The sequence below is a fragment of the Clostridium sp. AM25-23AC genome (assembly GCF_003435125.1).
GTDB classification, from domain to species: domain Bacteria; phylum Bacillota; class Clostridia; order Lachnospirales; family Lachnospiraceae; genus Pilosibacter; species Pilosibacter fragilis.
The window spans coordinates 1-41,283 of the sequence record NZ_QWGI01000028.1 but is presented as its reverse complement, the minus strand read 5'-3'; the positions used below and the strand labels follow the sequence as shown (position 1 = coordinate 41,283).

Sequence of the window (41,283 nt, the reverse complement as noted above, 5' to 3'; positions counted from 1 at the left end):
TTTTAAACGTTTTATTTGAAATAGCACAACAGGTTAAATTATATTAAATTTTAAGGAGAATCCTCATGTCCAAGAGAGTTATTACATTTGGTGAAATCATGCTCCGTCTCGCTCCGGAGGGATACTATCGTTTCGTTCAGGCTAACAACTTCGGCGCTACTTACGGCGGCGGCGAGGCTAACGTAGCTGTTTCCCTTGCAAACTACGGTTTTGACGCTGCATTCGTTACAAAGCTTCCGAAGCACGAGATCGGTCAGGCTGCTGTCAACGAGTTAAGAAGATACGGCGTTGATACTTCCACTATCACACGCGGCGGCGACCGTGTAGGTATCTACTTCCTTGAAAAAGGTGCTTCCCAGAGACCGTCCAAGGTTATCTATGATCGTGCACATTCCGCAATCTCCGAGGCTACTCCGGAAGATTTCGACTGGGCTAAGATCTTCGAGGGCGCTGACTGGTTCCACTTCACAGGTATCACACCGGCATTAAACGACACTGTTGCTGCTATCTGCCTTGAGGCATGTAAGAAAGCAAAAGAACTCGGCATCACAGTTTCCTGCGACTTAAACTACAGAAATAAGCTCTGGACAAAGGCTAAAGCAGGCGAGGTTATGGGTGAGCTCTGCAAATATGTTGATGTCTGCATCGCAAACGAAGAGGATGCTTCCGATGTATTCGGTATCAAGGCTTCCAACACAGACGTTACAAAGGGTGCTGTAAACCACGAGGGTTACAAGGACGTTGCAAAACAGCTTGCTGACCGTTTCGGTTTCCAGAAGGTTGCTATCACACTTCGTGAGTCCATCTCCGCAAACGATAACAACTGGTCCGCTATGTTATACGATGGCAAGGACTACTACTTCAGCAAGAAATACGCAATGCACATCGTTGACCGTGTAGGCGGCGGCGACAGCTTCGGCGGCGGACTGATCTACGCTTGCTTAAGCGACATGGATGCTCAGAGCATTATCGAGTTCGCAGTAGCAGCTTCCTGCTTAAAGCACTCCATCGAAGGCGACATGAACATGGTTTCCGTAGACGAAGTTAAGAAATTAGCTGGCGGCGATGGATCCGGACGTGTTCAGAGATAATCAAAATCTTTGATCCTGCATCACCTGTATATCGGGTGATGCGATCATGAAATAGTTGCCCAATTTGCCAATAAGGGCAAGTTTATTCCTCAATATATACCATAAAAATAAGGACCTCAGCGGCTGCCAATCGCTGAGGTCCTTGTTTTTTATCTGTTATGAAATTTCCTGACCGTTTCCGGTGCACCGCAGAGCCGCCATGGCCGGATAAGTCCTCTTCAGGTTACTGAATTTCTCTCACCAGGCAATACTGCTTCAGTCCCATGCCTTTCTCCACGATCCCGAACACCTTAAATCCGAAATGCGCATAAAACGCCACATTCTTCTCATTGTGCGTCTCCAACGAGATCATCATCCGGTGTTCTCCGGCATACCGGATCGCATCATCCATCAGTTTTTCCGCAACCCCGTGATGCTGTACACTCGGACTCACCGCAAGGTAGATGATATGTAAGCGGTTCTCCTGGTGAAGCTGGGCCGTCCAATGGGAGTTTAAGTAATCACGTCCCTTGATAAAATTCCAGAGCGTCTTTAAGCTCTTGTCCTCCTTGATCAGATACTCATCTGTCTTTAAGGACGCCCACGCTTCTGTAAGGTAAAAGCGGACCGGATCATATTCCTCCGCCTCATCGGAGACGACCAGGAGTCCGTTTAACTCCGGGCTATCCGCAAAAATTTCACATGTCTCATAAAACTCGTTCAGATCACACTCAAAAAGTTCCGGCATCAGCCGCTTTCTCGTCTCGGCATCCGGGATCAGAGTCTCATAAAGCGGGTCTCTGGCAAAACATTCTACCAGCATTTTCTGGAGCCGGGGCAGATCTTCTCTCTGTACCCGGTACAATATCTGGCTGTCCATAACTAAAAATCCAACACCTCTTTCGCTTTTTTTAACCCATCCGTCAGGGTATCCACGGCCTGGGTCATATATCTTATGTCATCGTCAAAGCAGGCAAGCTGCTCTTCCTCCATTTTTTTCAGTGCACAAAGCTCTTCCGTCACGTCATGTCCGCCCTCGGCGATCTTCTTTTTGAGACTCTTGACCTCTTTCGAGAGATCCACATGATGGACGATCCGTCCAGCTCCCCACTGCAGCCGGTCTTTTTCCTGGTTCAAGACATATTCCGTAAAATAGTGATATACTTCATCGTCAAACTGGAACGCATACTGATTGTTGTCCACCAGATACAAGGCGTCAAGAGCCCCTCTGACGTCCTTATTTTCCAGACTGCGCACTGCATCGCCGATATGGCGCAGATTGCTCTGGGCGGCCTCGTGGGGGAACAGGACCTCATCGTGCCAGTTGAGACGGACAAAATAGTCCTGGCATTTGCGGAACAAATACAAGAGCTGCCTCTGAAGCGCAGCGTTTCTATCATTCGCTTCTATATCCACTGCATTTTCGCCACGTTGAACAGTCGCACTTTCCGCTGCATCCGCCCCATCAGCCTCGGATTTTTCTTCTATATGAGATTCTTGACCACCTTTATGTATACAGCATGCAGCATCGGCATTCTTCACATCATTAATTTCTTTTACCTTCCGGTACACCTCATCCGCGATCTTCTTCGCCTCAGCCGTCCGCTCCAGCAGAACCCGGATACTCTTCTCGTCCTCCCGTCCCGTAACCGGTCTGACGCTCTCCTGGAGCGCCTGGAGCGTTCTTCCAACATTCACCGGCGCAACTTTCACCCGGTCGAATGCCATGACAAGAAGTCCATACAGCTCATGGTGGAACCGGAACACATCCGCGTTGTAATACTCGTCGTTGTCAAACTGGGAGTGATAATGGGTCTCCATAAACTCCGCGCTGCTAAATTCATTCACCATGGACGGAATTCCTGAGATCGCAACGGAGAAATCATCTGACCACGTCTCGATCGGGCACTGGACCCCGAGACCTTCCGGGTAGACCTTTCTCGCGTCCACAGGAAACTCTTTCACAAATTCTGTCAGGAAGTCTTCATATTCGTAGGTGGACCGGATCGCGTCCCAGGGATTGTGGGCGTAGGCCGGGAGCTCGAAATTCAGGTCCGCGATGACCTTTCCCTGCCATTCCGGCCGAAGCTTAAATACCTGCTGCCATGCACCGGTAGACCAGTCATACTTGGAGTTCTCGATCCCCCATTCCTCCGCCGCCATACAGCAGAAAACGATGGTCTTCTCAGGTTTATATCCAATCTCTAAAAGCGTCCTGGCGATCCCAAACATCAGCGCGATAGCGCAGTTATCATCCTGAAATCCATCAAAATAAGAGTCATAATGGCCGCTGAGCAGGATCATGTCCTCCGACCTTCCGGGAATGGTTCCCCAGACATTATAGGATGGCATATTTTCCTTCACTACGGATTTCGCGTCAAACTGTACCGTGATCCGCGGTTTCTCCTTTAATGCCGCTTTCAGGATCTCCGCATCCTTTCTCGACATGGAAAACGCCGGGGCGTCCTTCGGTCCTGCGATATCCTGGGCATTTAACGCCTCACTGTTGATCTCTCCATAGCCGTTGTCCTGAACCGCGATCACCGCCGCCGCGCCCTTTAAGTGGGCCTGATATACCGGATAGTTGATCCACCACTCATCTCGCTGGTTGATATCCACCATCACAAGGCATCCTGTCACATCCACTCCGTCATAGTCCGCTTCCTTTCCGCGTCCGGCGTAGACAAGTGGATACTCTTTCCATCCATCCGTCACAAACTCCGTCTGATAAGCGCCGAGCTGGATTTCATGTTTTTCTCCGTCTCGGTCCGTAAACCGCACGACCGCCTTCTCAAACTCCCAGGAATCCAGACAGAGCTCATCCTTATGGATATCGGAGAGCCCGATCCGCTTCATCTCCTCTTTCAGGAATTCACCGGTGTCAAATTCCGCCTTCGATCCCGCCGTGCGGTAGCCGAGAACCGGATTGCTCTTAAATTCCTCCATCTTTTTCGCAAGGCGGTAGGAGTAGCCGATATCCACTGCCTTCAAATATATTTCTTCGATCTTCCTTCTGTCACTCTCCAAAGCTGTCAACCTCCTTACCCCACCTCTGCGGGCCTGTTCCCTGAGACCGGGAAGTATTACAAACTCCGCCGCATCCTGCTCACTGTTTTCCGTGATGCGGACACGCCGGAGTTTCATAATTTTTCTTTAGTTCTCTGCCTTATTCCCGGCTCCGCTCTCTTCCTCAGCGCCTGCTCTCTCATGAGTCGCATTGACCTCGACCTGAGTTGCCTGAACTGCCGCCTGAGCATCCGCATGTGCAGCAGCTTCCGGGTTCGGAACAGTACGCTTTGTGATCGGCATCTGGAGATTAACGCCAAATGGGTTTACAACCACTCCCTTTGCCTCTTTTACGAGGATGCTCGGGATCTTATCTGCGGTTACCGCGATCGCTTTGAACTGGTTCTTCGAGTTGAATTTTCCGAACTCAATGATGTCCGTAAAGATCGGCTGGTACGCATCACCGTTTTTCTGTTTTAATAACGGAACGCCCGCACCTTCCTGAAATGCGGTGATGTATGTTCCGCGTGTGAAATCCGCAAGGATCTCCTCCTGCATCTCCTTTAACTCATCCGGCATCTTCTCGAATTTCTGTCTGCGAAGCTCCTGCATAAAGTACAGGGCGGTCAGATGAAGGCTCGGGTTCTCGATCCAGGTTTTCTTCTCTTCTTCCGGTGCATCCGGCTTATTCTGGCCCGGACGGTTCACAAGCTCCGAAAGCTGGATCCGGCACTCGCTCTCCATATACTGGTCTACCATCAGGCAGTTTACACCCATCGTGTAAAGATTTCCATAAAAGTGAAGCATCTGGTTCGCGTCGACTTTCGCGATCTGTACCGGGATCTTCTCCTCGATGAGGCGCTTGCCCTCACGTCTGATATCTTCTTCCTTAAAATAGAGCAGAACTTCGTCATCGAATGTCTCTTTGTCGCATACCACATACGGCATTTTTGTGCACAGAGACATGATAACATAGATCTCCTTTGCGTTTCTTAACTGATTTAAAACCTGCTGTTTATCCATTTTTTCTTTCCCTTTCGGTATTCATGCTGCGGCTTTTGTCACCTTTTCCGGTGCATATCTCCCTCTGATGAATATTCTTTCCATAATTATTTTTCGTAAATGCGCAGCCATACTGAACAGTTACTTTTCATCCTTTTTGAGATCCGTCCCCGCTTTAATTGCAGCAGATGATCGGAATTCCCTTATATGCGTTCTCATACACCTGTGCTGCTACCTTCGGCGGCAGGTTGATGCATCCGTGGGAACCGTTTGTCTGGTAGATCGTTCCGCCGAACTTGCTTCTCCAGTCCGCGTCATGAAGTCCGATCCCACCGTTGAACGGCATCCAGTATTTTACAGGCGCCGCATAATCTTCTCCCTTTAATACACGGTCTTTCTGTTTATAATACAGCTCAAAGAGTCCCGGAGGTGTCGTGTAGTTCTTTGACACGTTTCCGGATACGAACGGGCTGTCGATGATCACTTTTCCATCTTTATAGAAATAGAGATGCTGTGTGGCAAGATCCACCTCGATATAAGTCTGTCCGAAATCATAACCATCGTGGGTCGCGCCGCGGCTCTCGTAGATCGGCTCGCGCTCCGTTGTCTGGCACGCTTTTACTGCCTCCACGAGGGCGTCTGTCTCGGCTGTCTGGTTGATCTTCCAGCCATATTTTCCGTATACAACAACATCCCGGCCGGATGTCGTCTTATACTTATGGTTTCCGTAAGTGTCATACTTATCCGCTAAAGACTTCACATATGCTACTGCCTTGTCACGGTCTACCTGGATCTCGGTGCCGTTCGTCCCAGTCACCCATTTTGCCAGTTCCAGACCATCCAGGGTCTCTCTGCTGGATCCAAACACATATGTAATCTGGATATCCTTGTATGCGTTTAATGTTGTGCAGAGCTGTACCAGGTTCGCGTCATCAGATTTTACGGTGATCTTTTTATAGCAATCCTCGTCTGCAAGCCGGATCTGTTTTTTCTGGCTTAAAAGTGCTGATTTAACGGCAGCCTTCATTTTATCCATATCCAGTTCGTTTCCCTGAACTTCTGGAACGATCGTAAAGGGTTTTCCTTCCTCGTAAGCAGAGATATACGCGTTGGAAGTCGGTGTTGCCGCCGTCACACAGTGCAGGTTTGCCAGCGCTGCGGCAAGCTTCCCGTCATCGAGAGTTGCCTCCACGGTCACTGTGTAGCTCTGGTCAGAGCCGGGCCCCGTCTTTCTTCCTGTGTCATTCTGCTCCTTTAAAATATCATCGACGCTGCCGGTAACGTTTAAGTGGTAACCGACATCGGTTCCCTTTAAGACTTCCAGGTTGCCGTCCGCGTCCTGTATTTTAATCTCGTAGTGTTCGTTGAAATAACCTTCCAGATATCCTTTCGCCTGCTGTGCCGTCTGCTTGGAGACATCCACCGCATTGATCGTAGTGCCGCGTACAAATTTTGCCGTATCGCTATCTGCCGCTGCCATCGCAGGAAACGCTGTTCCCACCACCAGCATGCCGATCACAGCGCCTGTCGGAAGAAGCATTCTTATTTTTTTCATGATTCCATCCTGCCTTTTTTATTTTCAGTTACCGGATTGCTCTCTTCTTGTTCGCCTCCGGCGCCCAAGAAGCTCCGGGCATTGCCCTTATACCGCTTTTCATTCAAAAGCGTTTATGCTGGCAAGCTTGCAGCACGCTTTCGACTGCAGATCGGCACAATCCAACTGTCATTCTCTATTTTATCCAACGCACTACATAGTGTCAAGGTGATTATTTCTTGCTTTTTCCTTGATTTTCTGCGGCAAATGTGCGGCTTTTCATAAAAAGTGTCACCATGCAGATCGGTCGATCAAAAACGGCACACACCCGCCATTTACCTGACAGGCCTGTGCCGTTTTCATGCTAAGCTTTCATTTTTATCCTGCTATTTCTCGATAATGCTCTCTACATCATCCATGCCCGCGCAGAGCAGCGCAAGCAGCAATGTCTGCTGGCAGCCCTTATATGCACCCTCAACCTTAAACTGCTCGGAAAGCATATGCGCGTGGATATCATAATCCGCGCCCATGCCGAGGCACACTGCCGGGAGTCCTGCTTCGAGAGCACGGTTGCAGTTTGTGGAGCCACCATTTCCAAGCTTCGGCTCCTCGCATCCAAGATACTCTGCCGCCGCCATGGCGCCCTCTATGATCGGCGCATGGGCATCCTGATGGCCGGCATTGACATCACAGATATGTTTTACATCGTATGTGATCGTATCCATGCCCCAGCGCTCTGTCTCCTCCCTGCATGCCTCATCGATGGCATCGAAGATCTTCTTGCGGAGCTTCTCAAGCTCTTCCTGGGAGTTCGAACGGAAGTTGAAGCGGATCTGTGCCACCGGAACGATCGCATGGACAGCCTCGAAGCTTCCCGCCTGCATGGTGGTCACCGCAAATGTAGTCATCGGCTCCTTCGGAACCTGGATCTCAGAGATCTTCGCGATCGCACGTCCTGCCGCATGGATCGGGTTTGCTACCTTTGCGAAGGCTCCGCAGGCATGTCCGCCGATGCCGTGGAAGTTGATCTCGTATGTCTGGATTCCGGTCGCCTCATAGGTGATCTCCTGAAATCCCGGGCCGTCAACGGAAATGCTGGCATCCAGCTCCGGATGGTGGTTTACATAATACTGCATTCCTTTTAACGCGCCGGTTCCTTCCTCCTGAACCGTTCCGACAAACTGAATATCGCCCTTTGTCTCAATTCCTGCCGCATTTAAAGCGCGGATCGTAGACAGGACGGTCGCACATCCTCTCGTATCATCCACGATTCCCGGGCATTTGATAAAGCCGTCCTCACGGACGATCTCAAGCTTTGTATCAAGCGGGAATACCGTGTCCATATGTCCCTCTACAAGAACCGTCTTTCCGCCACCGGTACCTTTTCGGATTCCGATGCAGTTGCCGTACTCGTCGATATGGCAGTCTGTAAGACCTTCCTCCTTAAACATCTCAAGAAGTCTCGCTGCTTTTTTCTGCTCATGGTTCGTCGGTGCCGGGATCAGGGTAAGCTCGATCTGTCTGTTGATGATCTCGTTCTGGTCATCTTCCATAAACTGAAGGGCTTTCTGAACCTTTGCATCCTTTGTCAGTGTGTCGAATTTCTTCTGAATCTTCTCGGAAACCTTATATTCCATCTGTCATTCCTCCGTTTTTCAATACTGAGTAACAGAAGCGGTCATCTCAGGCTGCCTCCTGTCCGATATTTTACCACAAAAAAGTTTTTTTGTGTATTTTTATACGAACAAAAGTTTTTATGCTGCGAACACTCCAAAAAAAGAAGAGACCTGCCCGTGGCTTTCCTCCACTTTGGCAGGTCTGAATCTATGTATATGCTTTTACAGGCGGATCACCATCTCATCTAGCGGCATTCTGTCGGTGTGAAGTCTTGACGGATGCGCCGTCTCTGCCGGATATCCGAGCGGAAGCATCGCAGTCGCAACAAGTCCCTTCATCTCCGGGAACAGCTCATGAAGCTTCTCCTGGCTGAACATACCGACATAGCAGGTTCCGAGACCGAGATCTGCCGCCTGAAGCATCATCTGTGTCGCCGCGATCGTCGCATCGATCTCTCCGTGGTTCTTCATATCTCCCTCGCGGTTCCAGGCCTTCGCCGGATCATACGCGACAACAAGGATCACCGGTGCATGGAACTTGCATGCGGTGCACTCCTCTGCTTTCTCTAATGCCTCTCTGCTCTGCATCACAAGAATGCGCTGCGGCTGGAGATTGTGAGCCGTCGGTGCATTGTGGCCTGCCTCCAGCACCTTTTCCAGCTTTTCTGCCTCCACCGGGCGATCTGCATATTTTCTAAGAGAATATCTTTCTGCGCATAATTTTTCGAAATCCATAGTTGCCTCCTGTTTTGCGGTATTTCAAATATCCGCTCAGTGAAATAAAACGTCCCTGATGAAAACGCCTGCCTGATACCGCATATTTTGCGCTCATTATAGCCCACATCCGGTATTTTTTCAAATCAAATTTATATTATGAGATGTTTTCCTGTTTTTTCAACAGCTTCTTATACGTCATATCCATCCCGATCGCCCCAAGCGGTGCCGTGATCAGGATTGCAAGGACCGCTACTGACAACACGATCTGACCGCAGGCAAGTCCCATCGCCATCGGAACAGAACCGATCGCCGCCTGCACCGTCGCTTTCGGCAGATACGCGATCACCGTAAATACCCGTTCCTTCTTATCCAATGCCGTTCCCGTCATGCACACAAGAACACCGACAGCACGGAACACCAATGCCAGCAGGATCATGACAATCGCCGCGGCTCCGGCTGTCGCCGTATACCGGATATCAACCGCTGCGCCGACCAGTACAAATAAGACAACTTCCGCCGCGATCCAGAGCTTTCCGAATTTCTCCGAGAGTCTTCCTGAGACAGATTTCGGACATTTGATCTTCAGAACGCATGCCATGCTGACTACGGCCAGCAGACCGGACACTGATACATAAGCCTTCACCCATGTCTCCACAGCCATCAGAAGGAAGGAAACTCCAAGAACGATCATGACCTTCATACTGTTTCTCACATAATGCGCTTTCGCATAGGCGGTCTCAAAAAAGAGGCTCAAAAGATATCCAACGACCGCGCCCAGCAGGATTCCAAGCACAATGGACACCGGGATATTTAAAAACTGCTTCATATCCGCCGTACCGCCCTGGGCCATCCCGGAAAATATGGAAAACAGCACGATTACAAAGATATCATCGCAGGACGCTCCCGCTAAGATCATCTGTGGAATACTCTTTTCCGTTCCATATCCGCTTTCCATGAGCTGCACCATCCGCGGCACTACGACCGCCGGAGACACTGCCGCCAGGACCGCGCCCATGACTGCCGCCTCAATTCTCGTTATCCCCAGGATCATCGGCGCACAGAGCAGATATCCACAAATCTCAAAGCTTGCAGGTACAAACGACATCATGACTGCCGGACGGCCTACTTTTTTCAGATCCGCAAGATTTAAGGAAAGTCCCGCTTTCAATAAAATAATAATAAGAGCCATCTGCCGGAGTTCCGATGAGATCGATAAGATCTTATCGTCCAGAAGTCCCAGCACATGCGGTCCCAGAATAATTCCCGTGAACAGCATACCAATAATACGCGGCAGCCGCAGCCCACCACAGATTGCGGCGGCGAAAAGTCCCACTAAAAATATTAACGCAAGAGAGGTCAACATAATTACAAGATCTCCCCATATCGTCCCAGAAAGCTCTTCATTCTCTCATTATCGGATGCGAACACCTTCTCCGGCGTTCCCTCCTCGACGATCACGCCGCCCTCCATGAAGATCACGCGGTGGGAAATATCCCTTGCAAACGCCATCTCATGGGTAACGATCACCATGGCGATATTCAGATTTGCCAGAGAACGGATCACCTTTAACACCTCGGCTGTCAGCTCTGGGTCCAGAGCTGATGTGGGTTCATCGAAGAACAGGATCTTCGGGTTCAGCGCCAGAGCTCTCGCGATCGCCACACGCTGGCACTGTCCTCCGGATAACTGGCAGGGATAATAGTCTTCCTTGTCCGCCAGTCCCATCTTCTTTAACAGCTCTCTCGCTTCCTGATATACCTTCTCCTTGTCTCGCTTCTGCACATGGATCGGCGCGTCAACGATATTCTTCAGCACAGAATAATGCGGGAAAAGATTAAAATTCTGGAACACGAGACCATACTGGCTCCGGATCTCCTTCATGTCCTTCTTATCCGCATAGACCACATGTCCGTCCTTGTCCGTCCATGCCGCTTTTTTCCCAAGATATACGATCTCGCCGCCATCCATCTTCTCAAGCATTGTCGCGCACCTGAGCAGCGTTGATTTCCCGGATCCGGACGGTCCGATGATGGATACGATTTCGCCCTCGCCGATGCTGATGGAGATATCCTTCAGCACGGACAGGTTCTCAAATGATTTTTCTACATGATTTAACTCTAACAGATTCATGATCCACAGACCTCCAGTCCTACCGGTAATAATCCAGCTTTTTCTCGATCCACTCCATAACGACAGCCACGATGAGGTTGAACACATAATAGAAAATTCCGGCTGCGACAAACGGGATCATATTTGTCTGGGATGCTGCCAGAGCTTTCGCGATCGTGAACATCTCAGCGACACTCAGGGTGAATGACAGGGACGTATCCTTTACAAGTGTGATCACCTCGTTTGTGATCGACGGCAAAATGCGCTTGATAACCTGAGGCAGAATGATCTTGAAAAAGGTCTGAGCTTTCGTGTAGCCAAGGATCTGTGCCGCCTCATACTGGCCGATCGGCATCGACTGAATGCCGCTGCGGTAGATTTCTGCAAAATATGCCGCGTAGTTGATCACAAAGCCGATAAAGGTCGCTGTCAGGCGGTAACCGCTGCCGACTTTAATATGAAACAGATAGTATGGTCCGAAATAAACGACCATCAGCTGCAGCATTAACGGAGTTCCGCGCATGATAGAGATGTAAAATTTTACGATCATGCTGATCACGCGATTTTTCGATAAGCGTCCGAACGCCACAATAAGTCCAAGTGGAAGAGAAAACAGCAGCGTGATCACGAAGATCTGCGTACTGATCAGCATACCACCGGCGAGCTGTGCGACCATCTGCCCGATTGTCATTTTACCCATACGATATTTACCTGCTTTCCTTCATATTCAAGTCGAACGTCCGTGAGACTTGGCGCGTGATTCTGGTCAGCAAAGCTGACATATTCCATACAGAATCACTGCGCATCCTCGCGGAGCGTTTATCTCAGTCAGAGACCTGACTCCCACTGAGACAAATTTGCTATTATTCACCATCTAAAGAGGTGGGAGTCTTCTCGACTGAGATAAATAACACAAATTACGGGAACTGTTTTCCGGTTCCCGTAATCAAAATTCTTTTACTATTTTAGCCGATATGGGAATGTCTGTCAAACAGCATTTCCGTATCCCGCAAGATTTCTACAGCTCCGACACGCGCTTACTTTCCGATCGTCGTAACGTCCTCGCCGAACCATTCATCAGAGATCTTCGCTAATGTGCCGTCGGCAGCCATCTCCTCTAACGCTCCCTGTACTTTATCTCTTAACTCTGTGTTGCCCTTCTTAAAGCCAATGCCATATTCTTCCTCAGAGAGGGAATCGTCAAGGATCTTAAAGTCCGCGTTTCTCTGCTTGATCTGGTATCCTGCAACGATCACGTCCATTGCGACTGCGTCAACCGCACCCTGTTCGAGATCCATAAATGCGGTATTATAATCCGGTGTCGTTAAAAGCTGGCCGAATGTATTTGCGAGATCCTGATTCTCCTTCAACGCAGCCTCCGCGGAGGAATCGGCCTGTACTTCCACGACTTTTCCCGCAAGGTCAGCCTGACTCTTGATATCGGAATCGTTCGCTACAACGAATACCTGCTTGTTTGCCATATACGGTGTAGTCCAGGTATAATCATCCTCGCGGCCTGTGATCGTAAATCCGTTCCAGATACAGTCGATGTTGCCGGATTCAAGCTCCATATCCTTGGAGTCCCAGGCGATCGGCTGTGCCTTGTATTCGAGACCGAGACGGCTTGCGACCTCTTTCGCGAGATCAAGGTCAAAGCCTGTGTATTCGCCGTTGTCACCAACAAATCCCATTGGCGGGAAATCCTGATCGAAGCCGACGATCAGTGTGCCTCCTGCTGCTTCTGCCGTCTCCGCTGCTGTCGTACCTGCTGTTGTTGTCTCCTCTTTTTTCTCGGCAGTTGTCTCTGCTGCTGTTGTCTCTGTCTTTGCTCCGCCGCATGCTGCGAGGGAAAGTACCATTGCGGATGCCATAACTGCGCTTAATAATCTCTTTTTCATCATTATTTCCTCCTCTTATCTGTCCGTGATCCGGCTGCCCGGACCAGCTTTTCGTCGTATCCGAAAACCGCCCGCATTTTTCTGTCCGGTTTCATTTCTCTGTTTTCATCGTGTTATCATGTTACCATACTAAAGTGTTTTTGTAAAGCTCTTTTTAATGAATTTTTCCAAAAAATGCGGTATAATCTTTTTTATGCAGAAGAAACTATATCCGTATTTATCTCAGGCGAAAAGACTCCCGCCTCTTTCAGGTGGTGAGTAACAGCAAATTTGTCTCCGTGGGAGTCAGGTCTCCGAATGAGATAAACGCGCTGCGAATTTACTATTTTTAAGGAGGTTCCTGTCTTATGTGTACAGCAGCAACTTACAAGACAAAGGGCTTTTATTTTGGAAGGACCTTAGACTACGAATTTTCCTACGGAGAGGAGATCACGATCACTCCCCGCAATTACCCGATCCCGTTCCGCCATATGGGTACGCTTACATCCCACTATGCCATCATCGGCATGGCGCACATTGCAGACAATTATCCTCTGTATTATGATGCCATGAACGAAAAGGGACTCGGCATGGCAGGACTCAACTTTGTCGGAAACGCCGCCTATGCAGAGCCGGTGGATGGAATGCAGAATGTTGCCCAGTTTGAATTTATCCCCTGGATCTTAAGCCGGTGCGCAACCATTCCGGAGGTCCGCGAAGCACTTGCCCGTATGAATCTTGTCGGAACACCTTTTAGTCCGCAGATGCCTGCCGCAAGTCTCCACTGGATCATTGCCGATAAAAACGAGGCGATCGTTGTGGAATCCATGGCCGACGGACTCCATGTCCATGATGATCCTGCCGGTGTTCTCACAAACAATCCGCCCTTCGATCTGCAGATGTTCCATTTAAATAACTATCTCGGGCTTTCCCCGCGCCAGCCGGAAAATCATTTTTCTCCGGAGCTTCCGCTTGCCACCTACAGCCGCGGCATGGGCGCTCTCGGTCTTCCGGGGGATCTCTCTTCCCAGTCCCGCTTTGCCCGCGTGGCATTCACCCGCGCGAACTCGATCTCCGGTGACAGCGAAGAAGAAAGCGTCAGCCAGTTCTTCCATATCTTAGGCTCTGTGGACCAGCAGCGCGGCTGCTGTGAGGTTGCAGAAGGAAAATATGAGATCACGATCTACACCTCCTGCTGCAGTGCCGAGACCGGAACCTACTACTATACGACCTACGAAAACCACCAGATCACCGCGGTGGATATGAAAAAAGAGGCGCTTGATTCCGATTCCCTGATCCGCTACCCGATGATCCTAAAAGGCGAGATCCGGAGACAGAATTGACGGAAACGTCTGAACGGTTCCGTTACAATAAATTCAAAATATATTTTCAGGAGGAATTTCCCATGAATCCCTATGCTTTGATCGATCTGCACTGCGACACGCTCACAGACTGTACCCATAAGGGGCTGACCCCGGACACGCTTGATGATCCGGACCGTGTGCTCTCCCTGAACGCGATCCCGTCTGACGTTCACTGGGCACAGTTTTATGCCATCTTCATCCCGGATCAGTACCGCGGGCAGGCTGCCATCGATTACTACGAAACAAACCGTGACAATTTTAACCGCCAGATGGAAAAATTTCATGACCGCATCTCCCCCTGCCGCTCCGCTTCCGATATGCAAGCTGCATGGGATGCAGGAAAGACGGCTGCTTTTCTGACCATCGAGGGCGGAGCCGCTCTCGCCGGTGATATCACCCGCGTAAAAAAGCTGGCAGATGACGGAGTCCGCTGCATGACGCTCACCTGGAACGGCGAAAATGAGCTCGGTTCCGGCCACACCACCACTCACGGAATGACAGGCTTCGGACGGCAGGCAGTCCGTGAAATGGAAGACCGCGGGATCCTCGTTGATGTCTCCCATTTAAACGACACCGGCTACGCCGACCTCTTTGAGACCGCCCGCCGCCCGTTCGTTGCGACCCACTCCAACGCACGCTCCATCTGTTCCCACAAGCGGAACCTGACGGATGACATGATCCGCGAGATGGTCCGCCGGAACTGCCTCATTGGCCTCAACTACTGTAAGAGTTTCATTACCGACGGAGGCATCGGCGATTCTCCCGACGACCTCTACCGCCACATCGAGCACTTTTTCAGCCTCGGTGCCTATGAAAACATCGCTCTCGGCTCTGACTTTGACGGTACGACACTTCCTACATACCTGAACACTCCGGCAAAGGCTGCTGATCTCTACGAATATTTCCTGGAAAAGGGAATGTCAAAGGATCTGGCAGAGGGAATCATGTTCCGGAACGCAGAAGAATTTTTCAGAAAAAATCTGTAATTTGCATCCGTCTGCCCGCAAATGCGCATCATCGGCACGTTAATGCCTTTTGTGTAGCAGGGAATTCCCCGAAACTTCCTGTTACACAAAAAGGGCGTGTGAAAAATGAAGCTTTATTCTTCACACGCCCTTCGCGTCCGATCCTGTTCCGTTTCAGGATCATTTTTTAAGTTTTTTTCAAGACTCCCTCAATTCCGCCTTCTACCAGAATGCGGGCATCCAAAAAGCAGTCCAGATTCTTTGCCTTCTTCCCATTGCTGACCCAGTCCAGAAACAGACCGACAAACACTCTGGAATACGCCCTGCTGATAAAGTTCTGCTTCTCAACCGACATATTCGCGATTCCCGGATTGCTGTGCAGAAGGTCTGTCTCCGGATATCACATAGCTCTACGATCTCCCGCACGGTAATATCAGCGATCGCCTTCTTTGCCAACAACGTCGTCAACGCCGTCGAAATATCTACCTTTGTCCGATCCTTCATCGCTTTTCCTCCCCCCAGTAATGCGAAAAATTCATTCCGGACCGACTCCGTCGATGGAATCTGTCAGAAAAAAGACCGTCCTATTTCACATAATGGATCCTGCTCTGATCGAACCGATCCTGCTGGGTCCGCTCCTCATCCGGGTAACCGAGAGCAAAGATGCCGAAGACCCGCTGTCCCGCCGGAATCCCGACGATCTTCTCTACATCCTTCATCCGGTCCTCTCTCGGAGCTACGCCGAGCCATACGCCGCCAAGTCCGATCTCATCCGCTGCAAGCCACAGATTTTCCATCATGATGCTCATATCGATCTGTGCAAATTCCGGCAGATCGCATTCCTCACGGTATGCAGTCACGATCGCCACCGGTGCTTTTCCTGCCGGGGCGGAGAACGGGCTGGACTCTCCGAGCTGTTTTAAGACTTCACGGTTTTCTACTACATAAAACTCCCACGGCTGCTGATTCTTCGCGGACGGCGCTGCCATCGCTGCCTCCAGAATATAGCCGATATCTTCATTTGATACAGCCTCAGCTTTAAATTTACGAATACTTACACGGTGAAATAAATCTGCCATTTTTAAACCCCATTTTCTTTCTTGATATATTATAATTCTCAAAAACTTTGCTATTCCCGGACAGCTAAACTGAAGACCGTTATAGTCAGCTATTTTCCGGAAAAATTCCTATATTTATATTTTTTACTGCAATTTCTTGATCTCCAGCGGAAAACTTACATCCTCGGAATCCATATATACAACGCCAATCTTCGCTCCGCTGTCTCCGCCCAGAGCATCCTCATCCATCGGACAGCCATCCTTCATGAACCCCATCTCAGTTCCATCTGCTGTCACCATCATAAACGTGCTCATCGCATTGGCCGTCGTCGTTCCCTCCGCGTATGCGATCGTCCAGTCATCATCTCCCGGTGCCGCGATCACCATATTGACTTTCTCCAGATCCATATTGTCATGGATCTCGACACCGATATATCCGATCACAACAAGACTGTCATCCGCGATCTCGGTCTCCACGTCACCGATATTTCCGGTCGTGATCACATATTCTCCACCGTCATCTGCTTTGAGCGTAAACGTTCCTTTTTCGTCATTCGTCCCCGTCACGATTCCCTGAAGCAGGTGATAATCCGCAAGCCTCTCATCGTCCTGCGCCGCTGTTCCACTGGTTTCAGAAGACTCACTCTCCGCCATCCCTGTTCCGGTTGACTCAGCCACTGTCTCTGCTGCCGCAGTTGTCTCCGCCGGTTCTGCCTTCTGGCATCCGGCCGCCAAAGCTGCGCTCATTGCTACTGCTGTCATGTACAAATACGTCTTTCTCATAGCTGTCTCCTCTCTGTAAGCCGCATTTCATTATAGCATATTTCTTATATCTTATCAATCAGACTGCTGACGCACATCAGCCTTTCTGTGCCAATATCATACCACATCCGGACAGCGGAAAATCCTAAATTTCTGTTAAATTTATTTTACCTCCTGACATACACCAGCTGATAAGCGGCAAGTCATAAGAAACCCTCCGGTTACCGCATTTTGCGATTCCCGGAGGGTTCCTCATTCTCAATTTGGCAGGGTTTTCTCTATTTTCTCATAAACTCCCCATGTGCCCTCTTCTCGAGAAACGCCGTCGTCGCTTCCAGATGATCCTGCGTTCCAAAGCAGGAAGCGAAGATATCTGTCTCTGTTCCAAGGCTTTCCTCCAGTCCGGCGCTCATAGCGGTGTTGATGGACTTTTTCATATTTTCCACTGCAAGTGGTGCCATATCCGCGATCGTATCCGCTAATTCAAAGGCTCTCTTTAACAGTTCATCCGGCTCAACGACATCCTCCACAACACCAAGCTTCAGCGCTTCCTCCGCAGAGAGGCTGCGCCCCGTATATAAAAGCTCCTTGGCTCTGGAAGCGCCGACCGTTCTCGGAAGAAGGACTGTACTTCCCCAGCCCGGGATTCCACCAAGCTTGATCGTCGGAATCCCGATCTTCGCGTCCGTGGCTGCCACAGTGATATCTGCCGCCAGGATCATCTCCAGTCCACCACCGAGAGCATAGCCGCGGACCGCGCAGATCACCGGAACTCTGTGATTTAAAATTGACCGGATCATCTTTTTCCCGCGTCTTGAAAATTCTGCCGCTGTTGTTTCATTCAGCTGAACTTCCTCCTTGATATCTCCGCCTGCCGTAAATGCCCGCTCCCCTGCTGCCGTGAGAATCACGCAGCGGACTCCTGTATCCTTCTCCGCCATCTCCAGCGCCTCTGTGAGCTCGTCCAACATCTGGGAATTGAACGCGTTTAACGCCTTCGGACGGTTGATCGTGATCAGTGCTGTTGTGTCTTTTTTCTCGTAAATCATGAATTCCATGGCAATTTCTCCAATTCTTTGTAGATCGTTTTTCCGGACTCATTTTTCGGTACCTTGTCGATGGGAAGAACCCGGACACCTCCCGGGTAAAGTCCTGTTTTCTCTGTCAGGAACTCCGCTGCCTCCTCACAGGATGCCGGATCCATTCCTTCCATATAAATCCGCATCCGGTCATCCTCGCCGGTGCAGGCGAGCTCCACACCCTCATAACGGCCGCGAAGAAGCTGCTCGATCTCGTCCATATTGACGCGCTTTCCATACATCTTCAAAAACCGTTTTTTCCGTCCGGTGATATAGTAATATCCCTCTGCATCGCGCTTTGCCATGTCTCCGGTAAACAGAACGCCTCCGCGCTCGTCTCCCTTTTCAAGATCTGCCGCACATTCCGCATATCCCATCGTGACATTCGGACCGCTATACACAAGCTCCCCCACCGTATCCGGCTCTTTGATCTCTGTCGAGCCATCCTCCATGATCCGGAATTTTCCTCCCGGGATCGCGATTCCCATGCTGCCGCATTTTCTGATGGCATCCTCTGCGGGAAGATAACTCATTCTCGCCGTCGCCTCTGTCTGCCCGTACATGACAATGAATTTTCGTCCTGTGGACATCGCATATTCCGCAAATTCCCGATGCAGATTCACCGGAAGCTTGCCTCCTGCCTGCGTCATCGTCCGTAAGGACGGCAGCTCCATTTTAAAGAAATCAAGTCGCTTCAGGATCTGATAGGTGTAAGGGACGCCGCCAAAGGAAGTTGCTCCCTGCTCCCGGAAAAAATCCCAGAACTCCCGCTCAAACAGCGTATGCTCTGTCAGCAGCACAGCTGCTCCCACCTGAAAATGGCTGTTCATGATCGAAAGCCCATACGTGTAGTTCATCGGCAGCGTTGTGATCGGACGTTCTGTCGGATCAAGCTCCAGATATTCCGCGATCGACTCCGCATTTGACGTAACATTTTTCCGGCTCTGTCTTACAAGCTTCGGGCTTCCCGTGCTGCCGGAGGTCGTAAGGAGAAGCGCAAGCTCCGGATTCAGCCCCGTTTTCCGTTTGGCATCCCGCTTTGCAAGCTGATAACCAAAGCACTCCGAGCCCTCCAGTACCGTTCCATCCGTTCCTGTAAGGTCCTCCGGCATTCCGATCAGATAATCCGGCTCATAGGTCCCGATCAGTGTCCTTAAAAGCTCTCGGTCCATTCGATGCTCTAAAAGCAGAGGCACCACATGATTCCTAAGACAGCTCCTGTAATAAAGAACTGCTCCAACGGTATTCCTACAATACAGGAACGCAAGCCTTCCCTCCTCCAGAAATTTTGATCGTTCCTCATATATCTTCTCAAATTCTCCGTAGGTGATCCGGTTTCCCTGATCATCCGCAAGCATCAGATTCTCTGAAAATTGATCATTTCTTTCAATAAAATTCATCCGGCCCTCCTTTCTGCCCTACCGGATCGTCCGGGACAGAAGTTGGATCATGTCCTTTCCGTCCCAAACCAGATCCATCCATAGTGTCTGCCCCACAGGGACGATCTGATGGGTACCGCGAAGCCTGTGATGCAGAACACATTCACGGAGTTCCTGCTTCTCCACGCCGAAATACACCAGGGCCTGTGTTTTTTCGGACACGGCAGAGATCCATTCTTCTCCGTTTTTCATATGATATTCCAGAAAGCTTCCAAACCGCATCCTTTGTTCCGAGGCTGTTCCGGGGATATCCTTCATTTCCGTGACATAAAGTCTGTTCTCGAATTTTCTGACCTTCACGATCCGCGCCCCGCCTGCTGCCAGCTCCCACAGATCACCATATTTCACGCTGACCTTGTGCTCTGTGAGCCCATACCGCTTCGCAGTCTGGGCAAGTGCCTGCCAGAATCGCCCGGCCGCCACTTCTCCCGTCTTTAGACAGCTCTCCCTCCAGAATACTGCCCGAGGACACGCGCAGGCGTTCTGATCCATGCTGAAGGTATCGTTGTAAAAACGCATTGCCGTCTCTGCCAGCCCCTCTTCCGACAGGGCAAGAACGGCATCCGCGTCAAACACAGCTATGGACGCGCGATCCGGAAAGACGACCTCCGACGCTGACGGGCCGATCGGAATCTTCCGGATCTCTTCCACAGTCATATCACCGCCCCAGATCACCCGGCCGTCACACTCTCTGCTGAATTTCTCCGTTGCCTCCCGGTTTTCCCTCCCGTATGTGACGATGGAGATCCGTCGTTTCAGAGCTTGAAATTCCGGCAGTCCCAAAAGCTCATCGATCAGCTCACAGACCTTTTCGCTTTCCGTGTTTCTTCGCGCCGACACCCGCACCCGGCAGGAATTTCCTGCCAGAAATCCGATTGCCATCGTGTATACAAACAGAAGCGGAACATTCGACGGCGCAATATGAAATGTTTGTCCCAGCCCAAGCCGGAAACCACTGTTTTCATACCGCTTTTTATAGCTTTCGAGGTTGGAACGCCTGAGCCAGAATCCGAGAGAACGCATTTCCTCTCCGGACAACATTCTCGGAAGTTCCCGGATCCGCTCTGAGAGTGCCGATAGAAACTCCATGGTGGTCTCCTCAAACGGGATTTCCGGTACTGATGTGATCTCCATCTCACCTGCTAAAAGAGTGACCGCCTCATTCTCCCCACGAAGCTCTTTTCCTGTCTCAAACGTATCGCTGCAGCCCCGGATTTCCGCCTTTGGGATCCTGCCCGTGATCTTAATATATTTTCCTTTTCTTCCGCATGGGCAGTCATCCTCTCCAACGATCATGCCCTTATCTTCCGTCAGCACCGAATGGCCCGGATAGGACCAAGCCATCGGTGTCAGGACCTGGATCACGCCCTCTGTTCCATTTTTGCAACAGGAAAAGTCTTCCATATTTCGGATCAGAACATCCGAATAGCTGCTCACATGCAGATGACCGCACTCGCATTCCATGTAGATGCAGCCGGTCTGCTCCGCCATTCCGTAATAATTCCGCACATCGAGGATCCCGCAGACTTCCCGGAGTCCGTCCCGGAATTTCTCTGCGGACACCGCCTCCTTCGCCAGCTTCTTCCAGCCGCCGCCATGGATCAGGAAACCATGTTCCAGATGAAGCCTGTGACCCGATCTTTTCAACGGCTCATAAAAATATTTACAGACCATATAGGTAAACCCAAACACAAGGACCGGTCCGTCACCAGCCTTCTCAAGAAATGCCTCCACAGTCTCAAGATCCAGAGACATATCTTCCTTCAGCGCGTAACAGCGTTTTGACCCGAAGATCGAAAATCCCAGAATCCCGGCTCCCCTCGCGGAAAACAGCGCCCGGTCCCGCAGGACATTCGGCGCGTCGATGATCAGCATCGGAATCCGCTTTTCCCCGATAAAATCGGCCATGATCCGCTGCAGTGTCTGCTGCTGCCAGGCTGCGGTCCGCTCATCCAGAACTATCTTTGAGGTCTTCTGTCCCGTAGTCCCAGAAGAGGTCACCGTCTTAAACACAGCTCCTGTGGGAACGCTTCGAAGCTCCATCTCCTTAAACATGGATACCGGAACCATGGGAATTTCTTCTTCTCTCCGTTGGCTTCCCGACACATCCCCCAGCGCACTGCAGCACCGGTCATAGATCAGGCACCGGTTTCTGTGGCTGTCTGTCAGCTCACTGAGCATATCCGCGTAGATTTTTTTCTTCTCCTCCGCTCCCAGCTCATAGGGGCCGCGTTTTAAAAGCTCTTCATAATTCATGAAATTCCCTCACCTCCCTGTTCATCCGGAACGGCTCTCCGTGTCCCGGAAAGATCCATGTCCCATCCGGAATCGTTTTCAGCCAGGGTTTCGCATATTTTTCATATGCGTCCCCATCTCCTCCCGGCAGCCTCGTAACGACCCTGTCCCCAGGAAGAAGATAGTCCCCGCAAAAGATACATCCGTCATATCGGATCACCATACTCCCGGGGGTATGCCCCGGAAGCGGGATCAGCTCCAGCTGCCTTGTTGCAAATTTGCAACAGATCTGGTCCGTAAATGTCAGATCCGCCTTCCGGCACTGAAACGGCGGATAATGTACAAATTTCTTTTCCCCGCTTTTAAAGTACAAAAATGTCTCCATCATGCGGGACATATTTCTCGTCTGGTTCCCGATTCCCGCGCTGCAGGCTTCCGTTGCCGCCACTGTCACCGGATATGTCCTCCGGAGTTCATTTAATCCGCCGATGTGGTCACAATGTTCATGGGTCAGAAGGACCAGCCCTGGCATCAGGCCCAATTTCTGCAGCAGTTCCCGGATCGCTGTAAAATCGTTCGGATCGATGATCATGCATTTGTCCTCTTCCCGGATCACATAGCAGTTGCTCTCCGTCACCGGTTCCACGATCCGGAAGATCCGGTCCGGATATGGATTATTCAATCGTTACCCCGTAGCGCCCAAGAACTTCTTTTCCCTTTTCATAGGACGTGAAGTCCAGAACATCCGGCGTATCCATATGAATATCAAACGCCTCTTCCAGCTCCCCTACGAGATCCATATGTCCGATCGAATCCCAGAGCGGAATTCCGCGGTACTTTAAGCCCGGAAGCTCCTCCTCTGTCTTGTGAAACATTCCGATAAAAATTTTGTTGTATTTTTCAAGATTTGTCATTGTATTTGCCCTCGCTTGATTCTTTATATTTTTGATCTCTGCCATGAAATATCTCTTGTCTCATTGCATCAAAAAGATTGTGCCTTTTGTGTAACAGGGAATTCCTCGGAATTTCCTAATTACATAAAAACAGCTCCTTCGACATGAACTGTCTGCATTCTGCCCATACCACCGTCTCATGATCCTGGTTTTCACACACTCCGGAAAACGTCCCGATGTAACCGTCCTCCCGTTCCTTACAGGCTGTAAATGTCACCTTTGCGGTGATCATATCCCCGTAAAAAACAGGCTTCAAAAACCGCACCTGCTCTTCGATAAAGACAGTCCCCTCACCCGGAAGCTTCGTGCCCATCACCGTTGAGATCAGGCTTGCCGCCAGAACACCGTGAACCACCGGCTTTCCGTAAGGCGTTTTTTTCGCGAATTCCGCATCCGTGTGAAGTCTGCTGTAATCTCCGGTGAGCGCTGCAAACTTGTCCACGTCATCCTTAAAAAAAGTCTTTGTAACCTCTGCCGTGTCACCGATGTGAACATGGATTCTACTGTCTGTCTCTTCTTCCAGCACCTCGTCTTTTCTGCCGTTAACTTCCGCATTCTTTTTCGCTTCCCTGTCCTGCTCCAGATACGTCTTTACCTCAGAAAAACTTCGCTCCGTCGGGAGAAGAAACAGCTTTTTCTTTGGTGCAAGCCCATCCACTGACGCACAGGCCCGGACGCAGCCGCAGACAACAAGTCCGATCTCGCATTCTTTCATGTCCCCGGCTGCAAAGTCAAACTCATGTTCCGGATATTGTTCCTGCAGGCGTTTTACCTGCCGTCCCCTGTTGTATACAGGATTGCAGCCGCCACAGTATTTGATGCCGATCCTCATATGCGTTCCTGCGCTTCATGGTTATGGTTCAGAAGCTTTCTCGCGAAATCCAGAAGCTCCGGGCTGATCTCATTGACGAGAACAACCTCCTTCACCTCCGGGATCTCTTTCTGGACCTCTGCCGCAATCAGTTCCTCCGTTGTCAGTCTCGCTGACGGACATCCGGAACAGTGTCCGGTCAGGCGGATCTTTAAAACTCCATCTGCGTACTCTACGATCTGCACGTCGCCCTCATGGGATAACAGCGCCGGACGGACCTTCTTTTCCAATACTTCATCGATTCTTTCTATCATTGTGATACCTCCTGATCTGCCCTCGAAAGACCGGGGTCTTTTTCGTTGTTCCGAATCCGGAACACACACAGCGCTCCGAATTCTTTGTCCTTAGTTATGAGCAATTTTTATGCCAATCACCCCGGTTCTCAGGGAACCGGATCGTCCGTCCACGAACTGCCCGGTTTTCAGGCCTTTCATCCGCGTGCCATATTCCAGTTTTCTTTATCTCAGTGATTCTCATTCCATATCCCGGTGCCTTTCTGTTGCGTTTTTGCAACAAATGACAATTTATTTCATTTATGCAACAGATTTTTCCGGAAATCGGTGAGAAAATCCCTGTTCTGGTCCCGGATCTCCGGTTACTTCCGTTAGGATTCTGTTCGATCATATTTCATTTCTTTTTTTATTTTTATTTCCTGTCATTCTTTTCTTCCTTAATATATTCTTTCTGGCTATCTCCCGAAAAAAATAAATTTCCCAAAAATCTCCCTCCCGTTTTTGTAACTTTGGCACATGGATTGCTTTATAGTAGGTCAGTTCCGAAAACGGAACACAAGAGCTTATGAATTCCAAAAAGGACCTGCAAACCAGAAGTCCTTCGGATGTATAGCAGCTACTCACAAAAACTTATCAGGAAAGGATGCAGCCGCAACGAAAATGGCTGCGAAGGGAACATGTGTTATGGCATTAATGACAGGCGAACAGTATGTAGAGAGCATGAGAAAATTGAATCTTCAGGTTTATATGTTTGGTAAGAAGATCGAAAATCCAGTTGACGATCCGATCCTCCGTCCGTCCTTAAACTCTGTAAAAGCAACCTACGATCTGGCTCAGGATCCGGAGTACGCAGACTTAATGACAGCAAAATCCATTCTTACAGGTGAGACCATCAACCGTTTCACACATATCCATCAGAGCACCGATGACCTGATCAAGAAGGTTAAAATGCAGAGACTCTGTGGACAGAAGACCGCAGCCTGTTTCCAGCGCTGTGTCGGCATGGACGCGTTCAACGCCGTTTACAGCACAACCTATGAGACAGATGAAAAGTACGGAACACATTACCATGAGAACTTCAAGAAATTCCTCCAGTACGTTCAGGAGCATGACTACACCGTTGACGGCGCTATGACAGACCCGAAGGGTGACCGTTCCCTTCCGCCGCACTTACAGGCAGATCCGGATCTTTACTTAAGAGTCGTTGAGAGAAGACCGGACGGAATCGTTGTCCGCGGCGCGAAAGCTCACCAGACAGGTTTCGTAAACTCTCACGAGGTTATCGTAATGCCGACACAGGCGATGGGCGAGGACGACAAGGACTACGCAGTTGCATTCGCAGTTCCGACAGACGCAAAGGGCATCTTCATGATCGTCGGCCGTCAGTCCTGTGATACAAGAAAGCTTGAAGGCAGCGAGATCGATGTAGGAAACTCCCAGTTCGGCGGAACAGAGGCTCTCGTAATCTTCGATGATGTATTCGTACCGAATGACCGTATCTTCTTAAACGGCGAGAATGAGTTCGCAGGTGTTCTGGTTGAGCGTTTCGCAGGCTACCACAGACAATCCTACGGCGGATGTAAGGTTGGTGTCGGTGATGTCCTGATCGGTGCTGCTGCCGTTGCCGCAGACTTCAACGGTGCTCAGAAGGCATCCCATATCAAGGACAAGCTCATTGAGATGACTCACTTAAATGAGACCCTTTACTGCTGTGGTATCGCATGCTCCGCAGAGGGCCGTCCGACAAAATCCGGCAACTACCTGATCGACCTTCTTCTCGCAAACGTCTGCAAACAGAATGTTACAAGATTCCCGTACGAGATCGCTCGTCTTGCAGAGGATATCGCCGGTGGTCTTATGGTTACCGCACCGTCCGAGAAAGACTTAAAGGATCCGTTCCTGGGCAAGTATGTTGACAAATATTTCCGCGGTGTAAACGCTGTTTCCACAGAAAACCGTCTCCGCATCATGAGACTCATCGAGAACCTGACTCTTGGCGCAGCCGCTGTCGGATACCGCACAGAATCCATGCACGGCGCAGGTTCCCCGCAGGCACAGAGAATCATGATCTCCCGTCAGGGCAACCTCGCAATGAAGAAGAAACTTGCGAAAGATATCGCAAAAATCACAGAATAATAACGGGAGGTATCTTCCATGAGTTGGGAAAACGAATATAAATCTAAGCTCACCACTGCCGAAAAGGCAGTGGAGCTTATTAAATCCGGCAACCGCGTTGTGATCGGTCATGCCTGCGCAGAGCCGTCCTATCTGGTAGACGCAATGGTTGCAAATGCTGAAAGCTACCACGATGTAGAGATCGTCCACATGGTCGCTATGGGAAAAGCCGGTTATGCACAGCCGGGAATGGAATCCCATTTCCGCCACAACGCTCTTTTCGTTGGCGGCACTACAAGAAAAGCAGTCGCAGAGGGCCGCGGTGACTATACTCCGTGCTTCTTCTACCGCATTCCATCATTATTTACAAACGGAAGTCTCCCGGTCGATGTAGCGCTCGTTCAGGCTACTCCGCCGGATGAAAACGGAAACATGAGTCTCGGAATTTCCATCGACTACACACTTCCTGCAGCAAGAGCCGCAAAAAGCGTAATCGTTCAGGTAAACCATGAGCTCCCGAGAACCGGCGGTGACAGCTGCATCAATGCATCAGACGCAAATATTGCCGCGATCGTGGAGCATGATGCCCCGATCATTGAACTCGCTCCGCCGAAGATCGGCGATGTGGAGCGCGCCATCGGCGCAAACTGCGCATCCCTGATCCATGACGGTGATACCCTTCAGCTTGGGATCGGCGCAATTCCGGACGCTGTTCTTCTCTTCTTAACAGAAAAGAAAGACCTCGGCATCCACTCTGAGATGTTCTCCGACGGCGTTGTGGAACTGGTTGAAAAAGGTGTTATCACGAACACAAAGAAAAAGACCCATGTCGGCAAGTTTGTCGCAAACTTCTTAATGGGTACAAAGAGACTTTACGATTTCGTCAACAACAATCCGGATGTTGAGATGTATCCGGTTGATTATGTAAACAATCCGGTCGTTGTCATGAAGGAAGACAACATTGTCTCCATCAACTCCTGCGTCCAGATCGACCTGATGGGACAGGCCGCTTCCGAGACTATCGGATATACCCAGATCTCCGGTGTCGGAGGTCAGGTAGATTTCGTCCGCGGTGCTGCCATGGCAAAGAATGGCCGTTCCATTCTCGCCTTCCCGTCCACAGCCGCGAAGGGAACCGTTTCCAAGATCGTTCCGCTGCTTGACGAAGGCGCAGCCGTTACAACCTCCAGAAATGACGTGGATTACGTCATCACGGAATATGGTATAGCAAAATTATCCGGAAAGACCTTAAAACAGCGTGCGCATGCTCTGATCGAGATCGCCCACCCGAATTTCCGCGACGAATTAAAGAAAGTTTACGAGGAGCGGTTCCACTGTTCCTATGAGTAAACGGCGAACTCCCTGCCGTTAGTCCGGTGCCCTCGGGATACGGCAGGATGAACCATCAGTCCTGTACCGGCCTTTCAGTTTCTGATCGTCTTCCAGTACGGGACTGCACTTCCATAATGTATGATAGGAGTTACACATATGGCCTTACATCGTGAAAATGGCAAAGAACAGCCCTTTATTCCGGCCGGTCCATTTAAGATCCGGATCCCGTTTATCCATTATCGCTGGGAAATTTCCGAATGTCTCCAGGCGATCTTAATGTGTGCGACCTGTCTCGGTGCGATTCCGGTTCTTCAGGAGCTCTTAGGTGTTCCTTACGAAGTCGCATGGAGCATGGTCATCATCAACGGTTTCTTCTACAATCTCCACTCTTTATTAGGAGATCCAGTTGTACCGGGATGGATCACACCGGCAATTCCCCTTGTAACTGCATTTTTAACGCTCACAGAGCAGGGACCTGAGCGTGTACAGACCATGATCGCCTTGCAGCTCGTTGTCGGACTGATCTTCCTCTTCATGGGAATCACCGGTCTTGCAAGTAGGATCATCGGTGCGATCCCGAATGCGATCAAATCCGGAATTCTCCTCGGCGCAGGCTTCTCTGCGATCATGGGTGAATTCAAAGCAGGCGGACGTGCCGGTCTTTATCCGGTAACCGTTCTCGTCGGTTCCATCTTTGCATACTTCCTTCTCTTCTCTCTTTTATTTAAGAAGATGAAGGCAAAAAATAAACTCTGGTACATGGTCGGCAACTTCGGCATGCTGCCGGCGGTCATCGTAGCCGTGATCGTAGGACCTCTCTCCGGTGAGCTTCCGGCACCGAATCTGGTTCTTGGTTCAATTATCAAGATTCCGGATTTCGCGATCATCTGGAATACCTTAAGCCCGTTCGCGATCGGTTTCCCGAGCATCGGAAAGATCATTTCTGTTATCCCGACCGCCATTGCCGTTTACATCATCGCTTTTGGCGATTTCGTTTCCAGCGAGCAGCTGATCCGCAGTGCTGAGGAAGTCCGTACCGATGAGCATATCGACTTCAACGCGAACCGTTCCAACATCATCAGCGCGATCAGAAACATCATTCAGGCGTTTATCTGCCCGTATCCGAGCCTTTGCGGTCCGCTCTGGGCAGCCGTTACTGCTGCTGTATCCGAACGTTACAAGGATGGCAGAAAAGCAATGGATTCCATTTTCAGCGGAGTCGGTACATTCCGTTGGTCCACCTTTATCTGTGTTGCCCTTGTTCCGGTTGCATCTTTTGTACAGCCGATCCTTCCGGCAGCTTTGTCTCTGACTCTTATCGTGCAGGGCTTTGTCTGCTGCCAGATCGGGCTTAGTATGATCCACACAGATTCCGAGCGCGGACTCGCCGGTGTTATGGCAGCTGTTCTCGCAATCAAAGGCGCAAGCTGGGGACTCGCAGTCGGCGTTATCCTCTACGTTCTGATCTACGGACATTTCAAGAGCGTTGAGGTTCCGGAAAAAGCATTAAACACACAGACAGAATAAAATCTCCTTTTATAGTTGAAATATTGAAATAACCTCCAATACCCCCTTTTCCCGGCAGACCACCCACAGGTCTGCCGGTTTTGTGTTGTCATACCCTCAAACACGCATCAGTCAACACATAGTTTTCGGAGTGTAAAGACCATGCTAAGAACATGCTCAGTTACTTTTTTAAAGAACTGCCATGAGTTTCTGTATAGATATTTATTTAACAATATGGTACAATGAAGGTTGGAATTTTCAAATCAATACTGATCAAATTAGGTAGGGGCATTACATATGGGATATACAAAAACAAATGAAGCAGTGTTTAGCAATGAACTGCTGGACACTGTAATTGAACATTCCTTTGACGGGATCTACATCACGGACGGTCAGGCAAATACTTTGAAAGTAAACCGCTCCTATCTTACGATCTCCGGACTGAAGGTGTCCGAGGTATTAGGCGTCAACATGAGGGAGCTTGTAAAAAATGGAACGATCTCCGCTTCCGGAACGCTGATGGCGATGGATCAGAAGCGGCCGATCACGATCCAGCAGGAATTTAAGACCGGAAAACGGGCGCTTATCACAAGCAGTCCAATCTTTAACAATAAGAATGAAATCGTTCTGGTGATCACGAACGTGCGCGACATCACTGAGCTCTACCACCTGAAGGAAGAGGCCACACATCTGAAAACCGAGGGAAATCTCCTGAGGGAAGAGCTTTTAAGAATCCGAACGAGCCACCGGAATCAATGCAGTATGGTGGTGGAGGACTCCAGAACCGAAAAGGTCCTGTCCATGATCGACCGGGTAGCGCCCCTTGATACAACCGTGATCCTGTTCGGTGAAACCGGAGTCGGAAAAGAAGTCTTTGCGAAATATATTTATCAGCACAGCGCCAGAAAAAATAAACCATTTATCAAAGTAAACTGTGGCGCGATCCCTGCCAATCTGGTAGAAAGTGAGTTATTTGGATATGAAAAAGGTGCATTCACGGGAGCTGACAAAAATGGAAAAATGGGTCTGTTCGAGCTAGCGAACACCGGAACGATTTTCCTCGACGAGGTAGGAGAACTGCCCCTCGATATGCAGGTAAAACTTCTGCGCGTCTTACAGGAGCAGGAATTTGAGCGGATCGGCGGAAGAAAGCCGGTAAAAGTGGATGTCCGGGTCCTTGCCGCTACAAACCGTGATCTCGAGGAGATGGTAAAACAGAAGACGTTCCGCCAGGATCTCTATTACCGTCTGATGATCTTCCCGGTCCATATCCCGCCGCTCAGGGAACGTCCGGATGACATTCTTCCATTGGCGCAGCTCTTTTTACAGACTTTAAACCGAAAATATGATTTTAAAAAATACCTCTCCCCTCTTTCCGCCAAGATGATGCAGGACTACAGCTGGCCCGGAAATATCCGTGAGCTCAGAAACATTATTGAGCGGGCTGTCATCATCAGCAACGAGGATGAGATCGGTCCCGATGCTCTCCACTTATTCACAGTAGAAGATCGCCCGGAGACAAAGTCCAGAGTCCTCGACCCTGTAAAGGACCTGAAAACCGCTATGGAAGAGCTGGAGCTTGAATATATCAATCACGCCTACGAGAAATATGGAAATGTCCGTGAGGCTGCAGAGAGCCTCGGAATGACACCGTCAACGTTCGTCCGGAAGAGACAGAAATATACGAAAAATGTGGATTGATAGATGGGAAGCACAATGTTTATCTGGCTTTGAGGCTGCAGATGTGATATATTGATGATATCTAAGTAAAGGTATCATGTACCTGTGGACTGCCACAGGCAGCCCTCAAACCAATGATTCTGAAAGGGGTGTCACTATGAAAAAAATCGGCGCGATTACTGTCGGCCAGTCTCCCAGAGTTGACCTGATTCCTGAGATCCAGCCCATCCTCGGAGACTCGGTTGAGATCATTCAGGCCGGAGCTCTGGACGGACTTTCAAAGGAAGAGATCGCAAAGTTTGTTCCGCGTCCCGGTGAAAATGTCCTTGTGTCGAGACTTACAGACGGAACCTCAGCGACATTCGGAGAATCCTACATTCTTCCCCGCCTGCAGCTTTGCATTGACGATCTCGAACAGCAGGGTGTTTCCCTGATCCTTTTCCTCTGCACCGGAGAATTTCCGGCTGAATTTCGCTCTAATGTCCCCCTGATCTTCCCTGACCATATTTTAAAGGGACTGATCCCGGCCATCGGCGTGAAAAATCTGTCTGTCATCATTCCTACAAAGGAGCAGGAGGCACAGATGCCCGGAAAATGGAAAGACTGCTGTGACTCTCTCCACGTGACCTCTGTATCCCCATACGGTGATCCTCTCGCTGTTTTTGCAGCTGCAAAGGAGATCCCCGCCGATACAGATCTGATCCTTTTAGACTGCATCGGATACACCATCGAAATGAAGGAGCGCATCCAGGCTCTGACCCAAAAACCAGTCCTTCTTTCCCGTACACTCGTAGCACGGGTGATTCGTGAACTAGTCTAATGTTTTTTCCCACTTCATTTTCCAAGGGATTTTCAGTATCTCCTGTTTCCAATACTGTTCCGGTTATCGGGCCAAAACAGCCGAATATCCTGACATCTCAAGGCGCTACCTGCAATATAAGATCAAAAAGTACCATATCTCATCGCAATGTCACTATGATGAAAGCTGAATCTTTCATAAGAGTCCCAGAAATAAAGAAGTGCCTGTCCTTCTCCGGAAAATTTCCGGTAAAGGACAGGCATTCTTATATGGTCACATAATTTCTAATTCACTGCGGTTCGTTCACTGCCAATATTCTTATCTCTCCCCGGCGCGGTACTTCGCCAACAGGCGGTTGATCCTTCCTGTCGGGTTTAAGAGATCGCTCAAGGATGCGTCGTGGTTTAAGTTGTCGATGATAAGAGCAATGTACTTACTCATATCAACATTGATATAGTACGGTTTTGAGAGCAGCTCCGGTGTCTGATAAACAAGGTTCGTCGTCAGGACGCGGTCGATGATGCCATTCTCGTAGTACTCATCAAATTTCTTTAATCCGCCTGTAAAGAGACCGAATGTCGTGCAGATGAAGACCTTTCTTGCCTTCATTCTCTTTAACTCTTTTGCGGTGTCGAGCATGCTCTCGCCGGAGGAGATCATATCGTCAACGATGATCACGTCCTTGCCCTCCACGCTTGCGCCGAGGAACTCATGGGCAACGATCGGGTTGCGGCCGTTGATGATCTTTGTGTAATCACGTCTCTTGTAGAACATACCGAGATCCAGTCCGAGAACATTTGCGAAGAAGACTGCGCGTCCCATACCGCCTTCATCCGGGCTGATGACCATCATGTGGTCACTGTCGATCTCAAGCTCCTTCTCGTTCTTTAACAGGTATTTGATAAACTGGTAGATCGGCTGTACCGTCTCAAAGCCCTTTAATGGGATCGCATTCTGGACGCGCGGATCATGCGCATCGAACGTAATGATGTTCTCAACGCCCATGTCGACGAGCTCGCGGAGCGCCATCGCGCAGTCTAAGGACTCACGGCCCGTTCTCTTGTGCTGGCGGCTCTCATAGAGGAACGGCATGATCACATTGATCCTTCTGCCCTTTCCGCCTACGGCTGCGATCACACGCTTTAAATCCTGATAGTGGTCATCCGGAGACATGTGGTTCTTTAAGCCGTTCATCGTGTATGTCATGTTATAATTGCAGACATCTACCATAATATAGAGGTCATCACCGCGGACAGACTCTGTCAGCTCTCCCTTTGCCTCACCAGAGCCGAAACGCGGAGTCTTTGCGCCGATAATATAGGAATCTTTCTGGTATCCAGCAAAAGCGATCGTGGTCTTATGCTCGCTCTCTCTTTCTTTTCTCCACTCGACCAGCCAGGCATCTACCTTTTTACCCAGATCCTCACAGCTTTTCAGCGGAATCAGACCTAAAGGTCCAACCGGTATTGTCTCAATCTGCTTTTCTTCGTACAGCATTCCTGTTCCTCCCTGTTTTTTCTACTCATTATTTGATATTTTTATCCGCCGCTCTCCGGGCTGCCTGTTCTTCACGGCATTTACCCGGTTCCCCATTTTTGCAGCGTACATACATTTCATTTATAGCACCATCCACCCGCCCCGTCAACCGGATTTCCGGCCGTCTCCGACGAGATTTTCCTTTTTTCTCCGGCTATCCCGGCACGTTTTATTATCCTCTGCGCATAAATCCTCTGCGCACGAGACGGAGGTCATCCCCGATCAATGGTATGATCTTATACCGGCTCATGATCCTTGAGGTCACGCGCTCCGTGAACGCGTCCTGAAGCTCGCCAAGTGTCAGGTTTGTGGAGATGATCGTTCCCTTATTTCGGTTCAGCCGCTCATTGACACAGTAAAACATCTGGGATGCCGTGAATGTATTGATCAATTCAGTTCCAAGGTCGTCGATGATCAGAAGGTCACAATCCAGAATATAGGACGCCCGGTCCTTCGCCTCATCGTCATCGCCTCCATTGAAACGGCTTCCTGCCAGAATGTCGAACATATCCGTTGCCGTGAGATAGACCACAGAAAAATATCTTCGGATCAGCTCCCGCGCAATACAGTTGCTCAGAAATGTCTTTCCACAGCCAGTATTTCCGGTGAACAGGATACTTCCTTTCTCATTTTTGAAGTTTTCCACATATTCCCTACATTCCCTGATCACCCTGGACATATAGTCGTAAACGGTCATCCCTGTCTTTTCGTCCACATGATCCCTGTCGTAGTATGCCATGGAAAGTGTGTCGAAATTCTCCCGTTCCAGAACTTCGCGGATATTCGACTGGTCGTACAGGATCTCGATCTCCATGTGCTTGAAGCAGTGGCATTTTTTTCCGTCCGTGTATCCCGTATCCTTACAGTCCGGGCAGACATACTGGAGTTCCAGATAGTTTGTTGGGTATCCGTTCTGTTTTAAGTAGACCGCTTTCTGCTCTTTTAAAAATTCCGCGTCTTTTTTCAACTGATCCGCTGCCGTGCGGTTACCGGCGAGGATCTTTCTCGCCGCCTGAGCCATAGTCGCCGCAATCTCGTCGGACAGTGCCTCTACCTGTGGAACTTTCTCGTACACTTCCGCGATCCGCTTATCCTGCTCGCGCTTGTCCTGAAACTGTCTCTGATTGTAGACACGCATGATCGCGTCGTACTGGGAATTACTGAGTGCCATCCGCACTGCCTCCTTTTTTCCTGTATTTTTTACGAGTTTCCATTCAGAGAACTTATTCCCCGTACACAGTAACTCTTGCGGTCCATGCATCAAGGTGCGGACCGACTGACCGTTATTTTCTGTTCTTTATGTCATCCCAGACATAATCATCGTAATTGTAGGACCGCTGTTCAAAGTTGTTGAACCGGTTTGTCGATGTGTTCCGGGTCTGTCTCGATGCCGCGCCGGATTTTTTCGCCTGTTTCTCCTGACGAAGTTTATCTAAGGCCTCAACGTCCTGTAAGGTCCGCACGCCGTTTTCCTTCCAGCCTGTGAGGATCTTGTCGGCATATGGGAAGCTCGCCGCTCCCGTGGCTGTGAGCGTCCTGTTGCATGCCTCCGTGACGATCGCAGCGTCAAAGCCGAACTCTTTGAACCAGCGGCGCATAAACTCCTGCTCCGCGGTTCCGGCGTTCCGGCCCATGATGCCGAAGGCTTTCATGACTGCGGAGGTGTCTTTTGAGTATCTCGTGGAGTGCTCTCTCGCCTCGTCGCGGGTATGGATCCCGGCCTGATACCAGTTCAGCGCCACTTTTTCTATGTAACGGATGCTGGTGTGGCCGCCCTCGGCGCAGTATTCCGCCAGGTATTCCAGAAGCTCGCAGGACATGTGGAGAACGTCATAGAAATAGGCGAATTTCTCGCACTCGATGGCGCTGAACGTCTTTCCGAGATACTGTTGGACCGCGTAGAGGAGAGCAGAGAATTCTTCATCTGCCGACAGACGCTTCATTCGGTCGTAGCTGTTGCCGGCGTCCGGGATATCCGGGGTTCCGGATTGCTGCTTCGCCATGCCGCGGTCGCTGCTCTGCGGCTGTTTTCCGTTGTCCGCCATAGTCTCTTCCGGCATTCTTCCCTCCACATCAGTATCCCCGTAATTTCTCCGTGATTCCGGTGCCATGTATCCGGTGTCTGTCATGTTTTCTCTCGTAACCGCAGATTCACTCACCACCGTTTCCTCTTTCTCCGGTGCAAGCACACCGGCGCGCTCCCAGTATGCCAGGGCACGGCGGACATCTGCCTCTGTGTGGTTCAAAGCGTCCGCGATATCCGGGATCTCCACACTTTCCCCGGCGTGGCGCAGAAGATATAAGTACACCTTTACATATTCTCCGCTGGCTGTCCCCATGTATTCGTCAATAAATGTATTGGAAACGGCGGTCACTGCCGCATTTATGTTGTTTTTGTAGCCTAAACCCATTCTTTTTTCACCCTTTATGTTCACGTTCCATTTCAAATCTGCCTGATATATCCGCCTTCTGCCCTATCGGTCGTTCTCTCCATCGGCCACTTACGTCTCACATTTTCAGTTTTCCGGGCAGCACCGCACTTTCCGGCACACTCGTTATCTCTTCTCATCTTGAAATATCATAACATACCCCCACAAAAAATGAAATAGCCGGAATTATCCACTGCGCTGATTGTGGATAATGTGGATAACGTGGATAAATGCGTTACATAATTATCAATAAAACTCGAAAAATTCCCGTTTTTCCTTATTTTTCCCTACTTTCCGGCATTTTCAAATTTACAGTTATGTAAATCAAAAAATCCACAGGGTATTCAACAGGATTCTGTTGAAAACTCTGTGGATAATGTGGATAACTTACTGTCCAAGGAGCTTTTCGCCCACTTTTACAATATCTCCGGCCCCCATAGTTATCAACAGGTCGCCGTTGACGCAATTTTCAAGAAGAAATGTCTCGATCGCATCGAAACTCGGGAAATAGTGGGTATCCGTCCCCAGCGCAGCGATCTTTTCCGCCAATGTCTCAGAGCTGATTCCCAGATTGTCCGTCTCCCGGGCTGCATAGATGTCCGCGAGAACAACATGGTCCGCTGTGGATAACGCCTTCGCAAAGTCCTCCATCAGCGCCTTGGTTCTCGTATATGTATGCGGCTGGAAGACGCACCAGATCTCACGGTGTGGGTAATTTTTCGCCGCTGCCAGAGTTGCCGCGATCTCCTGCGGATGATGCGCGTAGTCATCAATGACGGTCACACCGCCGATCATGCCTTTTTTCTCGAATCTGCGGTGTGTGCCCGTAAATTTTAAGAGTCCGTTCCTGACCCCCTCGCCGCGGATTCCCAGCTCATGAGCCGCCGCGATGGCCGCCAGGGAATTGTATACATTGTGAATTCCCGGAACGCCCAGAGTAATTGTATCAATTGCTTTTCCGTCTTCTAAGAGAGTGTATGTCGCGCAGGCATTCTCGTTGAATGTCACATCCGAGGCGCTGTAGTGGCTCTTTGCCGGATCACTTCCGACGGTGATCACCTTGATCGGAAGTCCGTCACAGATCTCCTTATAGTCGTGGATATCGCTGTTGATGATCAGGATGCCGTTTTCCGGAAGAAGCTCCGCAAATTTGCGGAAAGAATGGCGGATATCTTCGATGTCTTTGAAGAAATCGAGGTGATCTGCTTCTATATTTAATATGATCTCCATGTTCGGGAAGAAGGACAGGAAGCTGTTTGTATACTCACAGGCCTCTGTCACGAAGAGCTCCGGACCGCCGACACGGATGTTGCCGCCGATAGAGTCCAGCATTCCGCCGACAGAGATCGTCGGGTTCTTCTTCTCGTCCATAAGGATCTCCGTCAGCATGGAGGTCGTCGTTGTCTTTCCGTGGGTACCGGATATGGCGATGGATTTCTCATAGTTTTTCATGAGCTGTCCGAGAAGCTCTGCTCTGGAAAGGATCGGCAGATTCTTCGCCGCTGCCGCCGCGTACTCCGGGTTATCCGGGTGGACTGCCGCTGTATATACAACAGCGTCGATATCGTCAGTAATGTTCTCCGCCCGCTGCCCGTAGACGACCTTTGCGCCGTGGGCGGTGAGCTTATCGGTGAGCTCGGATTCATGGGCATCGGAGCCGCTTACTGTGAATCCTCTCTCCAGCAGGATCTCAGCCAGTCCGCTCATGCTGATTCCGCCGATTCCGATAAAGTGAATGTGTTCTGGTTTATTAAAATCGATATGATACATCGTTGTCTCCTTTCGGATGTTTGATCTCTATTTTAAATGTTTTACACTGTATACATTTAAGCACGTATAAAATATGTGTTTAAATATACACAGTCTTTTACACATGATATCACAAAAATTAAAGAAAATCTATCCTCGAGGAAAAATTAACATGAGGCGAAATTCACGCAGATCTTTTCTTTTCTGTGCAGCACTTTCTATATAAAAGGGGCGTGTGAAAAAATGAGAAATCATTTGGCCCTTCTTTTTTATAGGCTATGTTTTTTCACAGCCCCTCGCGCGGTCACTTGCGACAATCTACATCTTCGCGCGAGTGCGCATCTTTGGCACGTTAGTGCCTTTTTATGGAACAGGGAATTTCTCGAAATTTCCTGTTCCATAAAAAATCCCGCATCTACTGGATTTTTCATCCAACAGATACGGGATCACTAATTTTACGCTGCAGCTTTTCCAAAAATCACATGCTGATACCGGATCAGAACGGATAACAGGATCTGTCCGAGAATACCGATAGCCAGGATCTCTCCGATTCCGACTGTGATCGTGGAAAACCAGATCATGTCCTCAGAACCGTATGCGAAGCGGAGCACCCACGGAACAATGATCATGTTCGCGAGGATCGGCGGAACAGATACCAGGTAACGGTTTTTCCGGAGCAGGTAAGAACCTACCGCACCGATCAGAGTCGCAATACTTCCAAAGATCACATCGAGAGCCGCCGCGCCGCCAAGGAAGTTGGCCAGCAGGCATCCGATAAAGAGTCCCGGAATTGCCGCCGGGGTAAAGTACGGAAGTACGCAGAGAAGCTCAGAGATCCGAAACTGGATCGGTCCAAAGCTGATCGGCAGGAACACCATCGTCAGCACCACATAGATCGCCGCGATAGCCGCCCCGTATACAAGTGTCAGTACCGGGCTGTTTGTTGCGTTGTTTTTCATATTCAGTTTCTCCTTTAGTTTTGTTTTAGGTGTGGAAGGTCTCGAACACACCGGTCATTGCTACAAATTTCCTTATAAATAAAGGCTTTTTGCGACCTTGGGGATTCACTGTTTGCTAAAGTAAAATGCCTGTTACACAATTTTTACACAGTTTCTGTTTTTATTGCCTCATTTTCCGTGAACTTTCTGAGTCAGCACACATTTGACCATGCAACCAAGATTCCCTTTAAGCCCATAGATTATACCATCTTTCAACAGCAATCGCAATACTTTTAGCAACTTATGCTTCCTTTTCAAAAATCTGTTCCATTTTCTCCATCTCCTTTACTTTCGTATCTGGTAACACATGCGAATATAAATCAGCAGTCATTGAAAATGTTGCGTGTCCCAAAATACACTGCATGCTCTTAAGTTCAATTCCACACTCTAAGCCGCGTGTAGCAAACGTATGCCGTAATGTGTGAAATGTAAATACTGGAATATCAATTCCCTCTTCCTGCATATTTTTCATGCATCGTTTTAAATCAGCAGTTACTCTATCACGAGTTACTGGTCTTCCTTCATTCGTCGTAAATACGAGATCTTCTAGCCCTTCCAATGGTTTTCACAACGCTCCAGCTAACTTTTTTGTCTCTTCCTGTTTTTCTCTTTGGCGTATTAGCATATCACAACATACTCCCAGCATCGGAATTGTTCTTCTCGATGTCTTTGTCTTAGGTGTATCCCTGTAATGACCATGACTTTTTATGTATTTGATGGTTCCTGTTACATGAACTTCCCTCTTTTCAAAGTCTATGTCTGCCCATGTCAGGCCTCTGACTTCTCCGTTCCTCATTCCAGTACACAAGGCCAACTGATATAATTCATAGAAGGGACTATGCTCTTTCGCATATTCTAAAAATGCCTTCTGCTGTTCCATACTTAATACCACTTTTTCTTTTCTCTCCTTTCCATTAGACAGCGTAGATAATGCCACTACATTCTCTTTTAACATTCCCAATTTTACGGCTTGCTTAAACATCCCGGATAAAATCGCAGCTACAATTTTAATAGTCCCCTTAGCAAGACCTTTGTTCGACATCACGTTGTAAATTTTTTCTATATGCTCTATACGAACACTGGTCAACCGTTTTTTTCCTATTATCGGTTTGATCTGACCATTATAATTATTCGTATAATTTTCTATCGTTCCTGCCTTTACTCTGGGTTTTTTGTACTTTTCAATCCATTCATCAAACCATCCCTGCACTGTGATTTTGCTTGGCGTTCTATACATTCCATGTGTTACTTCATAACGTAGATCTTCCAGTTTTTTCTCTACGACCTTTAAATTCGGATCATAGATTGCAGGATATGTCTCCCCTTCATACTGGAACCTTCCCATATACAATCCGTCTTTTCTTTGAACTATGCCTTTGGGCAACTTTTTTCCTTTCTGATCGTATGCCATAAAACACGCCGAGCGGGTCTCTCTTTTGAAACCCGCTCTTCTTCCTCCTTACTTTGAATTTTCTTCCACCCACAAATCAAACTTATCGATGTTGATCAACAGGCGAGAGCCTATCTTAACTCTCACCTCTGCATCCCGTGCTAAACGCAATGCAGTATTTCTTCCAATTCCGCCTGCATATTCTTGAAACTCTGGGATCGATAATAACCTCTTAGTAGACATGACAATTTCCTCCTTCATTTTTCCACGTAACTCCTCTGATTGCAGACATTGCATTTTTCCCTGTTTCATGATATCGTCTCTTTACACAGCTCTGTTCATTCGCACAAATCCACTGGATCAATGTATTCTGAGGCAACGGGTCAAACCCATAGTTGGCACAAAATTTCCGATAGCCCTCATACACTTCCGAAGTGTATATGTAATCTTTGTCATTTCCAGTTATCGCTAAACAGCTTTCCATAAATTGTTGAGCCGTTCCGCTACCGTCAAACATGCAATATCTCCAGTTTTCCTTCAGTCTGTCAGCCACACAACAAGGAGAAAACATAAAGTTATTTCGGATTAGTTTTGATACTCTTTTTAAGCACAGTGAAATAATTTGTTCTTTCTCCCGAATGAGCTCAGATATTAGATTCAAATCTGCCTGTTTTCTTGTCACACTATATAAGAATGGAACAATTACCATGCGATCCCAAAAAGAATCATCATCCTCTTCTTTTGCTACAACTACAGGAAAATTGCTCGCAAAAAGGAATTTCATATTACTGTGGATCTGTGTATAGTCTCTAAATTTTCCTTCGATGGTTACTTTATCCCCACCAGTAATGCACTTGATTTCAGAGACCGTTTCTCTGGGAATTTTGCCATTGGGAAGATCCATACAGAGATTCAGAATTTTTCCTTCTATGTCTGCAAGTCCAAATCTTCCTCCTAACTGATTTATCGATCTAGTTATCGTTAGATCTTCTCCCAATAGTTTAATCAACAGTTTTCCTATCGTACTCTTCCCGCTGTTTGGCGCATTTCCCATCACGAAAAAGCATTTTCCGTAATTTAGCGCGGTAAGCATATATCCCATCGCTTCCATTATTCTTTCTTTTGTTTCGCCGTCTCCGTCGCTTGAAGTCTCCAGGAACTTTCGGAATGTTGGTGCATCTCGATCTTCTGTCCAATTGGTTTGAAGTTCGTAGAAAGTCAGATACTCCGATGAATGCTTATGCAGTTTAAGGGTCCGTAAATCCAGTACTCCATTTCGAAAAACGACATAATACTGCCCTTCAGCAATGCGTTCCTCACAATTCTCCGGTATTCTGGTTTTATCTGATTGCATAAACTTTAGCAAGTGTCTGAACAGATCTGTTGTTGTACATCCGAACGCATCATACCTGACCCGTTCTCTGACCATACTCATCAGTTCTTCTGGGGTATGGATGATCTGATAAGTGCGATCATTGTAAAAGTACACCCGGTTCTCGTACACAATAATGTGCACTTTGGCTATGATTTCACGCTCTCTGTCTAACAGATTTTTCTTATCATCTGCTTTGCCAGCACACCTTATTGAACTTTGAAATCTTTCGCTGCTTAAGTTCTGCTGGTCTGTATTATTCACATTAACTTTTTCGCCCAGCTTCACTGGATTTCTTTTTTCAAACTCTCCCCTTTTCTTCCGTATATCTTCCACGAGTTCTCCTGCCTTAATTGATCCAATTTCCTCCGAATCTGAGACTTTCACTCTCTTTTTCTCATATACTGGCCAATTCGAAAGTCCCCATTCCTGCAACCTAGTTTTCTTGCATTTTACGGAGCTCAGCGGTCACCATTCTGTTTTAGAA

General features: G+C 49.2%; 35 protein-coding genes and 1 pseudogene. 8 read left to right on the top strand and 28 right to left on the bottom strand.

Annotation, left to right across the window (positions count from 1 at the left end; genetic code table 11):
- Positions 1-65 precede the first annotated feature (65 nt).
- Positions 66-1,091: a sugar kinase gene (locus DW677_RS14565; protein WP_021905128.1), complete on the top strand. Its 1,026-nt coding sequence runs from the start codon at positions 66-68 to the stop codon at positions 1,089-1,091.
- Between the two features lie 223 nt (positions 1,092-1,314).
- Here DW677_RS14565 and DW677_RS14560 read toward each other — a convergent pair whose 3' ends face one another.
- The 10 genes from DW677_RS14560 to DW677_RS14515 form a co-directional block, all read right to left on the bottom strand.
- Positions 1,315-1,950 carry a GNAT family N-acetyltransferase gene (locus DW677_RS14560; protein WP_117468983.1) on the bottom strand — a complete coding sequence of 212 codons (636 nt, stop codon included), beginning with the start codon at positions 1,948-1,950 and terminating at the stop codon, positions 1,315-1,317.
- Between the two features lie 2 nt (positions 1,951-1,952).
- Complete coding sequence (locus tag DW677_RS14555; protein WP_242992186.1) at positions 1,953-4,097, bottom strand: M28 family peptidase; 2,145 nt, start codon at positions 4,095-4,097, stop codon at positions 1,953-1,955.
- Positions 4,098-4,223: 126 nt separating this feature from the next.
- The gene (locus DW677_RS14550; protein WP_117468982.1) at positions 4,224-5,099 is read right to left on the bottom strand and encodes an SseB family protein; all 876 of its coding nucleotides are present in this window, start codon (positions 5,097-5,099) and stop codon (positions 4,224-4,226) included.
- Between the two features lie 154 nt (positions 5,100-5,253).
- Positions 5,254-6,633, bottom strand: a complete 1,380-nt coding sequence (locus DW677_RS14545) for a L,D-transpeptidase family protein (protein ID WP_015552957.1) — start codon at positions 6,631-6,633, stop codon at positions 5,254-5,256.
- 365 nt (positions 6,634-6,998) lie between these two features.
- Positions 6,999-8,249: a M20/M25/M40 family metallo-hydrolase gene (locus DW677_RS14540; protein ID WP_117567683.1), complete on the bottom strand. Its 1,251-nt coding sequence runs from the start codon at positions 8,247-8,249 to the stop codon at positions 6,999-7,001.
- Positions 8,250-8,450: 201 nt separating this feature from the next.
- The gene (locus tag DW677_RS14535; RefSeq protein ID WP_015552955.1) at positions 8,451-8,963 is read right to left on the bottom strand and encodes a nitroreductase family protein; all 513 of its coding nucleotides are present in this window, start codon (positions 8,961-8,963) and stop codon (positions 8,451-8,453) included.
- Positions 8,964-9,099: 136 nt separating this feature from the next.
- Positions 9,100-10,308, bottom strand: a complete 1,209-nt coding sequence (locus DW677_RS14530) for a cation:proton antiporter (protein ID WP_117567682.1) — start codon at positions 10,306-10,308, stop codon at positions 9,100-9,102.
- Positions 10,309-10,310: 2 nt separating this feature from the next.
- Positions 10,311-11,075, bottom strand: coding sequence for an amino acid ABC transporter ATP-binding protein (locus DW677_RS14525; RefSeq protein ID WP_117567681.1), 765 nt, complete (start codon positions 11,073-11,075; stop codon positions 10,311-10,313).
- A gap of 19 nt (positions 11,076-11,094) precedes the next feature.
- The gene (locus tag DW677_RS14520; RefSeq protein ID WP_347465600.1) at positions 11,095-11,745 is read right to left on the bottom strand and encodes an amino acid ABC transporter permease; all 651 of its coding nucleotides are present in this window, start codon (positions 11,743-11,745) and stop codon (positions 11,095-11,097) included.
- 346 nt (positions 11,746-12,091) lie between these two features.
- Positions 12,092-12,952: an amino acid ABC transporter substrate-binding protein gene (locus DW677_RS14515; RefSeq protein WP_117567680.1), complete on the bottom strand. Its 861-nt coding sequence runs from the start codon at positions 12,950-12,952 to the stop codon at positions 12,092-12,094.
- Positions 12,953-13,299: 347 nt separating this feature from the next.
- Here DW677_RS14515 and bsh point away from each other — a divergent pair, with 347 nt between their 5' ends.
- Positions 13,300-14,274 carry a choloylglycine hydrolase gene (bsh, locus tag DW677_RS14510; protein WP_117503550.1) on the top strand — a complete coding sequence of 325 codons (975 nt, stop codon included), beginning with the start codon at positions 13,300-13,302 and terminating at the stop codon, positions 14,272-14,274.
- A gap of 62 nt (positions 14,275-14,336) precedes the next feature.
- Entirely contained in the window at positions 14,337-15,281 is a 945-nt protein-coding gene (locus DW677_RS14505; protein WP_117567679.1) for a membrane dipeptidase, read from the top strand.
- Positions 15,282-15,447: 166 nt separating this feature from the next.
- On the opposite strand, the gene DW677_RS18380 is transcribed toward DW677_RS14505, so the two are convergent.
- From DW677_RS18380 to DW677_RS14460, 10 genes are all read right to left on the bottom strand, one after another.
- A complete protein-coding gene (locus DW677_RS18380; protein WP_165859930.1) occupies positions 15,448-15,615 on the bottom strand; it encodes a hypothetical protein in 168 nt (55 codons plus the stop codon).
- A 229-nt stretch (positions 15,616-15,844) separates the two neighbouring features.
- Positions 15,845-16,339 (bottom strand): nitroreductase family protein, encoded by a 495-nt coding sequence (locus tag DW677_RS14500; RefSeq protein ID WP_117567678.1) that lies wholly within the window; start codon positions 16,337-16,339, stop codon positions 15,845-15,847.
- Between the two features lie 123 nt (positions 16,340-16,462).
- Positions 16,463-17,101: a hypothetical protein gene (locus DW677_RS14495; protein WP_117468973.1), complete on the bottom strand. Its 639-nt coding sequence runs from the start codon at positions 17,099-17,101 to the stop codon at positions 16,463-16,465.
- A 257-nt stretch (positions 17,102-17,358) separates the two neighbouring features.
- The gene (locus DW677_RS14490; protein ID WP_117567677.1) at positions 17,359-18,138 is read right to left on the bottom strand and encodes an enoyl-CoA hydratase-related protein; all 780 of its coding nucleotides are present in this window, start codon (positions 18,136-18,138) and stop codon (positions 17,359-17,361) included.
- A complete protein-coding gene (locus tag DW677_RS14485) occupies positions 18,126-19,559 on the bottom strand; it encodes an AMP-binding protein (RefSeq protein ID WP_117567676.1) in 1,434 nt (477 codons plus the stop codon). Before DW677_RS14485 ends, DW677_RS14490 begins: the two co-directional genes overlap by 13 nt.
- A gap of 18 nt (positions 19,560-19,577) precedes the next feature.
- Complete coding sequence (locus DW677_RS18375) at positions 19,578-21,854, bottom strand: acyl-CoA reductase (RefSeq protein ID WP_181968369.1); 2,277 nt, start codon at positions 21,852-21,854, stop codon at positions 19,578-19,580.
- Entirely contained in the window at positions 21,844-22,515 is a 672-nt protein-coding gene (locus DW677_RS14475) for an MBL fold metallo-hydrolase (protein ID WP_117567675.1), read from the bottom strand. The genes DW677_RS18375 and DW677_RS14475 overlap by 11 nt, the downstream gene beginning before the upstream one ends.
- Positions 22,508-22,792, bottom strand: a complete 285-nt coding sequence (locus DW677_RS14470; RefSeq protein ID WP_347465563.1) for an acyl carrier protein — start codon at positions 22,790-22,792, stop codon at positions 22,508-22,510. The genes DW677_RS14475 and DW677_RS14470 overlap by 8 nt, the downstream gene beginning before the upstream one ends.
- 70 nt (positions 22,793-22,862) lie before the next feature.
- Positions 22,863-23,618 (bottom strand): MaoC family dehydratase, encoded by a 756-nt coding sequence (locus DW677_RS14465; protein WP_117567674.1) that lies wholly within the window; start codon positions 23,616-23,618, stop codon positions 22,863-22,865.
- Positions 23,615-23,911 (bottom strand): NifU family protein, encoded by a 297-nt coding sequence (locus DW677_RS14460; RefSeq protein ID WP_117468968.1) that lies wholly within the window; start codon positions 23,909-23,911, stop codon positions 23,615-23,617. The genes DW677_RS14465 and DW677_RS14460 overlap by 4 nt, the downstream gene beginning before the upstream one ends.
- 663 nt (positions 23,912-24,574) lie before the next feature.
- Here DW677_RS14460 and DW677_RS14455 point away from each other — a divergent pair.
- The 5 genes from DW677_RS14455 (at position 24,575) to DW677_RS14435 (ending at position 31,343) form a co-directional block, all read left to right on the top strand.
- Complete coding sequence (locus DW677_RS14455; RefSeq protein ID WP_117552002.1) at positions 24,575-26,026, top strand: 4-hydroxyphenylacetate 3-hydroxylase family protein; 1,452 nt, start codon at positions 24,575-24,577, stop codon at positions 26,024-26,026.
- A gap of 18 nt (positions 26,027-26,044) precedes the next feature.
- On the top strand, positions 26,045-27,355 hold the full coding sequence (locus tag DW677_RS14450) for an acetyl-CoA hydrolase/transferase C-terminal domain-containing protein (RefSeq protein WP_117551907.1): 1,311 nt from the start codon (positions 26,045-26,047) through the stop codon (positions 27,353-27,355).
- A 138-nt stretch (positions 27,356-27,493) separates the two neighbouring features.
- The gene (locus tag DW677_RS14445) at positions 27,494-28,864 is read left to right on the top strand and encodes a hypothetical protein (RefSeq protein WP_117567673.1); all 1,371 of its coding nucleotides are present in this window, start codon (positions 27,494-27,496) and stop codon (positions 28,862-28,864) included.
- A gap of 276 nt (positions 28,865-29,140) precedes the next feature.
- Complete coding sequence (locus DW677_RS14440; RefSeq protein WP_117483558.1) at positions 29,141-30,544, top strand: sigma 54-interacting transcriptional regulator; 1,404 nt, start codon at positions 29,141-29,143, stop codon at positions 30,542-30,544.
- A 136-nt stretch (positions 30,545-30,680) separates the two neighbouring features.
- Positions 30,681-31,343, top strand: a complete 663-nt coding sequence (locus DW677_RS14435) for an AroM family protein (RefSeq protein ID WP_117468963.1) — start codon at positions 30,681-30,683, stop codon at positions 31,341-31,343.
- Positions 31,344-31,640: 297 nt separating this feature from the next.
- Here DW677_RS14435 and DW677_RS14430 read toward each other — a convergent pair whose 3' ends face one another.
- The 8 genes and pseudogenes from DW677_RS14430 to DW677_RS14390 all read right to left on the bottom strand — a co-directional run bounded on the left by DW677_RS14430 (position 31,641) and on the right by DW677_RS14390 (position 41,231).
- Positions 31,641-32,819, bottom strand: a complete 1,179-nt coding sequence (locus tag DW677_RS14430) for a ribose-phosphate pyrophosphokinase (RefSeq protein WP_117483560.1) — start codon at positions 32,817-32,819, stop codon at positions 31,641-31,643.
- 211 nt (positions 32,820-33,030) lie between these two features.
- Positions 33,031-34,029, bottom strand: coding sequence for an ATP-binding protein (locus DW677_RS14425; RefSeq protein WP_117483561.1), 999 nt, complete (start codon positions 34,027-34,029; stop codon positions 33,031-33,033).
- A gap of 112 nt (positions 34,030-34,141) precedes the next feature.
- Positions 34,142-35,269, bottom strand: coding sequence for a DnaD domain protein (locus DW677_RS14420; RefSeq protein ID WP_117483599.1), 1,128 nt, complete (start codon positions 35,267-35,269; stop codon positions 34,142-34,144).
- Between the two features lie 405 nt (positions 35,270-35,674).
- On the bottom strand, positions 35,675-37,057 hold the full coding sequence (gene murC, locus DW677_RS14415) for a UDP-N-acetylmuramate--L-alanine ligase (protein WP_117567672.1): 1,383 nt from the start codon (positions 37,055-37,057) through the stop codon (positions 35,675-35,677).
- 434 nt (positions 37,058-37,491) lie between these two features.
- Entirely contained in the window at positions 37,492-37,995 is a 504-nt protein-coding gene (locus DW677_RS14410) for a QueT transporter family protein (protein ID WP_015552939.1), read from the bottom strand.
- 280 nt (positions 37,996-38,275) lie between these two features.
- Positions 38,276-39,271 (bottom strand): annotated as a pseudogene (locus tag DW677_RS18855) (tyrosine-type recombinase/integrase).
- A gap of 222 nt (positions 39,272-39,493) precedes the next feature.
- Entirely contained in the window at positions 39,494-39,667 is a 174-nt protein-coding gene (locus DW677_RS14395; RefSeq protein WP_117468959.1) for a DUF6462 family protein, read from the bottom strand.
- A complete protein-coding gene (locus DW677_RS14390) occupies positions 39,657-41,231 on the bottom strand; it encodes a DNA primase family protein (RefSeq protein WP_147324969.1) in 1,575 nt (524 codons plus the stop codon). The genes DW677_RS14395 and DW677_RS14390 overlap by 11 nt, the downstream gene beginning before the upstream one ends.
- Positions 41,232-41,283 lie beyond the last annotated feature (52 nt).

What these genes read in the sequence shown, in the direction of transcription:
- DW677_RS14565 (WP_021905128.1), top strand. Translation starts at nt 66, where the DNA reads ATGTCCAAGAGAGTTATTACATTTGGTGAAATCATGCTCCGTCTCGCT.
- DW677_RS14560 (WP_117468983.1), bottom strand. Translation starts at nt 1,950, where the DNA reads ATGGACAGCCAGATATTGTACCGGGTACAGAGAGAAGATCTGCCCCGG.
- DW677_RS14550 (WP_117468982.1), bottom strand. Translation starts at nt 5,099, where the DNA reads ATGGATAAACAGCAGGTTTTAAATCAGTTAAGAAACGCAAAGGAGATC.
- DW677_RS14545 (WP_015552957.1), bottom strand. Translation starts at nt 6,633, where the DNA reads ATGAAAAAAATAAGAATGCTTCTTCCGACAGGCGCTGTGATCGGCATG.
- DW677_RS14540 (WP_117567683.1), bottom strand. Translation starts at nt 8,249, where the DNA reads ATGGAATATAAGGTTTCCGAGAAGATTCAGAAGAAATTCGACACACTG.
- DW677_RS14535 (WP_015552955.1), bottom strand. Translation starts at nt 8,963, where the DNA reads ATGGATTTCGAAAAATTATGCGCAGAAAGATATTCTCTTAGAAAATAT.
- DW677_RS14530 (WP_117567682.1), bottom strand. Translation starts at nt 10,308, where the DNA reads ATGTTGACCTCTCTTGCGTTAATATTTTTAGTGGGACTTTTCGCCGCC.
- DW677_RS14525 (WP_117567681.1), bottom strand. Translation starts at nt 11,075, where the DNA reads ATGAATCTGTTAGAGTTAAATCATGTAGAAAAATCATTTGAGAACCTG.
- DW677_RS14520 (WP_347465600.1), bottom strand. Translation starts at nt 11,745, where the DNA reads ATGACAATCGGGCAGATGGTCGCACAGCTCGCCGGTGGTATGCTGATC.
- DW677_RS14515 (WP_117567680.1), bottom strand. Translation starts at nt 12,952, where the DNA reads ATGAAAAAGAGATTATTAAGCGCAGTTATGGCATCCGCAATGGTACTT.
- bsh (WP_117503550.1), top strand. Translation starts at nt 13,300, where the DNA reads ATGTGTACAGCAGCAACTTACAAGACAAAGGGCTTTTATTTTGGAAGG.
- DW677_RS14505 (WP_117567679.1), top strand. Translation starts at nt 14,337, where the DNA reads ATGAATCCCTATGCTTTGATCGATCTGCACTGCGACACGCTCACAGAC.
- DW677_RS18380 (WP_165859930.1), bottom strand. Translation starts at nt 15,615, where the DNA reads ATGTCGGTTGAGAAGCAGAACTTTATCAGCAGGGCGTATTCCAGAGTG.
- DW677_RS14500 (WP_117567678.1), bottom strand. Translation starts at nt 16,339, where the DNA reads ATGGCAGATTTATTTCACCGTGTAAGTATTCGTAAATTTAAAGCTGAG.
- DW677_RS14495 (WP_117468973.1), bottom strand. Translation starts at nt 17,101, where the DNA reads ATGAGAAAGACGTATTTGTACATGACAGCAGTAGCAATGAGCGCAGCT.
- DW677_RS14490 (WP_117567677.1), bottom strand. Translation starts at nt 18,138, where the DNA reads ATGGAATTCATGATTTACGAGAAAAAAGACACAACAGCACTGATCACG.
- DW677_RS14485 (WP_117567676.1), bottom strand. Translation starts at nt 19,559, where the DNA reads ATGAATTTTATTGAAAGAAATGATCAATTTTCAGAGAATCTGATGCTT.
- DW677_RS18375 (WP_181968369.1), bottom strand. Translation starts at nt 21,854, where the DNA reads ATGAATTATGAAGAGCTTTTAAAACGCGGCCCCTATGAGCTGGGAGCG.
- DW677_RS14470 (WP_347465563.1), bottom strand. Translation starts at nt 22,792, where the DNA reads ATGGCAGAGATCAAAAATATAAAGAATCAAGCGAGGGCAAATACAATG.
- DW677_RS14465 (WP_117567674.1), bottom strand. Translation starts at nt 23,618, where the DNA reads ATGAGGATCGGCATCAAATACTGTGGCGGCTGCAATCCTGTATACAAC.
- DW677_RS14460 (WP_117468968.1), bottom strand. Translation starts at nt 23,911, where the DNA reads ATGATAGAAAGAATCGATGAAGTATTGGAAAAGAAGGTCCGTCCGGCG.
- DW677_RS14455 (WP_117552002.1), top strand. Translation starts at nt 24,575, where the DNA reads ATGGCATTAATGACAGGCGAACAGTATGTAGAGAGCATGAGAAAATTG.
- DW677_RS14450 (WP_117551907.1), top strand. Translation starts at nt 26,045, where the DNA reads ATGAGTTGGGAAAACGAATATAAATCTAAGCTCACCACTGCCGAAAAG.
- DW677_RS14445 (WP_117567673.1), top strand. Translation starts at nt 27,494, where the DNA reads ATGGCCTTACATCGTGAAAATGGCAAAGAACAGCCCTTTATTCCGGCC.
- DW677_RS14440 (WP_117483558.1), top strand. Translation starts at nt 29,141, where the DNA reads ATGGGATATACAAAAACAAATGAAGCAGTGTTTAGCAATGAACTGCTG.
- DW677_RS14435 (WP_117468963.1), top strand. Translation starts at nt 30,681, where the DNA reads ATGAAAAAAATCGGCGCGATTACTGTCGGCCAGTCTCCCAGAGTTGAC.
- DW677_RS14430 (WP_117483560.1), bottom strand. Translation starts at nt 32,819, where the DNA reads ATGCTGTACGAAGAAAAGCAGATTGAGACAATACCGGTTGGACCTTTA.
- DW677_RS14425 (WP_117483561.1), bottom strand. Translation starts at nt 34,029, where the DNA reads ATGGCACTCAGTAATTCCCAGTACGACGCGATCATGCGTGTCTACAAT.
- DW677_RS14420 (WP_117483599.1), bottom strand. Translation starts at nt 35,269, where the DNA reads ATGGGTTTAGGCTACAAAAACAACATAAATGCGGCAGTGACCGCCGTT.
- murC (WP_117567672.1), bottom strand. Translation starts at nt 37,057, where the DNA reads ATGTATCATATCGATTTTAATAAACCAGAACACATTCACTTTATCGGA.
- DW677_RS14410 (WP_015552939.1), bottom strand. Translation starts at nt 37,995, where the DNA reads ATGAAAAACAACGCAACAAACAGCCCGGTACTGACACTTGTATACGGG.
- DW677_RS14395 (WP_117468959.1), bottom strand. Translation starts at nt 39,667, where the DNA reads ATGTCTACTAAGAGGTTATTATCGATCCCAGAGTTTCAAGAATATGCA.